The sequence below is a fragment of the Mycobacterium noviomagense genome, assembly GCF_010731635.1.
Lineage (GTDB): Bacteria > Actinomycetota > Actinomycetes > Mycobacteriales > Mycobacteriaceae > Mycobacterium > Mycobacterium noviomagense.
This window is the reverse complement of sequence record NZ_AP022583.1, coordinates 3246503-3303045: the sequence shown is the minus strand read 5'-3', so window position 1 is coordinate 3303045 and position 56543 is coordinate 3246503. Positions and strand designations below refer to the sequence as shown.

General features: G+C 66.5%; 53 protein-coding genes, 2 tRNA genes and 1 pseudogene (2 of these 56 running past the window's edge). 16 read left to right on the top strand and 40 right to left on the bottom strand.

Features of this window, described 5'->3' with window-relative positions; genetic code table 11:
* Positions 1-285 carry the final stretch of an IclR family transcriptional regulator gene (locus G6N15_RS15590; RefSeq protein ID WP_083088108.1) on the top strand. Its footprint begins 417 nt before the window's first position, so only the last 285 of its 702 coding nucleotides appear in the window; its start codon lies off the left edge, out of view; the stop codon is at positions 283-285.
* Positions 286-454: 169 nt separating this feature from the next.
* Positions 455-961: a PPOX class F420-dependent oxidoreductase gene (locus G6N15_RS15585; protein WP_083088107.1), complete on the top strand. Its 507-nt coding sequence runs from the start codon at positions 455-457 to the stop codon at positions 959-961.
* Positions 962-1001: 40 nt separating this feature from the next.
* Here G6N15_RS15585 and G6N15_RS15580 read toward each other — a convergent pair.
* From G6N15_RS15580 to G6N15_RS15560, 5 genes are all read right to left on the bottom strand, one after another.
* Positions 1002-1074, bottom strand: a tRNA-Glu gene (locus tag G6N15_RS15580).
* Between the two features lie 72 nt (positions 1075-1146).
* A tRNA-Gln gene (locus G6N15_RS15575) sits at positions 1147-1218 on the bottom strand.
* A 104-nt stretch (positions 1219-1322) separates the two neighbouring features.
* Positions 1323-2792 carry a glutamate--tRNA ligase gene (gene gltX / locus G6N15_RS15570; RefSeq protein ID WP_083088106.1) on the bottom strand — a complete coding sequence of 490 codons (1470 nt, stop codon included), beginning with the start codon at positions 2790-2792 and terminating at the stop codon, positions 1323-1325.
* A complete protein-coding gene (locus G6N15_RS15565) occupies positions 2789-3577 on the bottom strand; it encodes a fumarylacetoacetate hydrolase family protein (protein WP_083088105.1) in 789 nt (262 codons plus the stop codon). The genes gltX and G6N15_RS15565 overlap by 4 nt, the downstream gene beginning before the upstream one ends.
* A gap of 29 nt (positions 3578-3606) precedes the next feature.
* Positions 3607-4218, bottom strand: a complete 612-nt coding sequence (locus tag G6N15_RS15560; protein WP_083088104.1) for a TetR/AcrR family transcriptional regulator — start codon at positions 4216-4218, stop codon at positions 3607-3609.
* Positions 4219-4299: 81 nt separating this feature from the next.
* On the opposite strand from G6N15_RS15560, the gene G6N15_RS15555 reads away from it, so the two are divergent.
* Both G6N15_RS15555 and G6N15_RS15550 read left to right on the top strand, forming a co-directional pair.
* A complete protein-coding gene (locus tag G6N15_RS15555; RefSeq protein WP_083088103.1) occupies positions 4300-5511 on the top strand; it encodes an oxygenase MpaB family protein in 1212 nt (403 codons plus the stop codon).
* A 60-nt stretch (positions 5512-5571) separates the two neighbouring features.
* Positions 5572-6624, top strand: a pseudogene (locus G6N15_RS15550) (MFS transporter); the annotation flags it as partial.
* Between the two features lie 136 nt (positions 6625-6760).
* Here the strand turns inward: G6N15_RS15550 and G6N15_RS15545 are convergent.
* From G6N15_RS15545 to G6N15_RS15525, 5 genes are all read right to left on the bottom strand, one after another.
* On the bottom strand, positions 6761-7771 hold the full coding sequence (locus G6N15_RS15545; protein ID WP_083088102.1) for a 3-isopropylmalate dehydrogenase: 1011 nt from the start codon (positions 7769-7771) through the stop codon (positions 6761-6763).
* Between the two features lie 49 nt (positions 7772-7820).
* Entirely contained in the window at positions 7821-9407 is a 1587-nt protein-coding gene (gene serA, locus G6N15_RS15540; RefSeq protein WP_083088101.1) for a phosphoglycerate dehydrogenase, read from the bottom strand.
* A gap of 118 nt (positions 9408-9525) precedes the next feature.
* Positions 9526-10527, bottom strand: coding sequence for a ketol-acid reductoisomerase (gene ilvC, locus G6N15_RS15535; RefSeq protein WP_083088153.1), 1002 nt, complete (start codon positions 10525-10527; stop codon positions 9526-9528).
* Between the two features lie 29 nt (positions 10528-10556).
* Positions 10557-11063: an acetolactate synthase small subunit gene (gene ilvN / locus G6N15_RS15530; RefSeq protein WP_083088100.1), complete on the bottom strand. Its 507-nt coding sequence runs from the start codon at positions 11061-11063 to the stop codon at positions 10557-10559.
* Entirely contained in the window at positions 11063-12928 is a 1866-nt protein-coding gene (locus G6N15_RS15525) for an acetolactate synthase large subunit (protein ID WP_083088099.1), read from the bottom strand. Before G6N15_RS15525 ends, ilvN begins: the two co-directional genes overlap by 1 nt.
* Before the next feature lie 361 nt (positions 12929-13289).
* Here G6N15_RS15525 and G6N15_RS15520 point away from each other — a divergent pair, with 361 nt between their 5' ends.
* The gene (locus G6N15_RS15520; protein WP_083088098.1) at positions 13290-13691 is read left to right on the top strand and encodes a PH domain-containing protein; all 402 of its coding nucleotides are present in this window, start codon (positions 13290-13292) and stop codon (positions 13689-13691) included.
* Positions 13692-13702: 11 nt separating this feature from the next.
* On the opposite strand, the gene G6N15_RS15515 is transcribed toward G6N15_RS15520, so the two are convergent.
* Entirely contained in the window at positions 13703-14554 is an 852-nt protein-coding gene (locus tag G6N15_RS15515; RefSeq protein WP_083088097.1) for a DoxX family protein, read from the bottom strand.
* Between the two features lie 197 nt (positions 14555-14751).
* Between G6N15_RS15515 and G6N15_RS15510 the strand changes: the two genes are divergently transcribed.
* Positions 14752-15864, top strand: a complete 1113-nt coding sequence (locus tag G6N15_RS15510; protein WP_163748095.1) for a PQQ-dependent sugar dehydrogenase — start codon at positions 14752-14754, stop codon at positions 15862-15864.
* 24 nt (positions 15865-15888) lie between these two features.
* Here the strand turns inward: G6N15_RS15510 and G6N15_RS15505 are convergent, their stop codons facing one another.
* From G6N15_RS15505 to G6N15_RS15435, 16 genes are all read right to left on the bottom strand, one after another.
* On the bottom strand, positions 15889-16377 hold the full coding sequence (locus G6N15_RS15505) for a flavin reductase family protein (RefSeq protein ID WP_083088865.1): 489 nt from the start codon (positions 16375-16377) through the stop codon (positions 15889-15891).
* A 48-nt stretch (positions 16378-16425) separates the two neighbouring features.
* On the bottom strand, positions 16426-17172 hold the full coding sequence (locus G6N15_RS15500) for a DUF6390 family protein (protein ID WP_083088864.1): 747 nt from the start codon (positions 17170-17172) through the stop codon (positions 16426-16428).
* Complete coding sequence (gene hypD / locus G6N15_RS15495; RefSeq protein WP_083088862.1) at positions 17169-18305, bottom strand: hydrogenase formation protein HypD; 1137 nt, start codon at positions 18303-18305, stop codon at positions 17169-17171. The genes G6N15_RS15500 and hypD overlap by 4 nt, the downstream gene beginning before the upstream one ends.
* Before the next feature lie 15 nt (positions 18306-18320).
* Positions 18321-18593 (bottom strand): HypC/HybG/HupF family hydrogenase formation chaperone, encoded by a 273-nt coding sequence (locus G6N15_RS15490; protein WP_083088860.1) that lies wholly within the window; start codon positions 18591-18593, stop codon positions 18321-18323.
* Positions 18594-18665: 72 nt separating this feature from the next.
* Positions 18666-19778, bottom strand: a complete 1113-nt coding sequence (gene hypE / locus G6N15_RS15485) for a hydrogenase expression/formation protein HypE (RefSeq protein WP_083088859.1) — start codon at positions 19776-19778, stop codon at positions 18666-18668.
* Positions 19778-20440 carry a D-sedoheptulose-7-phosphate isomerase gene (locus G6N15_RS15480; RefSeq protein ID WP_083088858.1) on the bottom strand — a complete coding sequence of 221 codons (663 nt, stop codon included), beginning with the start codon at positions 20438-20440 and terminating at the stop codon, positions 19778-19780. Before G6N15_RS15480 ends, hypE begins: the two co-directional genes overlap by 1 nt.
* Positions 20437-21153, bottom strand: a complete 717-nt coding sequence (locus G6N15_RS15475; RefSeq protein WP_083088856.1) for a HypC/HybG/HupF family hydrogenase formation chaperone — start codon at positions 21151-21153, stop codon at positions 20437-20439. Before G6N15_RS15475 ends, G6N15_RS15480 begins: the two co-directional genes overlap by 4 nt.
* The gene (hypF, locus tag G6N15_RS15470) at positions 21150-23522 is read right to left on the bottom strand and encodes a carbamoyltransferase HypF (RefSeq protein WP_083088855.1); all 2373 of its coding nucleotides are present in this window, start codon (positions 23520-23522) and stop codon (positions 21150-21152) included. The genes G6N15_RS15475 and hypF overlap by 4 nt, the downstream gene beginning before the upstream one ends.
* 177 nt (positions 23523-23699) lie before the next feature.
* Entirely contained in the window at positions 23700-23819 is a 120-nt protein-coding gene (locus G6N15_RS23840) for a DUF6893 family small protein (protein ID WP_372506549.1), read from the bottom strand.
* On the bottom strand, positions 23810-25162 hold the full coding sequence (locus G6N15_RS15465; RefSeq protein ID WP_083088853.1) for a hypothetical protein: 1353 nt from the start codon (positions 25160-25162) through the stop codon (positions 23810-23812). Before G6N15_RS15465 ends, G6N15_RS23840 begins: the two co-directional genes overlap by 10 nt.
* A complete protein-coding gene (locus G6N15_RS15460) occupies positions 25159-25800 on the bottom strand; it encodes a DUF6084 family protein (protein ID WP_083088852.1) in 642 nt (213 codons plus the stop codon). Before G6N15_RS15460 ends, G6N15_RS15465 begins: the two co-directional genes overlap by 4 nt.
* Entirely contained in the window at positions 25797-26420 is a 624-nt protein-coding gene (locus G6N15_RS15455) for a DUF5947 family protein (protein ID WP_083088850.1), read from the bottom strand. The genes G6N15_RS15460 and G6N15_RS15455 overlap by 4 nt, the downstream gene beginning before the upstream one ends.
* Positions 26417-27331, bottom strand: coding sequence for a NifU family protein (locus G6N15_RS15450; RefSeq protein ID WP_083088849.1), 915 nt, complete (start codon positions 27329-27331; stop codon positions 26417-26419). The genes G6N15_RS15455 and G6N15_RS15450 overlap by 4 nt, the downstream gene beginning before the upstream one ends.
* A gap of 3 nt (positions 27332-27334) precedes the next feature.
* Positions 27335-29134, bottom strand: coding sequence for a nickel-dependent hydrogenase large subunit (locus G6N15_RS15445; protein WP_083088848.1), 1800 nt, complete (start codon positions 29132-29134; stop codon positions 27335-27337).
* A 39-nt stretch (positions 29135-29173) separates the two neighbouring features.
* Positions 29174-30229 (bottom strand): NADH-quinone oxidoreductase subunit B family protein, encoded by a 1056-nt coding sequence (locus tag G6N15_RS15440; protein WP_083088845.1) that lies wholly within the window; start codon positions 30227-30229, stop codon positions 29174-29176.
* A 420-nt stretch (positions 30230-30649) separates the two neighbouring features.
* Positions 30650-31108, bottom strand: coding sequence for a hypothetical protein (locus G6N15_RS15435; protein WP_083088844.1), 459 nt, complete (start codon positions 31106-31108; stop codon positions 30650-30652).
* A gap of 160 nt (positions 31109-31268) precedes the next feature.
* Between G6N15_RS15435 and G6N15_RS15430 the strand changes: the two genes are divergently transcribed.
* Positions 31269-31580 (top strand): hypothetical protein, encoded by a 312-nt coding sequence (locus G6N15_RS15430; protein ID WP_083088843.1) that lies wholly within the window; start codon positions 31269-31271, stop codon positions 31578-31580.
* 15 nt (positions 31581-31595) lie between these two features.
* The gene (locus G6N15_RS15425) at positions 31596-32657 is read left to right on the top strand and encodes a hypothetical protein (protein ID WP_083088842.1); all 1062 of its coding nucleotides are present in this window, start codon (positions 31596-31598) and stop codon (positions 32655-32657) included.
* Positions 32658-32669: 12 nt separating this feature from the next.
* Here the strand turns inward: G6N15_RS15425 and G6N15_RS15420 are convergent, their stop codons facing one another.
* The 6 genes from G6N15_RS15420 to gatC form a co-directional block, all read right to left on the bottom strand.
* Positions 32670-33947 carry an ATP-binding protein gene (locus G6N15_RS15420; RefSeq protein ID WP_083088841.1) on the bottom strand — a complete coding sequence of 426 codons (1278 nt, stop codon included), beginning with the start codon at positions 33945-33947 and terminating at the stop codon, positions 32670-32672.
* A gap of 138 nt (positions 33948-34085) precedes the next feature.
* Positions 34086-35606 carry an Asp-tRNA(Asn)/Glu-tRNA(Gln) amidotransferase subunit GatB gene (gene gatB, locus G6N15_RS15415; protein ID WP_083088839.1) on the bottom strand — a complete coding sequence of 507 codons (1521 nt, stop codon included), beginning with the start codon at positions 35604-35606 and terminating at the stop codon, positions 34086-34088.
* Positions 35607-35697: 91 nt separating this feature from the next.
* Positions 35698-36486 carry a MinD/ParA family ATP-binding protein gene (locus tag G6N15_RS15410; RefSeq protein WP_232070246.1) on the bottom strand — a complete coding sequence of 263 codons (789 nt, stop codon included), beginning with the start codon at positions 36484-36486 and terminating at the stop codon, positions 35698-35700.
* A gap of 507 nt (positions 36487-36993) precedes the next feature.
* A complete protein-coding gene (locus G6N15_RS15405) occupies positions 36994-38025 on the bottom strand; it encodes an ATP-dependent 6-phosphofructokinase (RefSeq protein ID WP_083088837.1) in 1032 nt (343 codons plus the stop codon).
* Between the two features lie 95 nt (positions 38026-38120).
* A complete protein-coding gene (gene gatA / locus G6N15_RS15400) occupies positions 38121-39605 on the bottom strand; it encodes an Asp-tRNA(Asn)/Glu-tRNA(Gln) amidotransferase subunit GatA (RefSeq protein WP_083088836.1) in 1485 nt (494 codons plus the stop codon).
* The gene (gene gatC / locus G6N15_RS15395; protein WP_083088876.1) at positions 39602-39901 is read right to left on the bottom strand and encodes an Asp-tRNA(Asn)/Glu-tRNA(Gln) amidotransferase subunit GatC; all 300 of its coding nucleotides are present in this window, start codon (positions 39899-39901) and stop codon (positions 39602-39604) included. Before gatC ends, gatA begins: the two co-directional genes overlap by 4 nt.
* Before the next feature lie 107 nt (positions 39902-40008).
* Between gatC and G6N15_RS15390 the strand changes: the two genes are divergently transcribed.
* Positions 40009-40668, top strand: coding sequence for an ACT domain-containing protein (locus G6N15_RS15390; RefSeq protein ID WP_139797918.1), 660 nt, complete (start codon positions 40009-40011; stop codon positions 40666-40668).
* A 7-nt stretch (positions 40669-40675) separates the two neighbouring features.
* Here G6N15_RS15390 and ligA read toward each other — a convergent pair whose 3' ends face one another.
* Positions 40676-42760 (bottom strand): NAD-dependent DNA ligase LigA, encoded by a 2085-nt coding sequence (gene ligA / locus G6N15_RS15385; protein WP_083088834.1) that lies wholly within the window; start codon positions 42758-42760, stop codon positions 40676-40678.
* A 104-nt stretch (positions 42761-42864) separates the two neighbouring features.
* A complete protein-coding gene (locus G6N15_RS15380; protein WP_083088833.1) occupies positions 42865-43881 on the bottom strand; it encodes a uroporphyrinogen decarboxylase/cobalamine-independent methonine synthase family protein in 1017 nt (338 codons plus the stop codon).
* Positions 43882-43940: 59 nt separating this feature from the next.
* Here G6N15_RS15380 and G6N15_RS15375 point away from each other — a divergent pair, with 59 nt between their 5' ends.
* On the top strand, positions 43941-44567 hold the full coding sequence (locus G6N15_RS15375; RefSeq protein WP_083088832.1) for a sensor domain-containing protein: 627 nt from the start codon (positions 43941-43943) through the stop codon (positions 44565-44567).
* Positions 44568-44573: 6 nt separating this feature from the next.
* Here the strand turns inward: G6N15_RS15375 and mnmA are convergent, their stop codons facing one another.
* The 4 genes from mnmA to G6N15_RS15355 all read right to left on the bottom strand — a co-directional run bounded on the left by mnmA (position 44574) and on the right by G6N15_RS15355 (position 48688).
* Positions 44574-45647, bottom strand: a complete 1074-nt coding sequence (gene mnmA / locus G6N15_RS15370) for a tRNA 2-thiouridine(34) synthase MnmA (RefSeq protein WP_083088829.1) — start codon at positions 45645-45647, stop codon at positions 44574-44576.
* On the bottom strand, positions 45644-46822 hold the full coding sequence (locus tag G6N15_RS15365) for a cysteine desulfurase family protein (protein ID WP_083088827.1): 1179 nt from the start codon (positions 46820-46822) through the stop codon (positions 45644-45646). The genes mnmA and G6N15_RS15365 overlap by 4 nt, the downstream gene beginning before the upstream one ends.
* A gap of 74 nt (positions 46823-46896) precedes the next feature.
* A complete protein-coding gene (locus tag G6N15_RS15360) occupies positions 46897-47853 on the bottom strand; it encodes an electron transfer flavoprotein subunit alpha/FixB family protein (protein WP_083088825.1) in 957 nt (318 codons plus the stop codon).
* A 34-nt stretch (positions 47854-47887) separates the two neighbouring features.
* Entirely contained in the window at positions 47888-48688 is an 801-nt protein-coding gene (locus tag G6N15_RS15355; protein ID WP_083088823.1) for an electron transfer flavoprotein subunit beta/FixA family protein, read from the bottom strand.
* A 237-nt stretch (positions 48689-48925) separates the two neighbouring features.
* Here G6N15_RS15355 and G6N15_RS15350 point away from each other — a divergent pair, with 237 nt between their 5' ends.
* From G6N15_RS15350 to G6N15_RS15340, 3 genes are all read left to right on the top strand, one after another.
* Positions 48926-49723, top strand: a complete 798-nt coding sequence (locus G6N15_RS15350) for a class I SAM-dependent methyltransferase (protein WP_083088822.1) — start codon at positions 48926-48928, stop codon at positions 49721-49723.
* Complete coding sequence (locus G6N15_RS15345; protein ID WP_083088821.1) at positions 49720-51297, top strand: 1,4-alpha-glucan branching protein domain-containing protein; 1578 nt, start codon at positions 49720-49722, stop codon at positions 51295-51297. Before G6N15_RS15350 ends, G6N15_RS15345 begins: the two co-directional genes overlap by 4 nt.
* Positions 51298-51391: 94 nt before the next feature.
* Positions 51392-52615 (top strand): glycosyltransferase family 4 protein, encoded by a 1224-nt coding sequence (locus G6N15_RS15340; RefSeq protein ID WP_083088874.1) that lies wholly within the window; start codon positions 51392-51394, stop codon positions 52613-52615.
* A 35-nt stretch (positions 52616-52650) separates the two neighbouring features.
* Here the strand turns inward: G6N15_RS15340 and G6N15_RS15335 are convergent, their stop codons facing one another.
* On the bottom strand, positions 52651-53274 hold the full coding sequence (locus tag G6N15_RS15335; protein ID WP_083088871.1) for a TIGR03085 family metal-binding protein: 624 nt from the start codon (positions 53272-53274) through the stop codon (positions 52651-52653).
* Positions 53275-53553: 279 nt separating this feature from the next.
* Here G6N15_RS15335 and G6N15_RS15330 point away from each other — a divergent pair, with 279 nt between their 5' ends.
* The 3 genes in view from G6N15_RS15330 to G6N15_RS15320 are tightly spaced (at most 28 nt apart) and all read left to right on the top strand, a layout consistent with a single transcriptional unit that may run on beyond the window.
* Positions 53554-54648 carry a polyprenyl synthetase family protein gene (locus tag G6N15_RS15330; RefSeq protein WP_083088820.1) on the top strand — a complete coding sequence of 365 codons (1095 nt, stop codon included), beginning with the start codon at positions 53554-53556 and terminating at the stop codon, positions 54646-54648.
* A gap of 28 nt (positions 54649-54676) precedes the next feature.
* Complete coding sequence (gene crtI, locus G6N15_RS15325; RefSeq protein ID WP_083088819.1) at positions 54677-56197, top strand: phytoene desaturase family protein; 1521 nt, start codon at positions 54677-54679, stop codon at positions 56195-56197.
* Positions 56194-56543, top strand: partial view of a phytoene/squalene synthase family protein gene (locus G6N15_RS15320; RefSeq protein WP_083088818.1) — the 5' end (the start) only. Its footprint extends 607 nt past the window's final position; only the first 350 of its 957 coding nucleotides appear in the window; it begins with the start codon at positions 56194-56196; the stop codon falls past the right edge of the window. Before crtI ends, G6N15_RS15320 begins: the two co-directional genes overlap by 4 nt.

Below are 56543 nucleotides of genomic sequence, written 5' to 3'. Positions count from 1 at the left end.
GTGCTGCTGGCGTACAGCGACGCGGCAACCCAGCAAGCCATATTGCCGACCGCAAAGTTCAACGAACGCGCACTAGCGGATGTGCGCAGGCGCGGCTGGGCGCAAAGCGTTGCCGAACGTGAGCCGGGTGTGGCCAGTGTCTCGGCACCGGTGCGGGATGCCGGCGGTGCGGTGATCGCGGCTATTTCGGTGTCCGGACCGATCGATCGGATGGGTCGCCAGCCCGGCGCCCGTTGGGCCGCCGAGTTATTGGCTGCAGCCGATGCCATTACTGCGCGGCTTTGACGCTCGCCTTCTCAGCGGCGTCGACTGTGCATGCACGTCGTCGACTGTGCTTCTACGGCTAGATCCCGGCCGAATTTTCGCCCCCAGCGCACGCTCGATGCCGTCGTCGCAGAGTCGAGTTCGCCGGTGTGGCCGCGGCCCGGAAATGACCAACTGACAGACTGACGCCATGGGAACCAATCAGCGCGCGCAGATTGTCATGTCGGAGGCCGAGATCGCCGAGTTTGTCGCCCGCAGCCGCACGGGCACGCTGGCCACCATCGGACCCGACGGCCAGCCGCACCTGACCGCAATGTGGTACGGCGTGGTCGACGGTGAAATCTGGCTGGAGACCAAAGCCAAGTCGCAGAAGGCGGTCAACCTCCGGCGCGACCCGCGGGTGAGCTTCCTTATCGAGGACGGCGACACCTACGACACACTGCGCGGGGTGTCCTTCGAGGGCGTCGCCGAGGTAGTTGAGGATCCCGATGCCGTCTTTCGCGTCGGTGTCAGCGTCTGGGAGCGTTATACCGGCCCTTACAGCGACGAGTTGAAACCAGCGGTCGACCAGATGATGCACAAGCGGATCGCTGTGCGGATCGTCATACGCCGGACCCGCTCTTGGGATCATCGCAAGCTCGGACTGCCCCACATGCCGGTCGGCGGCTCGACCGCACCGAGTGTCGTCGCCGGGTAGACGGCGCCGCCGGGAGGCCCGGCGAACACCAGTGGATGAGTAGCCCCGATGGGATTCGAACCCACGCTACCGCCGTGAGAGGGCGGCGTCCTAGGCCGCTAGACGACGGGGCCAGAACCGATCCGAGCTGTCAGCATAACCCAACTCGGCATGCCCGCCTAACCGCTTGTGGTGGGCATATCTTGCTGGGGTACCAGGACTCGAACCTAGAACGGCTGAACCAGAATCAGCTGTGTTGCCAATTACACCATACCCCATTGGCTGCCTAAAAGCGCTGGTCAGAACCCGTTTTCGGATTCGGCTAGCGTCGTACGGCCAACCGCTCGCCGGCCGGTGCGGCCGACGTGCAGACTACCAAAGCTTAGCCGCCTGAGCCGCACCGGTCGCGGGCTGCGCGCAGACGCTGCAAGCTGCGCTCGCGCCCCAGCAGTTCCAAGGACTCGAACAACGGCGGGCTGACCGATGTTCCGGTGACGGCCACCCGGACGGGGCCGAACGCTTTTCGTGGTTTAAGCGCCAAGTTCTCCACCAGCGCCGCCTTGAGGGCGGGCTCGATATGCGCGGTGGTCCAGTCCGTCACGCCATCGAGTGCCGCCACCGCGGCGTCGAGCACCGCCCCGGCATCCGGGCCTAACTCCTTGGCGGCGGCCTTGGGGTCGAGGGTGTACTCGTCGTCGTTGAAAAACCTCAACAGCTCCCATGCATCACCCAGCACGACGATCCGGGTCTGCACGAGTTGAGCCGCGGCCGCGAATCCCGCATCGCCCAGGCCGGTCTCATACCCGTGCACAGCGAAGTAGTCGCGCAGTCGCGCGGTGAAATCGTCGGCGTCGAGCAGTCGGATGTGCTCGGCGTTGATTGCGTCGGCTTTCTTTTGGTCGAACCGGGCTGGGTTGGGGTTGACGTCCACGACGTCGAAAACCGCGACCATCTCCTCGAGGCTGAACACGTCACGGTCGCCCGAAATCGCCCAGCCCAACAACGCGAGGTAATTCAGCAGCCCCTCGGGAATAAAGCCCCGGTCACGGTGCGCGAACAGATTCGACTGCGGGTCGCGCTTCGAGAGCTTCCTGGTTCCCTCGCCGAGAACCGTTGGCAAATGGGCGAACTCGGGGATCCGCTCGGCTACCCCGATCCGGATCAGTGCCTGATACAGCGCGATCTGGCGCGGGGTGGACGGCAGTAGGTCCTCCCCGCGCAGCACATGGCTGATCTTCATCAAGGCGTCGTCGACCGGGTTGACCAACGTGTACAACGGATCACCGGTGGCGCGGGTCAACGCGAAATCGGGCACCGTGCCGGCCGCGAACGTGGTGGGTCCACGCACCAGGTCCTGCCAACTGAGATCTTTGTCTGGCATGCGCAGGCGAATGACCGGTTTGCGCCCCTCCGCTAGATACGCCGACCGTTGCGCATCGGTGAGATCGCGGTCGAAGTTGTCGTAGCCCAGTTTTGGGTTGCGGCCGGCTGCGATGTGGCGGGCCTCGACTTCTTCGGGCGTCGAGAAAGCTTCGTAGGCCTCCCCGGCCGCGACCAGCCGGTCGATGACGTCGCGGTAGAGGTCTTTACGCTGCGATTGCCGGTACGGCCCATAGGGCCCGCCAATCTCGGGGCCCTCGTCCCAGTTCAGGCCGAGCCAGCGCAGCGCGTCGAGCAGTGCAAGGTAGCTTTCCTCGCTGTCGCGTCCGGGATCGGTGTCCTCGATACGGAAGACGAACGTGCCGCCGGTGTGCCGGGCGTAGGCCCAGTTGAACAGCGCAGTGCGAATCAGACCGACGTGCGGAATTCCGGTGGGCGACGGGCAGAATCGGACCCGCACACCGCTGTTCATGAGTCTCCTTTTCGCACAACGGGATTGGCGAGCGTGCCGATACCTTCGATGGTGATGCTGACGGTATCGCCGTGTTCGATGGGACCGACGCCTTCGGGTGTTCCGGTCAGGATGAGATCGCCGGGCAACAACGTCATCACCGCCGACACCCACTCCACGATCACGGCGACGTCGTGGATCATCATGGAGGTGCGGCTGCGCTGTTTGACTTCGCCGTTGACCTCGGTGCGCAACTCGAGGTCGCCCGGATCGATATCGGTGACGATCCACGGCCCCACCGGGCAGAAGGTGTCGTGACCCTTGGCCCGCGTCCACTGCCCGTCGGCCTGCTGCTGATCGCGGGCGGTGACGTCGTTGCCGATGGTGTAGCCCAGGATGCTCTCGGCGGCGCGGGCAGCGGGCACGTCCTTGCACGGGCGGCTGATCACCGCCGCTAGCTCACCCTCGAAGTGCACGGGCGATGCGTTGGCAGGCAAGCGGATTGGCACATTCGGTCCGATGATGGCGGTGTTGGGCTTCATGAAGATCACCGGGTCGGCCGGAGCGGTGCCGCCCATCTCGGCGACGTGGGCCGCATAGTTTTTGCCGACACAGATGACCTTGCTGGCCAGCATGGGAGCCAGCAGTCGCACGTCGGCCACTGGCCACGAGCGTCCGGTGAAGGTCGGTGTGCCGAAAGGGTGTTCGGCGATTTCGCGAGCGGTCATCCCAGCGGAGTCGCCGATCTCACCCTCGATGCTGACGAAAGCGACGCCGTCGGGGCTGGCGATTCGACCAAGGCGCATTCGTGAGAGCCTAACTGCCTGCCACGTCCCTACCGCGCGGTGACTATCGCGACGAGGAAGTCCTCCAAGTGTTCGCGGCTGACGTCGAGCTCGCCGCGTAGCCACAGCGTCACCAGCTCGAAGCCGCCGGCGACCAGGATGAGCGCGGCCAAGTCGATGTCGGGATCCAGTGCGTCCTGCCCGGCCAGCAGCACCCGCCCTTGGTCGGCCATCACCTGCGCCAGCATTTTGATCAAGTCACGCCGTCGGGCGCGCAATGCCTCGGTGGCCTGCGATTCGAGAAGCAGCCGGCCGCGGCGGGGATCGTCTTCGAGAAAATCCAGACCGGTGCCTATCGCTGCGCGCGCCCGAACCACGGGGTCGGGTTGGCTGGCCTCGATCGCGGGCAGCAGCGCGTCGAATGCCCGGGTGATCTGGTCGTCGAGCAGCGCCAGCAGCAGCTCGTCGACGCTGCGGAAGCTTTCGTAGAAGTAGCGGTCGTTGAGCCGCGCCTGCGCACATACCCCCCGCACGGTCAGGTTCCCGACGCCCCCGTCGGCGATCAGATCCAACGCGGCATCGATCAACAGCGCCTGTCGTCTGGAGCGCCGCTCGCTATGGGTGGCGCCGCCATAGGTGCGCGCCGAACCCGCCACGGACACGATTGTCGCATCCTTGACCTCCCCCAGCTATCTGGTGAAGACTGTCACCAGATAGACCGCGGTGCTGCGGGAAGGACGCAGATGAGGGCTGACGAGCAGAAACTGCCTGACCCGCCGTTCCTGTCCGGTTTCCCGCTCAACGTGTTCACCCGGCTGCTGGCACCGGGTGACATCAGGGCCACCGCCGCTCAACGACAGTCGTTCCGTCGCTTCGCCACGATCGGCGACCCGCTGGCCGACGACCTGGTCGCCATGATGCAACGGCTGCCGGTCGGCGAAGGCCGGCGCATGTTCGAAGTCGCCGTCGAGCAGGGCATCGAGGCCGTCGAACGGCCGCCCGACGAGCTGGTGGCCTTCTTTGGTCAGGTCGACGACGAACCATACTGGCTCGATCGGTCCAAGCTCGATTTGGCGGTGCGGGTAACGATGCGCACCGGGCTGTGGAGCATCGCGCTGGCACTGCCCGGGTTGGCCCTCACCGGCGGCTACCTGTCGGCGAAGGCCGACAAACCACTGGTCGGCACCGGCGATCTGCGGCGAATGGCCCCCCGACGGCTCAATGAGACCGCGACCTGGTACATCGACGTCACCTCGCCCGGCGGCCTGAGCCGCTTTGCTCCAGGATTCACCGGCACCCTGCGGGTTCGCCTCATGCATGCTCTGGTGCGCGCCGCGATGTGCCGACGCGACGACTGGAGCTTCGAAAAGTGGGATCACCCGATCAACCAGGTGCAGTTGGCCGGCACTCTGATGCTGTTCTCGCTGGCCAACCTGGCGGGATGTCAAGCGATGGGTCTGCGGTTCTCACGACCCGAACGCGACGCGATCTTTCATCTGTGGCGCTACGTCGGGCTGCTGATGGGCGTGCATCCCGAGCTGCTGCCCGCTACCCAGGAGGACACCTGGCGACTGTTCTGGCTGGAAGCCGACACCGAGTTCCAGCCCGACGAGGACTCCTACCGGCTGGCCCAGGCGCTGCATTCCGGGCAGCCGGGCGAAGACCCACTCACCGCGCTGGCTCGCGGCTATCTGTCGTCCTACAGCCGCCTGATCCTGGGACGGTCCAACGCCGACCAGCTCGGCTTGCCCGACAACAAGCCGCTGCAGGCCGCGGTGGTGGCGACCTCGGCGCTCAACCGGGTGCTGGAATTCCGTCGGCTGCTGCCGGGCGCGACGCGGCTCAGCGAGGAGCTCGGCCAATGGTCGCGGCGTCGTTTCGTCACTCGCGGCTTCACCGCGACGGGCGGTGACCGCAGCTATCGCCGCCACGACGCGCTGGCTGCTGCAGGCTGACGCCTAAAGCCCTGAGTTTCGCAAACGCTGCATCTGAAACGCATGTGAAACCATGGGTTAATGCCGACGGAATCGGTCAGCACCGGAGCCCGCTGGTCGATGTTGGTCATCGCGTCGATAGCGACGTTGTCGTCGTTCCTCTTTATCAACGGCATCGCGTTCATGATTCCGGAGCTTGAGACCGACCGGGACATCACGCTGACCGAAGCCAGCCTGTTGTCGTCGATGCCGAGCTGGGGCATGGTGGTGACGCTCATTGCCTGGGGCTACGTGGTGGATCGCGCGGGCGAGCGCATTGTGCTCAGGTTAGGTTCGGGGCTTACGGCGCTCGCCGCCTTCGCCGCCGCGTCGACCCATTCACTGGTGCTGATCGGTGCCTTTCTGTTCCTCGGCGGCATGGCCGCGGCCGGCGCCAACTCGGCCACCGGCCGGCTGGTCACCGGCTGGTTCCCGCCCGAGCGGCGCGGCGTGGCGATGGGTGTCCGGCAGACCGCCCAGCCCTTGGGAATTGCGTTGGGGGCCGCGGTGATTCCCGAGCTGGCTGAACACGGCTTCGCGGCGGCGATGACGTTTGCGGCGGTGATTTGCATGTTGTCGGGAATCGCGTGCGCGCTCGGTGTCCTCGACCCGCCGCGAAAGCCGCGCGCGACGGCCACCACTGAGGAGCTGGCCAGCCCGTATCGCGGATCGAACGTGCTGTGGCGAATCCATGCGGTCTCGGCGCTGCTGATGATGCCGCAGACGGTGACCGTGACGTTCATGTTGGTGTGGTTGCTCAATGAGTGCCACTGGTCGATCGGGGCAGCGGGTGCGCTGGTCACCGTGTCGCAGCTACTCGGCGCAGCGGGCCGCATCCTGGCGGGGCGATGGTCTGATCTGGTCGGGTCGCGGATGCGGCCGGTTCGTACGATCGCCGCCGCCGCTGCCCTGACGTTGATCGTGCTGGGCGTCACCGATCACCTGAACTCCGAAATTGCCGAGGCCTGCATGGTGATCGCGTCGGTGATCGCGGTGCTCGACAACGGTTTGGAGTCCACGGCGATCACCGAGTTCGCCGGGCCGTTCTGGAGCGGGCGGGCGCTGGGCACGCAGAACACCACTCAGCGGCTTGCCGCGGCGGCGGGTCAGCCGCTCTTCGGTGCACTGATCGCTTCGGCCGGCTATCCGCTCGCGTGGGTGGTCTGTGGGCTGTTCCCGTTGGTTGCGGTGCCGCTGGTGCCTGTGGGCGTGTTGCCACCGGGCCTGGAGACTAGAGCGCGGCGGCAATCCGTTCGCCGACTTCGACGGTGGAGAGCACTGCGTTCCCTCGAGTTGAGAGATGGGCAGCGACAGCCCGGTCCACGCGTGCCGCGGCGGCGTCTTCGCCGAGATGGGCGAGCAGCAGCGCCACCGACATGACCGCCGCGGTCGGGTCGGCAATGCCCTGCCCGGCAATATCGGGCGCGCTGCCGTGCACCGGCTCGAACATCGACGGGTTGGTGCCGGTCGCGTCGATATTGCCGCTGGCGGCCAACCCGATACCACCGCACACCGCCGCCGCCAAGTCGGTGATGATGTCGCCGAACAGGTTGTCGGTGACGATGACGTCGAATCGGCCCGGGTCGGCGACCAGATGAATCGTTGCCGCGTCGACGTGCTGGTAGGCCACCTCCACGTCAGGAAATTTCTCGCCGACCTCCTGCACGGTTCGTGACCACAGCGCGCCGGCGAATGTCAGCACGTTGGTCTTGTGCACCAACGTCAGGTGGTTGCGTCGCTGTTGGGCGCGTTCGAACGCGTTGTGTACAACCCGGCGAACCCCGAAGGCCGTGTTGACGCTGACCTCGGTGGCCACTTCGTGGGGGGTACCGACGCGGATCGCGCCACCGGTTCCCGTGTAAGGGCCCTCGGTGCCCTCGCGCACCACCACGAAGTCGATCTCGGGATTGCCGCTCAGCGGGCTGCTCACTCCCGGGTACAGCCGGGCCGGTCGCAGGTTGATGTGGTGGTCGAGCTTGAAGCGAAGCCGCAGCAGCAGACCCCGTTCCAGCACACCGCTGGGAACCGACGGATCGCCGATCGCGCCGAGCAAGATCGCGTCATGCGCCCGCAATTCCTTGAGCACCGAGTCGGGCAGCACTTCCCCGGTGGCGTGAAAGCGCTTGGCGCCCAAGTCGTAGCTGGTCTTCTCCACGTCGGGTAGGACCGCGTCGAGAACCTTGACGGCTTCGGTCACCACCTCGGGACCGATCCCGTCGCCGGGAATGACCGCCAACTTCACGGCGCCGCTCCTCCTCATCGCATCGCTTAAGCACCGTCGCCGGCGCGTCTCAAGACAGGTCAACCACTTCCAGTTTGTTGGCGTCGACGGCCGCGGCGATGGCCGACTGGACGTCGTCGGGCACCTCGCGGTCCAGCCGCAACAGGATCGTCGCGCCGGGCCCTTCCGCGTCCTCCGACAGTTGTGCGGCGTGGATGTTGACCCCCGCCGCACCCAGCAGCGTGCCGATCTTGCCGAGCGCGCCCGGCCGGTCGATGTAGTTGATGATCAGGTTGATGCCCTCGGCGCGCAGGTCGAAGTTGCGGCCGTTGATCTGCACGATCTTTTCGACCAGTTGCGGCCCCGACAGGGTGCCCGCGACATTGACGACCGAACCGCCGGCGCCGACTGCTCGGACGTCGACGACGCTGCGATGGTTGGGACTTTCGGTCGCCGTGCTGATGTCGGCGGCAACGCCGCGCTCTTCGGCGATCGCCGGGGCGTTGACGAACGTCACCGGCTCCTCGATGACCGCGGAGAACAAGCCACGCAGCGCGGACAGCCGCAGTACCTCGACGTCTTCGCTGGCCAGCTCACCGCGGGCCTGCACCGACAACGACACCGGCAGCTCGTCGGCGAGCGCGCCAGCCAGCACACCAAGTTTGCGCACCAGGTCCAGCCACGGCGCCACCTCCTCGCTGACCGCACCGGCGCCGACGTTGACGGCATCGGGAACGAATTCGCCTGCTAGCGCGAGCTTTACGCTTTCGGCGACATCCGTGCCGGCGCGGTCCTGCGCCTCTGCGGTGGACGCACCCAGATGGGGCGTGACCACCACCTGCGCCAGCTCGAACAGCGGGCTGTCGGTGCACGGCTCCTTGGCGAACACGTCGATTCCTGCCGCCCGCACATGCCCGCTGCCCACGGCGTCGGCCAATGCCTCCTCGTCGACCAGACCGCCGCGTGCCGCGTTGACGATGATCACGCCGGGCTTGGTCTTGGCCAGTGCTTCCTTGTCGATCAGGCCCGCAGTCTCGGGCGTCTTGGGCAAATGCACGGAGATGAAATCGGACTGAGCCAGCAGCTCGTCGAGGCTCGTCAGCTCGATGCCGAGCTGGGCGGCGCGGGCCGGCGACACGTACGGGTCGTAGGCCACCAGCTGGGTGCCGAAGGCGGCCAGCCGCTGGGCGACCAACTGCCCGATGCGGCCGAGCCCGACAATCCCGACCGTCTTGCCGACGATCTCCGTTCCGGAGAACGACGAGCGCTTCCACTCGTGGCCCCGCAGCGATGCGTCGGCCGCCGGGATTTGGCGGGCCGCGGCAAGCAGTAGCGCCAGTGCATGCTCGGCGGCGCTGTGGATGTTCGACGTCGGCGCGTTGACGACCAGGACGCCGCGTGCGGTGGCGGCCTCGACGTCGACGTTGTCCAGCCCCACCCCGGCGCGCGCGACGATCTTCAGCTTGGGCGCTGCGGCCAGCACTTCGGCGTCAACGGTGGTGGCCGATCGCACCAGCAGCGCGTCGGCCTCGGGCACAGCGGCCATCAGTTTCTCCCGATCGGGACCGTCGACCCAGCGGACTTCGACCTGATCGCCCAACGCGGCCACGGTGGATTCGGCGAGTTTGTCGGCGATCAATACAACGGGAAGGCTCACCCGGCCAGCCTAATAGGGTCCAGAGAAGCCCCGAACCGCGACATCGACGTTGTGCAGACGACACGCCGGGATGCGCACGAAAAGCGTCGATCTCAGGGGAAGCCAGTGGCCCAATGACTCAAGCCGTTTCGGTGATCGGCCGGTCCACCCAGCTCATCAACCCGCGCAGCTTCTTGCCGGTGACTTCGATGGGGTGCTCGGCGTTTTGCTTGCGCAGTTCGGCCAACTGCTTGCCGCCGTTCTCGACGTCGGCGACCAGCTTTTTCACGAAGCTGCCGTCCTGGATTTCCCGCAGGATGTCGCGCATGCGTTCCTTGGTCCCGGCGTCGATCACTCGTGGACCCGACAGGTAGCCGCCGAACTCAGCGGTGTCGGAGACCGAGTAGTACATGCGGCCGATGCCGCCCTCGTACATCAAATCGACGATCAGCTTCAGCTCGTGCAGCACCTCGAAGTAGGCCAACTCCGGCGGATAGCCGGCTTCGACCATCACGTCAAAGCCTGCCTTGACCAATTCCTCTGTGCCACCGCACAACACGGTCTGCTCACCGAACAGGTCGGTCTCGGTCTCGTCTTTGAACGTGGTCTTGATGACACCGGCCCTCGTCCCGCCGATGCCCTTGGCGTACGACAGCGCCAGCGCCAGTCCGTCGCCGCCCGGATCTTGCGCCACGGCAACCAGACACGGCACCCCCTTGCCGTCGACGAACTGCCGGCGCACCAGATGGCCGGGACCCTTCGGCGCCACCATCGCGACCGTGATATCCGGCGCCGGCTTGATCAGCCCGAAATGGATGTTGAGCCCGTGACCGAAGAACAGCGCGTCGCCGGGCTGCAGGTTGGGTTCGATGTCCTCGGCGAAGATTTGTGGCTGTGCAGTGTCAGGCGCCAGCAGCATGATCACGTCGGCCCACTTGGCGACTCCGGCCGGGGTGTCGACCTGCAGCCCTTGCTCGGTGACCTTGGCCCTCGACTTCGAGCCTTCCTTCAAGCCGACGCGGACCTCGACGCCCGAGTCGCGCAGGCTCAGCGAGTGCGCATGCCCTTGGCTCCCATAGCCGATGACACCGACCTTGCGGCCGGCGATGATCGACAGGTCGGCGTCGTCGTCGTAGAACATCTCCACCGCCACGTGTTTCTCCTTAACTGTTATTTGGGTCCGCCTATACCGCGTGGACCGCGGGACAACGACACCAAACCGGACTGGACGATCTCGCGAATACCGAACGGCTCTAGCACGCGCAGCAGCGCTTCCAGTTTGCCCCGGGTACCGGTGGCCTCGATGGTCAGCGACTCCGGCGAGACGTCGATTATTTTGGCGCGGAACAGGTTTGCCGCTTCGCTGACCTGGCTGCGGGTACCGGCATCGGCTCGCACCTTGATCAACGCCAGCTCTCGGGCCACCGAGTTGTCGTCGTCTTGCTCGACGATCTTGATGACGTTGATCAACTTGTTGAGTTGCTTGGTGATCTGCTCGAGCGGAGTGTCCTCGGCGGAGACCACGATCGTCATCCGCGACATGTTCTTCTGCTCGGTGGCGCCGACCGCCAGCGACTCGATGTTGAAGCCGCGCCGGGAGAACAGCGCCGCAACCCGTGCGAGCACACCGGGTTTGTCTTCGACGAGCACCGAGAGCGTATGCGTCTTAGGGCTCATCAGGCGTGCCCTTCGTCGGGGTCGTCGAAGAGCGGGCGGATGCCGCGCGCAGCCTGGATCTCGTCGTTGCTGGTGCCGGCCGCAACCATCGGCCACACTTGTGCGTCGGCGCCGACAACGAAGTCGATGACCACCGGCCGGTCGTTGATGGCGCGGGCCTGGTTGATGACGTCGACGACGTCTTCTTCACGCTCGCAACGCAATCCGACGCATCCCAGTGCCTCGGCCAGCTTGACGAAGTCCGGGATGCGGTGTGAGTGGGTGGCCAGGTCGGTCTGCGAGTAGCGCTCGGCGTAGAACAGCGACTGCCATTGCCGCACCATGCCCAGGCTGCCGTTGTTGATCAGTGCGACCTTGATCGGCGCTCCCTCGACCGCGCAGGTGGCCAGCTCCTGATTGGTCATCTGGAAGCAGCCGTCGCCGTCGACCGCCCACACCTCGGCGTCCGGGCGAGCGATCTTGGCACCCATCGCCGCCGGGATAGCGAAGCCCATGGTGCCCAGACCTCCGGAGTTGAGCCAGGTGCGCGGCTTCTCGAACGAGATGAACTGCGCGGCCCACATCTGGTGCTGGCCCACCCCCGCGACGTAGACGGCGTCTGGCCCGGCGATCTTGCCCAGCGTTTCGATCACGTACTCCGGGCCCAGGCTGCCGTCGCTCTGCGGCCCGTAGCTCAGGGGGTAGGTCTCCTGCACGCCGCGCAGATACTGCCACCAGTCGTCGAGGTCGAGGGCGCCGGCGATGTCCTGCTGGCGCAGTGCGGCGATCAAGTCGGTGATGACCGCCTTGACGTCGCCGACGATCGGCACGTCCGCGTGTCGGTTCTTGCCGATCTCGGCCGGGTCGATGTCGGCGTGGATGACCTTGGCCTCGGGGGCGAACGAGTCGAGCTTTCCGGTCACCCGGTCGTCGAAGCGGGTGCCCAACGCGATCAGCAGGTCGCTGCGCTGCAGCGCAGCCACCGCCGTGACGGTGCCGTGCATGCCCGGCATACCGAGGTGCTGGCGGTGGCTATCCGGGAAGGCGCCGCGCGCCATCAGCGTGGTGACCACCGGGATGCCGGTCAGCTCGGCCAGCTCGCGCAACTGTTCGCAGGCCTCGCCGCGGATGACCCCGCCGCCGATGTACAGCACGGGCTTGCGGGCCGTCGCGATCAGCTTGGCGGCTTCCCGGACCTGCCGATTGTGCGGTCGGGTGTTCGGCTTGTAGCCCGGGAGATCCAGCCGCGGCGGCCAGCTGAACGTGCACTGGCCCTGCAGTACGTCCTTGGGGATATCGACAAGCACCGCGCCGGGACGCCCAGTGGACGCGATGTGGAAGGCCTCAGCCAGCGCCTGCGGGATGTCGTCGCCGCTGCGGACCAGAAAGTTGTGCTTGGTAATCGGCATCGTGATCCCGGAGATGTCGGCCTCCTGGAACGCGTCGGTGCCGATCAGCGAACGTCCCACCTGACCGGTGATGGCGACCACCGGGATGGAGTCCATCTGCGCATCGGCGAGCGGGGTCACCAAGTTGGTGGCTCCGGGACCCGACGTGGCCATGCACACCCCGACCTTGCCGGTGGCGTGCGCGTAGCCGCTGGCGGCATGCCCTGCCCCCTGCTCGTGGCGCACCAGCACGTGGCGCAGCTTCTGCGAGTCGAACAGCGGGTCGTATACCGGCAGCACAGCACCACCGGGAATACCGAAGATGACTTCTACGTCGAGTTGCTCCAACGATCGGATCACCGACTGTGCTCCGGTAAGCTGTTGCGGCGCAACAGCTTTCGATTGAACCCCGGGCGATGCCGATTTACGAGTGCTCGGCGCGCCGTTGGCGGCCTGCGGCTCGGCCTTTGACGCCCACGGGGTGGTGGGTGCGCTCACTGTGTCCTCTTTGGTCCTGTTGTCATTGTTTTGCTGTGGTGCTCGGGATGCCGAACGGTGGATGGGCAACAAAAAACCCCCGCCAGCTCAGCTGCTGCACGAGGGTTGCGCGTTGGTGCCCGAAACCTAGTCAGCTACCAACGCGCCGACCAAGTACTACGAGCATCCTGGGTTTTGCGGGCATATCCACAGCGTTCGACGGTAGTCTCCGCACAGGTCAGCCGTCAAATCCGCCCCCGCTACTGCCAGTGTGCGGCTAAGGCATCCGCTGTGCGCTGACGGCGAGGACACGCCGGGCAGGCTCGCCCTGGGCCCACAGTCGATGCGAACGAGGGCCCGCGATCGGTGCGATGATGCACGTATGGCTACCGGTCCATCGGAGCAAACCTCGCCTGCGCCGCCTGTGGTGATCAAGGTTTCGCCGATGGCACACTTCGCCGTCGGATTCTTCACGCTCGGGCTGCTCATACCGGTGCTGACATGGCCGGTGACCGCGCCGCTGTTGTCGATCCCGGTGCTGCTTTCGGCGTCGATCGTGCGCCTGCGCACGGTCGCCGACAGCGACGGCGTGACGGCACAAACATTGCTGGGCAGCCGGAGGGTGACCTGGGACGATATCGACGGGCTGCGGTTCAGTCGCGGCTTGTGGGCGCGGGCGCAGCTCAAGAGCGGCGAGGACCTGCGCTTGCCCGCGGTCAGCTTCGCGACCCTGCCGTTGTTGACCGAAGCCAGCGCGGGGCGGGTGCCCAACCCGTATGCGTGATGGGCGCGGCTTTACTGCAGGGGATTCGCGCCGTTGAGCAGCACCCACACGGCGACGCCAGCGCCGGCGCCCACAATTAGCGCTGCGAACGAGCCGACGAACGGCCGCCTGGCCCAGCCGCGACCGGCGTCGAAGCCGTAGCGGCCCGGACCGATCAGGATGACAGCGGCGGCGACCACGATCAGCGTCAACTCGTACTCATGTCCGCCCGGCAAGAAGAATCGGAAGGCACTCGCGTTGGACTGTGCCGATATGTCCGCCAGCAGGCTGTTGATCAAATAGGCCAACGCACCAGCGGCAGCCAGCGGCGTGAACAAACCCAGTACCAGCAGCACGCCCGCGACGATCTCGCCGCCCGCAGCGACATAGGTCAAGATGTCCGCATGCTGGTAGCCGACGTCGGACAGCGAGTTCTTGAATCCGGTCGGACCCTCGCCGCCCCACCAGCCAAAGAGCTTCTGCAGGCCATGGGCCGCCAGCACCGCGCCCAGCCCCGCCCGCAACAGCAATAGACCGAGGTTTTGGGTACCGCGCCGGCCCGCGGCGCGGACCCGCTCGTCGTCCTCGTCGGTGGCCGCCTCGTCTGCCCCGAATGAAGAGTGCCGATCACTGGATTGCGGCTCGATGTATGGCAACGGTTCCTGGCCACCGAGGCCGAAGCCGGAACCCACCCGACGAGCATTGCCGGCGTCGGTGCTCGCGCTGTAGTGCGGGATCGTCGTGGTCTCGAAATCGCCTGCGTAGTTGGCTGACGGCATGTCGTCTTCCGGGTCGACCAGACTTGCTGAGGCTGGACGGACCTGGGTCTGCGCAGCGGAATCGTCAGGCCGTCGCCAATGCGATTCATTCGGTTGACTGGTCACGGGTGTCAGGGTAAGGGCATTTGCCGCTGAATTTGGGATTTGAGCGGCGCTTTCGCCGGACTTAATCAGCACTTCATGGCCCGGGGACCCGGATGTGGCCTGTCGGGTCGGCGACGTGTGGTCACGGCGTGGCTACCGGCCGGCCTGGGCCCCACGACGAACCGGGCGGTGCGGCCGGGCGCGGTAACCTGGCCATCATGCGGGTACGGCGGTCGCTGCAAGTCGCGCTGTGCGCGGCGCTGCTGGTCTCGAGCGGCTGCGCGCGGTTCAACGACGCCCAATCGCAGCCGTTCACCACCGAACCGCAGCGGCGGCCGCCGGCCACCTCGACACCTCCCCCGCCTCCGCCGCTGCCGGCCAAACCGTTCCCCAAGCAGTGTCCGGCGCCGGGCGTGATGCAGGGCTGCCTGGAGAGCACCAGCGGCCTGATCATGCTCCCGGACAGCAAGTCGGCGCTGGTTGCCGAACGCACTACCGGTGCGGTGAAGGAGGTGTCGGTCAGCGCCGAGCCGAAGGTCAAGACCGTCATCCCGGTCGACCCGTCCGGCGACGGCGGGCTGATGGACATCGTGCTGTCGCCGACGTATTCCCAAGACCGACTGATGTACGCCTACGTCAGCACGCCCAGCGACAACCGGGTCATCCGCATCGCTGACGGTGACATTCCCAAGGACATCCTGACCGGCATTCCGAAGGGCGCCACCGGCAACACCGGCGCGCTGCACTTCACCAGCAAAACCACGTTGGTGGTGCTGACCGGCGATGCCGGTAACCCCGCGGCGGCCGCCGACCCGGGGTCGCTGGCCGGCAAAGTGATTCGGATCGAACAGCCGACGACACTCAACCAGGCCCCGCCGACCACGGCCCTCACTGGCATCGGCTCAGGCGGCGGGCTGTGCACCGATCCCGTCGACGGTTCGCTCTACGTTCTCGACCGCGGACCGACCGCCGACCGGTTGCAGCGGATCTCGCGGGACTCGCGAGTTTCGACCGTGTGGACCTGGCCCAACCGGCCCGGCGTCGCCGGGTGCGCGGCCCTGGACGGCACCGTCCTGGTCAACCTGATCAACACGAAGCAAACGGTGGCGGTGCATCTTGCTCCGGCGACCGGTGCAGTCACCGGTGAACCAGAAGTCGTCCGCCAGGACACCCACGCCCACGCCTGGGCGGTGCGGATGGCGCCGGACGGAAACGTTTGGGGCGCGACGGTCAACAAGACCGCCGGTGACGCGGAGAAGCTCGACGATGTGGTGTTCCCGCTCTTCCCGCAGGGCGGCGGCTTCCCGCGCAGCAACGACGACAAGACCTAGCCGGATAGTCAGGTACAGCGCGCCTTACGCTTCGTGGCCGGGTTCGAGGTCGACGACGTCGGAAAAACTGACTAGGTCCTCGGACGTTTCGCAGACATAGGCACTGACCGGCTCCAGCAGGTGACCGACATGATCGCCGAGATCGATGCGGCTCAGTGTCTTGCCGACAAACCAGGCCGCCGCGTCGTCGAGTATGGGCATGTCCTCGGGCCCACTGAACCAGGAGCAGTGCTCGAATTTGTTGATCCGATCACCGGTTTGGCTTCCGAACAGCCGAGCCAACTCGATGTGGCGGCGTGCCACGAGATGCACGGCGAGATAGTCGGATTGGCAGGCCACCCCGAAGGTGTGGTTGCGCTTGGAAATCCCGACGAGAAATCGGGGTGGCTGCAAGCTGGTTTGGGTCGCGAAGCCGACCAGACACCCGGATGCATGGCCCCCGGCCTGCGTGGTGACCACGTACATGGTGTAGTCCAGCATCGCGACCAGTCGGTCGAAAGATTCGTCGCCCATCCGATCATCATGGACTGACGGGCAAGAAATTGTTGCCGCCAAGCGCGTCTACATCCGCGCGAGCCGCTGGTTGGTCACATCCAGTTGGCGTACCGTGCTGTCGGCCAACGCCTCGATCTGGTCGGGCTGCAGCCGGCCGCACAGCCGACCCCAGTGGATCGCGACCTCGTCGCCGACAGCCACATCGGGTACCGCGCTGTATCCGTCGGCCCACACCTCCAGTCGACGCGCCGCCGGCTCGGACAACCCAAACGCGCGACCGTCCCATGCCAGCTCCCGGCACGACACCTCGATGCCGTCGCCGTTACGGGAAAGCACCGTGCCCCAGGTGATTCGGCAATTGTCGAGGACACTCAACGGGTGCTCGTCGAGTCCGCGGCCCAGCAGCCGCGACCACGGATAAATGCCGAACACGTGGAAGCAGTGGTTGGCTGCCGCCTCATCAACCAAATCCGGCCCGAGATGCGACCAGTAGCGGCCCGCCTGCGGGCCGATTATTGCCAGCAGCTCATCCACGAACTGCGCCGGGTCCAGCCCCGCGCCGAGACCGCCACCCAGCCAATACGACTCGACCAGCCGGTAGTCGAGCGGGTCATCGATCCCGGTCATGCTCGACAGCACCTGCAAATAAGGCCACGCGCCGGAGAATTTCGTCGCCGCATCGCGCACCTCGTCCACTGAGCCGTCCCGCAGCGTGGCTCCCAAGGGCGGGCCGCAATAGCCCAGCGCGTTCGGCGCATAGGCGTAGCGGGCGAACATCTCCGCCCCGCGCGCGACCACCGCAGGTGCTGTCATGCCCGTCCCGACGACCCCACGAGCTTGATGGCATCGCGATGCATCCGCCCGAAATTGTAGTAGGCCGCGCACGCGCCCTCCGGGGACACCATGCAGGTGCCGATCGGCGTCTCCGGAGTACACGCGGTACCGAAAACCTTGCATTCCCAGGGCTTCAGCACTCCCTTGAGTACCTCACCGCATTGGCAGGCCTTCGGGTCGGCGACTCGCACCCCCGGCATCGCGTAAAGCAGTTCGGCGTCGAAATCGGCGAAGTCGTCGGAAAGCCGCAAGGCGCTTTGCGAAATGAAGCCCAGCCCACGCCATTCGAAGTGCGGGCGCAGCGCGAACACTGTGCTCATCAGCTTCAGCGCGGCCGGGTTGCCGTTTTCCGGCACCACCCGCGAATACTGGTTCTCCACCTCACAGCGGCCCTCGCGGATCTGAGTCAGCAGCATCGCCACCGACGCCAGGATGTCTAGCGGCTCGAACCCGGACACCACCAACGGTTTTCCGTACACCTCCGGCACGAACCGATATGGCCGGTTGCCGACGACCGTCGACACATGCCCGGGCCCGATGAAGCCGGACAGCCGCAGATCCGGTGACTCCAGGATCGCCTTGATGGGCGGCACGATCGTAACGTGGTTGCAGAACACGCTGAAATTCTTCAAACCGAGTTCGCGGGCGCGCACCAGAGTGACCGCGGTGGACGGAACCGTGGTTTCGAAGCCGATGGCAAAGAACACCACCTGCTTGTCGGGCTTGTCGAGCGCAATCTTCAGCGCGTCGAGCGGCGAGTAGACGAAGCGCACGTCGGCACCGCGCGCCTTTGCATCCAACAGGCTGCCTTTCGAACCGGGCACCCGCATCATGTCGCCGAAACACGTGAAGATCACGTCGGGCTGCTCGGCCAGCCACATCGCATCGTCGATGCGGCCCATCGGGATCACACACACCGGGCAGCCGGGGCCGTGTACCAGCTCGACGTTCTCAGGCAGCAAGTGTTCTATGCCATGCCGATAGATCGTGTGGGTGTGGCCGCCGCACACCTCCATGAACTTGAAATGGTCGCGCTCCCCAGCCAAGTGCTTGATCGCGACCAACAGTTTGCGGGCGGCCGCCGGGTCACGGAACTCGTCGACGAATTTCATAGCAAGGCCTTCCGGTCAGACGATCGCGGTTGAGTCGAAAGCTTCCATCTCGGTGGCGTACGCGTCGCCCATCTTCTTGACCGCCGCCAACGTGAGTAGTGCTTCGGTTTCGTCGATCTTGGCCATCGCGAAGCCGACGTGCACCAGCACCCAGTCATCGGGTTGCGGCGTATCGTTCTCGAGCAGCCGCACGCTAATTGTGCGCTGTACGCCGCTGACATCGACCTTCGCCAAGTAGTTGTCGGCGTCGGTGATTTCGACGATCCGCCCCGGAATTCCAAGACACATGGTGAGCTCCTATTTCTTTTCTGTGGCGACCCGCTGCGCCCGGCTTCGCCGCGCTTGCGATCGCCACGTTCTTCAACAAATCCGCGGCAACGGGTCACCGACCAGCATGTCGACAATGCGGGTACCGCCGAACCCGGTGCGCACCACCACCGTTTCCGCGGGCTCCGCGACGATCTGCCCGATCTCGGCCGCCTCGGCCCCCAGCGGATGTGACCGCAACGCTGACAGCGCGACATCCGCTTCCTCGGGCGCGACCACAGCGACGAATTTGCCTTCGTTGGCGACATACAACGGGTCGATGCCCAGCAGCTCACACGCGCCGCTGACCATGGGGTGCACCGGGAGCCGCTCCTCGTCGAGCACCACCCCCAAACCACAGGCCTGCGCCAGTTCGTTACACACCGTGCCCACCCCGCCCCGGGTCGGGTCGCGCAGCCAGCGGGTTGACGGCGCAGCCGCCAACAGCACTTCCACCAACGGGCTCACTGACGTGGTGTCCGAACAGATATCGGCCTCGATCGCCAGATCACCGCGGGCCAGCATCACCGCCATACCGTGATCGCCCATGGAACCCGACAACAACACCTTGTCGCCGGGGCGAACGGACTGCGCAGACAGTCGCCGCCCCGATGGAATGACGCCGGCCCCGGTTGTCGTGATGAATAGCCCGTCAGCTGCCCCGTTGGGCACCACCTTGGTGTCCCCGGTGACGATCTGCACAGCCGACTGGGCCGCCGCCGCCGCCATGTCGGCGACAATGTCCTTGAGCTCGGCGATCGGGAAACCCTCTTCCAAGACGAATGCCGCCGAAATCCATTGCGGCACAGCGCCTGCCACCGCCAAGTCGTTGGCGGTCCCGTGTACCGCCAGTTCCCCGATCGACCCGCCCGGAAACCGCCTGGGCTGCACCACAAACGAATCAGTCGACAGCACCAGCCGCTCGCCGCTCGGTAAGCTGAGCACGGCGCCATCGCCGAGCGACGCCAGAAGCGGATTACGGAAGGCTTCCATAAACACGGCATCGACCAGGGCAGCCGAGGCCTTTCCGCCGGCTCCGTGCGCAAGCGTGATGTGGTCGTCGAGCAGCCGCGGCCGGCGCCTGCGGAACGATTCGATGCGCTCGATCACCTCGCCCTCGGCGAAACGTGGTCCCGACGAGAGGTATTCGCTTGCCGGCTTGCTCATCAGGCCTCCGCTCGCTGTCCAGCCATCTGTTCGTGCACCGCTAACCACAGCTCGTAGCCCAACAGGGCTTGTGACTCCTGAATCCGGTGCACGCTCTGGGACCGGACCACGAAGCACGCATCGACATCCTCGCTTTTCGCGAACGCGCCGCCGTCGTATCCGGCGAACCCGATCGTGTACATGTCGCGCTGGCGCGCTTCTCGCAATCCGGCCATCAGGTTGGGCGAGCTGCCGCTGGTCGACATCGCGATCGCGATGTCTCCCCGCTTGGCGCGGGCGATCAACTGGCGGGCGAACACCAGCTCGAAGCCCACGTCGTTGCCGAGTGCGGTCAAGATCGCCTGGTCGGCGGTCAACGACCACGCCGGCAGCGGCGTACCGATCGGCGGGCGGGCGAAAAGCCTTGCCAGTGTGGTGGAGTCGGTGCAGCTTCCGCCGTTGCCGAACGTGAACAATCGCCCACCCTCGGCGAAGCGACGCGCCATTTCGGTGGCTGCGGTGCTCAGCAGTTCGACATTTTCGTCCAGCGTGGAGCGGCGCAGCGCAAGGCTTTCCGCCGCCTTGGCTCGCGCTGACGCGGTCAGGTCGGCCAGCAGCGACGTCGAGTCGTTCTCCTGGGCGTCGATGAACGGGTACAGGAAGTTCGTGGGTTCTTCGCTCATGGCACGTCCTCGTCAGGCTTGCTGATCGCAGTCCCGGCGTGCACGAGCACCAGATCACCGACAGCGACCGGCTCGACCAGTGTGGTGGCGACGGTCTCGATCCCCTTGGCGGTGCGCACCTCGGCCAACCCTTCCGCCGACGGGGCGAGCACCTCCCCGAGCCGGCCTTCGTCGCTGCAGGTGACGCAAACATCTTCGGCGCCTTCCTGCTTCAGCAACCCGGGGTGCTCGAAGCAGACATGGGTGAGCTCCCACAGCAGGTGGTAGAACAGCACGAAACCTCCGGTCGCGGGAACGCGCGGATCGGGATCGTCAAGCCAGAGCACATGATCGGCCATGCCGGCCCGAGGCCGCTCCCCGCTGCCGATCCAGACGGTGGTGGCACCCCATGCCGGGCAGCGGCGCATCACCGAGCGGACTTGATGGTCGTGGGCGCCAGACACCGCGACGACGATGTCGCCGGGGCGCACCGATACCCGGACCACGTCGACGACGTCGGGACCGGTGATCGCCACGGCTGGCAGTGCCCGCTTGCCGACGATCACAGGATGGATGAACTCGACCGCGATATGTAGGGCGTGCGGCTCCCAACCGGGCGCGATGGACCACATGGTGGCGCCGGCTGCGAACCGTTTGGCCAAGGTGAACGCGGTAGCGGCCAGATCGGCCGTCAGGTCGGCGCCCAGGCCGCGGTCAATCGCGGTGGTAGTCATTGCCGTACCACCTCCTTGTCACCAACACCGTTGCCTTCCGCAGACTCGCTACGCGCGCCATCCAGTGCAGCCAGGACGGAGACCGCGGCCTGACCGAGCGCCAGCCCACCGTCGTTGGGCGGAACCGTGTGGTGGGTCAGCACTTCGAATCCCGCCTGCTGCAACAGCTGCCGGCATGCAGTCACCAGCAGCACGTTCTGAAATACCCCACCCGTGAGGCCTACCAAGCGCACGTCGCCCGCGACCAGACCGACCACCTCGGCGACGGCGACCGCGACCGCCTCGTGGAAGCCCGCCGCCAACGCAGCAGGCGTTGCCCCGGCGCGCAGCGCCGACACCATCGCACGCACCATCCCGGTCGGGTCGATCAGCCCGTCGGGCAGTACATCGAACCGCAACTCCGCCACCGTCTCGCCTGCCGTCTCGGCCAGTACCTCGAGATCGATGGCGGCCTGCGCCTCGTAGTCGATGCGATGCCGCACACCCAGCAACGAGGCGACGGCGTCGAATAGCCGCCCCATGCTCGAACACGGCACACAACCAACACCACTGTCTAATTGCGAACGGGTCAAGCGCAATTCGGCGGTGGTGGCCGCGGTGACCGGGGCAAGGTCGGGAGTCCAGCCGATGCCAGCCGCCCACAGCTGAGATAGCGCCATCCGCCAGGGGTTGCGTACCGCGGCATCGCCGCCAGGCAGTGGCACCGGCAGCAGGTGCCCGGCCCGCGTAAAGCGGTGGCTGTCGGACCCGATGGCTAGAACCTCACCGCCCCAGATGGTTCCGTCAGTGCCGTAGCCGGTTCCGTCGAAGGAAACACCGATGAGAGGTTCGCCGAGGCGGCCGTGTTCGGCCAGTAGCGACACGACATGGGCATGGTGGTGCTGGACGAGATCCAGCGGACGGCCGCCGGCATGCCGCTCGGCCCAGGCGCGGGTCTGATACCCCGGATGCAGGTCGGCGGCTAATCGCATTGGCGCACCACGAATTTCGCTGAGTTGACCGACTGCGCGCTCGAAGGCCCGCAGCGTCTCCAGGGTGGCCATGTCGCCGATGTGGCCGGACATGAATGCGCGCGGGCCGTCGGTGAGGCAGAAGGTGTTCTTCAGTTCGCCGCCTACGGCGAGGACGGCCGGGCCTTGTCGGCCGATGTCGACCGGTAGCGGCGCGTAGCCGCGGGATCGGCGGATCGGCAGTTCGCGACCGTCGACAACGCGCACCACCGAGTCGTCGCAGGGCACGTGGATCGGCCGGTCGTGGTCGAGCACCGCATCGCAGAGGAGCGAGAGTCGTTGTGCCGCATCGTCTTCGGTAAAGCAGATCGGCTCGTCGGAGCGGTTGGCGCTGGTGAGCACCAGCGCATCCGGCACTGGTTCGTCCGCGCCGGGGACCGGGGCGAGCAGCAGGTGATGGATCGGCGAGTACGGCAACATCAGCCCTAGCAGCGGACTGCCGGGTGCAACGGCGCCGGCGACCGGTGCGTCGGGGCGTCGCCGCAGCAACACGATCGGGCGGGCCGGGCTGGACAGGATCGCGGCCTCGGTGTGGTCGATTCTGGCGTAACGGCGGGCGACACCGAGGTCGCGCACTAGCATGGCAAAGGGCTTGGCGCCCCTCGCCTTTCGTGCGCGCAGGCCGATGACCGCCGACTCGTCGTCGACGGCGCACGCCAAGTGATAGCCGCCGATTCCCTTGATCGCGACGACGGCACCGGCGGCCAGTGCCCGCTGCGTCGCGGCCAGTGCGGCATTGGGTCCGTCCACTCGTTCAGAGACAGACGAAAACCACAGCGACGGCCCGCAGTCAGGGCACGCGATCGGCTGGGCATGGAATCGCCGGTTGGCCGGGTCGTGGTATTCGGCGGCGCAGCGCTCACACATGGCGAACGCCGACATCGTGGTTGTCGGCCGGTCGTACGGCAACGCTCGGATGATGGTGAACCGCGGCCCGCAGTTGGTGCAGGTGATGAAGGGATGCCGGTAGCGGCGGTCGGTGGGGTCGAACAGCTCGGCGACACAGTCGTCGCACACCGCGATATCGGGCGGGATCGGCGTGGTGGCGCCGAGGACCGTCTGACTTTCCACGATGCGAAATCCGGTGTCGTCTGTGGCTTCGATGTCGACGACTTCGACGTTGCTGATGTTCGCCAGCGGTGGTGCGTCGGTGCGCAATCGCCGACCGAATTCGGCCAAGCTTGGCCGCGATCCCTGCGCCTCGACGAAGACCGCGCCCGAGTCGTTCCCGACAAACCCGGCCAGGTGCAGGTCGGTGGCGATCCGGTGGACGAAGGGACGAAACCCGACACCTTGGACCACACCGGTCACGGTGAACCGCTGCCGAACGGTTTCCGAGCGCAGCAACGTGTCGGTCATTTCGACCACCAAGCGGCTTCTCGCACACGGCAGCCGGGCGGCTGGACCTTCCTGCCGCTCGGGTTCATCCACCGATTAGCACACGTCGGGATCACACCGTTTCGTTCGGCACGGACTAACACGCCCGTTGAACTCATCCTAGTCGCGCCAGCGATACGCGAGACGAGGCCGAGACTGCTACATGTGCCGAATCCTGAGGTAGCGACGCGCGTCCGGAAGAGAGATGAGTCCCATCACCACCCCCGCCAAAACGACAAGCGCCACGATCGCAATGGCGATCCAACCGACTATCTCCATGTCGCTTTCCTTTCTTCAGTGTGTCGCGAATCCAGCGGTTCTACTTCGTCAGGAGAGAAGTAGAGGTAGCGGCCGTACCAGTCGTGCAGGTCTGCCGCCGGGTCCTCCTCGACAACCACGCCGACATGCTGGTTGCCGTCGACGTCTTCGTGCACCGACGTCACACGAGCGGTCTTGCCGGCGAAAAAGAGGTCTTGTGCGTCGGCGCGGCGCCCCGGATGCAGCCGTACCCTGCTGCCCCGCGCCACTCGGACACCGTTGACCAGAACGGCGTCAATTTCTGGGCGGACCGCGTTGTCGGCCAGAGGATCCCACCACTCGACGCCCTCGGGTATCTCGGGGATGAGCCGCGTTTCAGCGGTAGCCGGGTGCGGATCGCGCAGCACACCGTGCAGGCGCTGCATCGCCTCCGGTGACATCGCGTCGCAGCGGTCGATGATCTGGGCTGCCAGCGGATCGGTAGCGCGCGCTTGCGCCTTCTCTTCTCCGGTCATGGTCATCACCCGCAGAGTGAGGATCTCGTCGATCTCGGTAGCGTCATAGAGCGCGGTTTGGCTCTGCTCGGCGACTTCCGGATGGTCGTAGAGAATGATGGGCGAGATCAACAGAAGGTCGTGTTCACCCTGCGGGCCGGCCAGCACCGGGAAGCACCGGTGCTGTTCACAGCGTGCTACCGCGGCGACGGCGCGTTCGGGCGGCTCGAGCAGCGAAACGAACTTGCCGCCAACGGCTTCCGCAATGATATGGGTACCGATCAGGGATCTGGCGATCGCATCGTCTTTGTCTGCCGCCGTTGCACCGGTGTTCTGCACGGTGAGGCTGACACGGTCCAGGCCGTCGTCGTGTTCGACGCCCACGGTAAGCGACGCATGGATCTCCTGCCTGCTGCGCACCAGCCGGCCGCCGCCGACCGCTTCGATGTCGGTGCCCGCCGCCACGGTCACCGGCAGCGTCCACGTCCCTGGCGGCTCAGCCAACTCGAAAGGACCGAAACTCACCTCGCATTCGACCGCCTCATCCCAGGACAGCCACGACCCGGCCGAGGTCGTCAGCTCGTCGACGGGTTGGTAGCGTCGGCAACCCGTGTCGCGCTCGGCGCTACGATGCTGCAGTTGCAGAAAGCGCAGGACCAGTTTGACCGCGTCCGCGTTGTCGACGACAAACTGCGCCGACATGCGGTCGTCTTCGCCGATCCCCGCGGCAGCCGCACCGGGCGGCCCCAGAACGCCGAACTGCCAACGGGATTGGTTCTTGCCGGACGTCGCGCGGTACGGGTACAGCAGATAGCCTTCATAGAGCACGGCGTCGGCGACGCTGCGGGCGCGGTCCCAGTTCGCGGTCATGGAACCTCCTCGCGAGCCGCGGCCAGCAGCGCCGACACCGCGTCATCCAGATCCAAGAACCCTTGCGCCGACTTGTAGGCGGCCAGCGCGGACACCGTGTCGTGAGACAACCGCACCCATCCACTGTTCGGGTAGTGTCGGCTGATCAGATCCCGCCACACCGCGACCGGCATGTCGTAGCGGTCCTCGCAATCCCACGGCACTTGCCGCACAGAAAAGCCGCGCTCACCCGCCGTAAATACCGTTCCGCTGAACAGGAACTGCAATGGCACCGCACCGTCGCGCAATGCGTGGAAATACTTGGCCGCCGCGATCTCGAGGTCGTAGGTGCACGGCAGCCCAAGCGCCACCTCCGTGGCCCCGGTGAATCCCGGCACCATCGCCGCGCAGTGCTGCCACAGGAAGGTGCGCTGGGTGGTTGCCCATCGTTCCCGTGGCCCGAACAAGTCGGTGAGGCCGCCGGCCTCTTCGTCGGAATAGCTGCGCCGCAACGGTTCGAAGCGCACCTGGCAGCGCAGAGCGATCGCGTGCACTGGTTCGTCGTCCGGCGCACAGATGCCGACCCGCGCGGTCAGCGTCGGGGTGACAGCGTAGGGCTCTGGAACCACGTCGGCGACCTTGAACGAGAAGTCGCTCATGGTCGTCGCTCCACACTGCGGGCGGCGAGCGTGGCGAAGAAAGCGTCGATAAACTCGCGGGCTTCCTGTCCGCCGTCGAAGCCGCGCCACAGTTGGCGCAGGTTCCCGACGAACTCGTAGCAGGCGTCGATCGGCACCAGGTAACAGATCGGTTCACCGATCTCGGGCACGCGCACCAGCAGCGCTTCGACGTCGTCGGCGAGCAGGCCGACACGGGGTTCGTCAGCGCTGATGGCGGTCCAGGCGTCGAGATCGAGTTCGGATTCGCATGCGCCCGCCGGTCCGGGATAGAACGCGACCATGCGATCCAGCACCGAGTTGCGGAAGAAGAACGCCATCCCGACCGGGATCTGCAGCGCCTCCCATGTGCGGCGGTCCAACTTGAAGTCCGGGAAAGCCAGATAGCGGTCCGGCACCGCGCGGTACTTCAGCTCGGCCTTCTGGTCGGTGAACAATAGATAGCAGCCGCGACACACGCACATCAATTGCCGGCCGGCCACATTCACGACGTGTTGGTGCGTGTCGGCGATGGATTCGGAGCACATTTCGCAGCGCTGGCCCACTGGTTCGGGTGTGCGCCGGCTAGTGATGCGCGAGAGCACGTCATACGGATTGGTCATGCCGGTGCGCCCATCGGTTCCACAGGCACCGCCAGCGACAGCACCCCGTCGCGGACCAGCAGCGGGATCGGATCGAGATGTGCCGCTGGATCATCCAGCCCGGCGCCCGCATGCACGACGTCGAAATGGCTGTGACATCGCGGACAGCGCAGCACCGGTTCACCGGTGCCGGCCGAATGGTGCAGCGCCGTGCCGGCCAGCGATCCTGCGCACACCGGGCAGTGGTCGCGGTAGGCGTAGAGCTGCTCGCCGACTCGGCAGGCCAGCACGGGCAAGTCCGCGACGCGGAAGCCGCCGACTTCACCGGGGGCGAGTTCGGCCAAGTCGGGCACCTGGTGCCACGCCGTCGGCGCTGCCCCGTTCGCGTGCACTCTGGCCAGCAGCGATTCGGCCGGAATCATGCCTGCCGATGAATCAGACTCGGCCGCAACGACTTCGATCGACACGATCTCGGGCGCAGCAGCGCGCACGGCGTCCTCGACGGCCAATTCCAGTGTCACCGCTGAGGATGGACAGCTCTTACAGCTTCCGGAGAACTGCAATCGAGCGGTGTCGCCGACGATGTCGAGCAGATGCACGTCGCCGCCGTGCGAACCCAGATACGGCCGCACCCGGTCAAGCGCATCAGAGACCCGCCGCTCGACGTCGTGCGGATGCAGGCCGTGCACCAGCAGCAGGCTGGCCACCAAGTCGTCGGTCGCCAGTCGGTCGACAAGCGCCGGATCGCCGATCATGTCCACGATCCGGGCCAAACCCGCGCCGTAGAGCTCGACTACCTCCCGGACCAGCTGCTCGGCACGCTCACGTGCGGCGGCCCCGCCCGCCGACGTGGCGTCCAGCAGCGTCTGGATACGATCGCCCGCCGTACGCCATCGCGCATCCCCCTCGAGCTCCTCGGGGCGATCTTGCATGCATCACTCCCCGGTAGCGGTTTGCGTCGGCGAGTGCAGCCGCTCCAGTGTCTTGCCCTTGCCCAGGTACATGTGCACACCACAGGGCAGGCACGGGTCGAAGCTGCGCACCGTGCGCATGATGTCGATGCCCTTGAAGTGCTCCCGGTCGTTCTCCTCGAAGATCGGCTGGCCCTGCACCGCGTCCTCGTAGGGTCCCGGCGTGCCGTAGACGTCGCGCGGATTGGCGTTCCACGGCGTCGGCGGGTACGGGTGGTAGTTGGCGATCTTGCCGTCGCGAATCACCATGTGGTGGCTCAAGACGCCGCGCACCGCCTCGGTAAAGCCGCAGCCGATGGCTTCGTCGGGCACGGTGAACTTCTCCCAGGTCTTGGTACGCCCGGCCCGGATCTCTGCGAGCGCCTTCTCGGCGAAGTGCAACGCGCAGGCCGCCGCGTAGGCCTGGAAGTAGGTGCGCGCCCGGTCACGCTCGATCGTGTTGGACCCGTGCTGAGGAATCTTCCACTCCAACTCGACCGGGCCCTTCAGCGCGGTCTTGGGCAGGTTGATCTGCACGGAATGACCGGTGGACTTGACGTAGCCGATGTCGACCAGGCCGGCCAGCGCGGTCGCCCACAGCCGGGCCAGCGGCCCGCCGCCGGTGTCCAGCGCCAAGTGGTCACCGTTGTGGAACCATCGCGGTGACATCACCCAGCTGTACTTGCCGCCGTCCATGTCCCGCTTCTGCGGATGCGGGTTGGTGTGCTGGTTCCATGGGTGCCGACGGTCCACCGGGTTTCCGAGCGGATCGGTCTTGACGAACATCTCCTGGTCGTTCCAGTCGTCGTAATACGAACTGCCCAAAAGGATTCGGATGCCCAGGTTGATATCCACCAGCGATGTGGTGACCAGCTTGCCGTCGACCACCACACCCGGTGTGACGAACATCTTGCGGCCCCAGGACTCCATGTCCTTGTAGGAGAAGTTGCAGTACTCGGGGTCCTGGAAAGAACCCCAGCAGCCCAGCAGCGTGCGGCGTAGACCGACCTTCTCGTAACCGGGGATCGCCTCGTAGAAGAAGTCGAACAGGTCGTCGTGCATGGGCACGACCTTCTTCATGAACTCGACGTAGCGCATCAGTCGAGTCATGTAGTCGGTCATCAACTGAACGGTGGCGGTGGTGCCGACACCACCCGGGTACAGCGTGGACGGATGGACGTGCCTGCCTTCCATGAGGCAGAACATCTCCCGGGTGTACCGGCTGGTTTGCAATGCCTCGCGGTAGAACTCGCCGGAGAACGGGTTGAGCGATCGCATGATGTCCGCGATCGTCTTGTACCCGTGCATGTCGGCATGCGGCGCCGGGGTGTTCTCGGCTTTCGCCAGCACACCGGGATTGGTCTCGGAGACCATCTTCTCGCAGAAGTCCACTCCGACCAGGTTCTCCTGGAAGATGTTGTGGTCGAACATGTATTCCGCAGCTTCACCGAGGTTGACGATCCACTCGCCCAGATGCGGCGGCTGGACGCCGTATGCCATGTTCTGCGTGTAACACGAGCAGGTGGCGTGGTTGTCACCGCAGATCCCGCAGATGCGGCTGGTGATGAAGTGCGCGTCGCGCGGGTCCTTGCCCTTCATGAACAACGAGTAGCCGCGGAAGATCGACGACGTGGAGTGGCATTCCACCACTTCTTTGTTGTCGAAGTCGATCTTGGTGTAGATGCCGAGGCTGCCCACGATCCGGGTGATCGGATCCCACGCCATCTCGACCAGCTGGCCGGGTTCGCGCTTAGCCTGGGAAGGCTCGGGAATGATCGTTGTCATCGAACTTCTCTCTCTTGAGGTGAGGTCTGTACGCCCGGACTACCAAGTGCGGCGGGCGCCCGTAGTGAGTTCTGTTCCCTTGCGCCGCCAGCGCGGCTCCTTGTCGACGGTGCGGCCGGTGATTCCGCGCAGATTGCGGATGACCGAGCCATACAACCCCGACGCGGTTGTCGAGACCTTGCCCCCCGGCGGCTCATCCATGAACGGCATGAACTTGTCCGGGAACCCCGGCATGGTGCATCCAATGCAGATCCCACCGACGTTGGGGCAACCGCCGATACCGTTGATCCAACCGCGCTTGGGCACATTGCATTTGACAACAGGCCCCCAACAACCAAGCTTAACAATGCATTTCTGCGAACCGTACTCGGTGGCGAAATCGCCCTGCTCGTAGTAGCCGGCGCGGTCACAGCCTTCATGCACGGTGTTACCGAAGAGCCACTTCGGGCGAAGCGCGTCGTCGAGCGGAATCATCGGCGCCTGCCCGGTTGCCATGTAGAGCAGGTAGGTCAGGGTTTCTGCGAGGTTGTCGGGATGAATGGGGCAACCGGGAACACAGACGATCGGGATTCCCGCCTTGCTTTTCCAGTCCCAGCCCAGGTAGTCAGGGACGCCCATCGCGCCGGTCGGGTTACCGGCCATCGCGTGGATGCCGCCATACGTGGCGCAGGTGCCGACCGCGACCACCGCGGTCGCCTTCGGTGTGAGTCGGTCGAGCCACTCACTGGTCGTCATCGGCTGACCGGTCGCGGGGTTATTGCCGAACCCGCACCAATACCCTTCCTCTTTTATCTGCTCGTTGGGAATGGAGCCCTCGACGACGAGCACGAACGGTTCGAGCTCACCCCGGTCGGCCTTGAAGAACCACTCGAGGAAGTCGTCGGCGCCGCCGTTTGGCCCACATTCGAAGTCGATCAGCGGCCAGTGCACGGCAATCTTGGGCAACCCGGGGAGCGCGCCGAGCGCGATCTCTTCGACGCTGGGTTGGGTGGCGGCAGTCAACGCCACCGAATCACCGTCGCAACTCAGGCCCGCGTTGATCCACAGCACATGGATCAGGGTTTCTTCTGCTTTGACTGCTGCTTCCGTTGGCATACCGCAGCTTTCCGGGGCCGGGCTGGGGTCCCTAACACCGCCGGAGTCGACCGTCGGCCCGCTTACGCGGCGCTAATTTTTGGGTCTACTCGCACAAACTTGCGTTGTCAACGGTCTGCCAGCAAATCCGGATAACCTTTCCGAAGCTTCTCGTTTTTCGTCAATTTTGGCCCGCCGCAGAGTATTCTGAGCCGTCAACCGCAGCCGCTCATGTCCGAGTGCAGGTAAGCCAAGCACCAGCCGTCCTGCCAATCACTTGCAACTGGTTGTGATGCAAGCGATTTGCATCTGGCGCGGTTTCGTGAAGGACCCGCAAATCGTCGCCAGGCATCCTTCGGCGCCGGAACGCCGGTTGCTCTCGAACGGCGCCGGTGTTGATGGCTCAGTTATAAGTGCCGGTATAAGTGCCGGCGGTGCGGCTTAGAGCCGGTCCTCACCCCGACTGGTGCCTGTGGTGTGCGCCGGGCCGACCCGGTCGTCGTCTAGGTCCGTCTCGGGTTGTTCCGCCGCGGGCTGGTGATCGCCGGGTGATGCCGTTGCGCCACCTTCGCCGCTCCCCGGTGCGGAAGCCTTGTATGACGACGATTCAACGGGTTTGACGCCCCCTTCAGCACCTTCACCGGTTGGTTTAGCGCTGGTCTGTCGTCCCTCATAGGGCGGCATGGCCGGCTCGCTGCCCTGGGGAGGCAGAGTTCCGGTGCCGCCAATTTGGGCCTCCTCCGTCCCGCCGTGCGAGGGGACCGATTCTTGTGGTACCGCGCCCTCCGGCCGGTCGGTAGGTCCACCACTCGGCTCCGAGCCGGTGTCGCGCGATCCGGTTTCGCCGCGTTCAGACTGCGGCTCCTCCGACAGCTGGCCGCCAGGTGTGGTTTCTTCCATGACTCCTCCTCATGACCCGCCGCGCACACACCACGCAGCCGGATCACCAGTGGCGGGTACCCCCGGCTATCCGGCCCAAACCGGATCCGAATTGCCCATGTGCAGGCGAAATTTTCGGACGGCGACGCCGCAGAGCTATGCTGTACCGGCGGGGCGCACTATGAAGCGTGACGAGCTGTTCGCCTCGATCGAGGCGGCACGCCCCGGTCGCGATAACGTCGTGTATCTCGAGCGGCGCGCCGACGAATATGACTGGTGCATCGTGCCGTTCGGCAGCGAGACCGCCGATTTACGGCCATCGGCCAAACCCGAGCCCGACGCCTGGATGTCATTCTCCGCGGCATGGCCGCTAGACGATCGAGGACAACTGCAGGCGTTTTTCGACGACCTGCTCGCCGAGCTGGAGTCGATGGCTTCGCACACTGACCGGTGTCGCTGGCCGGTCGACGAACCGTGGCCCCACTTTCATTGACCAACGGTCCGCACCATGCAGTACCGAATCAGTCCAGACGACCGCGCCCGATTCAAACGGTGTCGGCGGCAATGGGATTTCGCCTCGCCGCACCGCCGTGGTCTTGAGCCCGTCCACGTCACGGCTCCCGCCGTGCCGGCCGCGCTCAAAGATGCGCTGGCCGTCTACTACTACCCCGGCACCTGGGACTGGCCCCACGAGTTGAAGCAATCGCTGGTGCATAAGGCCGCCAGACGTTCTCTGGACGAAGCTGACGCGGCGCACGGGCTACCGACCGCGGACGCGCTGCTCGACACCTACGACGCCTGGGCGAGCACGATCGACGACTTCGCGCCGGTCAAGGTCGAACACGAGGTCCAAGGGTTGCTGCCCGATCCGCGCGACCCGGAACGGGGCTTGCAAAGCACCGACGGCTCTGCGGTGATCTACGCCTGCCGGATCGATTTGCTCGTCGTCGACGCTGCAGACGAATACTGGGTGGTTTGCCATCGGATTGATGATGAATGGCAGGACTTGGAGATGCTGATTCGCGACGAGTCGGCCGTCGCGCAATGTTGGGCCTGGGAGCAGGAGTACTTGGGCATGGAGATCTCGGGCACCATCCACAACGAGGTACGTCTCAGCGGTCCGCTCGATCTGCCCTCGCCGGATCCCGGCGCGGCACAACGGGTCCGCCAAAGCGAGGGCAGCGGTGGTGGCCGGTCGATCCCGCAACACAGGCGGTTGACCGCCCGCACATCGCGACCCGACGCGCCCGGCCGCGTCCAGCAGCGCACCGCCGGCCTGCTGCGACGAACCCGCATTCGCCGAAGCCGCACCGAGATCGGCGCGGTCGGCATGCTGATCGCGGCCGAGGCAATCGACATGTGCAACGCGCCGGCGATTTACCCGACGTTCGACCGCCATTGTCAGTCGTGTGAATTCGGCGCGCCGTGTCTGGCCTTGACCGCGGGCACCGATGCGGAACCTATTCTGGCAGCGCAATTTCGGCCTCATCCACCTCAAGATCGCCAGAAGCCGAGGCTGGGACAGTCGACCTGGGGCTTCGGCAGGGGCGCCGCACCGCCTCCTTGGTGATCGGCTGTCGCGTCAGAGCCGGGTGTGCTGCTCGATATCGTCGAAGAATTCGGTGAGCATGGCCTCGGTGAGCGATGGGCGGGTCTGATTGATCGCCCCGAGATAGTCCTGTGTGCAGGCCGGCTCGCCGCGACGAAACTCGATCTCGCGGTCGAAGCCGCACTGCGCCCCTTTACGGGCGGCGAACTCGATGTCGGCCGGGGTGAACATTTCGCTGGCCTGGACCAGTGCCCCGACATCGACGCAGCCGGCGGACTGGCCGAGGTATCTGGTCCAGATCGCGGCGCGCGCGGTGGCATCCGGCGGTCCGACCGGAATGATGTAGTCGAATCGGCCGGGCCGCAGAAACGCGGTATCGAGTAAATGCACCGAGTTCGTTGCGCAGATCAGCAGCCGCTCGTCTCGCTGGCGAAACGCCGGGATCAGCTTCAGCAGCTCGTTGGTGGCGCCGTGCGCAGGATCGGATGGCACGCCGGAGCGGGATCCGGCGATCTCTTCGACTTCGTCGATGAAGACCACGACGGCTTCCAGTTCCATCAGCGTCGTGAAGGCTTCCCGCAGCGCGCTGGCCATGGCCACCTCGGGGGCGGCCAACCGAGAGGGGAAAAGCTCGACGAACGGCCAGCCAAGTCGGCCGGCGACGGCCTTGGCGAAGCTGGTTTTGCCGGTCCCGGGCGGCCCGAACAAGATCACCGCCTTGGGCGGTGAGACTCCGTACTGCTCGGCGACGTCCGGCTCGGTCAACGGCAGCACAATCCGGCGTTCGATGATCTGTTTCTCGTTCTCCATGCCGGCCATCGCCTGCCACAGTCCCCGGGGCATCTGTTGCCCACCCAGCTCGGCCAGCAGCCCTGCGTCCGCCGCGCCGACAGGGTCGACCTTCTCGAAATACACCAGTTCGGTCCGCTCGTGGTACCCGGAATTGCGCAGCGCTGTCGTCCCCGTGGCATCCGGGGGCAGCAGCGCGGCGATCCGCCGCACACCAAGCGAGCGCAGCCGCAGTTCCAGTTCGGCCAGCAGCGCGCTGCCAATGCCCCGATTGCGCCATCGGTTGCTGAGTCCGACCATCGAAACCCACGCGCGTTCACCGTGGTGCTGGGCCACGGCGATGCCGACAAGCTCGTCGCCGACGACGGCGACCACAGCGGGCTGACCCGACCTGGCGGACGAGACCACCTCGGAGATCGGAAACACCGGCGATGACTCACCTGGCTGGCGGCTGGTGTCCCAGACCGAAATCGCTTGGTCGAGGTCGTCGTCGTGAAAGTCGCGGAGGCGCCACGGAGGCATCGCGTGCTACCTCCTGATACGTGCATGACCGGCGTCGGCCTGTGCGCAACGGCGCGCCGACAAGAAGGAATACACGCTGCAGCAATCAGCGCCGCGACAAACCACCCATTCGGGTGGCCCGGCGGGTGATCGGCGCCGTCAGGTTTGCCCGCAGGCGGCGAGGACGAGCTCGCGGACCCGTGCGGCGTCGGCTTGGCCCTTGGTGGCCTTCATGACCGCACCCACGATTGCGCCGGCTGCCTGTACTTTGCCGCCGCGGATCTTCTCGACGATGTCGGGGTTCGCGGCCAGCGCTTCGTCGACCGCTGCCTGAATCAGCGAGTCGTCGCGCACCACCGCCAGGCCGCGAGCGTTCATCACCTGTTCGGGCTCACCCTCGCCTGCCAGTACCCCCTCGACGACCTGGCGAGCCAGCTTGACCGACAGCTTGCCCTCGCCGACGAGCGCGATGACGGCCGCGACCTGTCTCGGGGTGATCGGAAGTTCGTCGAGCTGGACGCCGGACTCATTGGCCTTCTGCACTAAAAAGTTTCCCCACCAGGCCCGGGCTTGCTCGCTGGGCGCGCCCTGCTCGACGGTCGCGATAACCAGGTCGACGGCGCCGGCGTTGACCAGATCACGCATCACCTCGTCGGAAACCCCCCACTCCTGCTGAATCCGCTTGCGCCGCAACCATGGATACTCGGGGATGGTTTCGCGCAACTGCTCGACGAGTTCAGCGCTGGGCGCCACCGGCTCCAAGTCGGGTTCGGGGAAATAGCGGTAATCCTCGGCGGTCTCCTTGGTGCGGCCGGGGCTGGTGTAGCCGTCTTCGTGGAAGTGCCGGGTTTCCTGGATGACCCGGCGACCGGATTCCAGAACAGCGCCCTGGCGCTGCATTTCGTAGCGGACCGCGACTTCGACGCTCTTGAGCGAGTTGACGTTCTTGGTCTCGGTGCGGGTGCCGAACTCGATGGCACCGACCGGCTTCAACGACACGTTGGCATCGCAGCGCATCGAACCCTGGTCCATCCGAACATCGGAAACACCTAAGGTACGCAACAAGTCTCGGAGCGCCGTCACATAGGCTCGGGCGATCTCGGGCGCCCTGGCGCCAGTTTCCTCGATCGGTTTGGTGACGATTTCGATCAGCGGCACACCGGAGCGGTTGTAGTCGATCAGCGACGTCGTCGCCCCCTCGATGCGGCCGGTCTCGCTGCCCAAGTGGGTCAGCTTGCCGGTGTCTTCCTCCATGTGGGCGCGCTCGATGCCGACCCGCCAGCTGGTGCCGTCCTCCAGTGGCACATCCAGGTAGCCGTTGACCGCGATCGGTTCGTCGTACTGCGAGATCTGGTAGTTCTTCGGCATGTCGGGATAGAAGTAGTTCTTCCGCGCGAACCGGCACCACGGCACGATCTCGCAGTTGAGCGCCAGCCCGATCCTGATCGCCGACTCCACCGCAGCCTGGTTGAGCACCGGCAGCGAGCCCGGCAGCCCCAGACACACCGGGCACACCTGAGTGTTGGGTTCGGCGCCGAATGCGGTGGGGCACCCGCAGAACATCTTGGTGGCGGTGGACAGCTCGACGTGTACCTCCAGGCCCAGCACGGGCTCGTAGCGCGCGATCACGTCGTCGTAATCGAGCAGCTCAGCCCGGGTGACCTTCGCAGCAACCGTCATGAGCTAGATCGTAGTTGGGGCGCCTTCGTCGGCGCCATTCGCACGCTCCGTCGGGGCTGCTAGTGGTGACAGCCGTCACTCAATCGCGTTGTTACGCAGGCGACGTTCCGCGACTGGGGAACATGTCCGCCAGCGCAGCCGCCATCTCCAGGTAGCGACGCCTACTCCGCTTGCTCAACTGCTTCAGAGTGATCTCCTTGCCCTGATGCACATGACGATCGAATGGCAAGGTCACGACACGGTCCGGCGGGAACCGCTGCGCCAACCCCTCAAGTTCCTTGGCTGCCAGCCTGTTTGGTCTGCCTTTTTCGGTGCGGTTTATCACGAGCACCGCTGATTCAATCAGGTTCCGGTATCCATTGCGGCGCAACCACTTCAATGTCGTCTTCGTCTTCCGGACGGCGTCGATCGATGCGCTCGTTACCACTACCAGGGCCCGTGACTCCGAGAGCACCGCCTCCATCATGCTGGACTTCAGTGCGCTGCCGCAATCGATCAACATCACCGAATAATGGCTGCGCAGAATGGAAAACGCTTTGGCGAAGTCGTCGCGGCTCATCAGCCAATCGGTGTTGGCATAGTCCGGAAGACCGAGCAGTTCCAGGCCCGAACTGTTCCGACATGTATGCGTTCGCCTGTCGATATAACGCGCCGCCGCTGCTCCGGCGACGAGGTCGAGCAGGCTCAGCCGATTTCGGCGGCCATGCCGGCCGGCGAGGTCACCGCCGGCGAGATCCACCGCAATCACCCGGTCGTCGCGCAGCTGCGCGAATGTCGAGCCAAGCGCCTCAACCACCGCCGTTTTTCCGACGCCGCCTTTAAGGCCCAGTACCGCGATAGGAAATTCGCTGCCAACGGGGACGCAGACGCGATCGCGCAAACTCGTTTCGTATTTCCGCCGAGCGTCGGGACGAACGCTAAGTCGGGAGATTCCGGAAAGCACATTTCGCCACATGCTGTCAGTCGGGATTTTCTCCAACTGTTCCAGCCGGTCGAGGGTGTCCCACCCTAACTGCGGCTCCTGCTCAACCGGCGCAGGCGTAGGAGCCGCCGGGACCGTGGATGCTTCGGGTAGTGCCTGGTCCGGCTGCGGTGGACCGGGCGGTGCATCTCGGCCGTAGGCCCGCTGGGCGTTGTCGGGGCTGGCTGTCCGCGGTCGCCCGCGGGTGAATCGGCGCGTGCCGGGCTGCCCCGACGGCTGCGCCGAGGGCACCCCCTGGTGAATGACACCGCGATACGGACCGCGGTTATTCATATTTCCGACGGTAACACCCGTTTTGATTGCTCGGCTACTCGTTTGACGCAGCAAATTGCATGAAACATGTATGGAATACGGGTGAACAGCAGCCTACGGTCGCGTAATCGTTTGGCCGCTGACCGGGTCGCGTTACCCGAAGAAGGCGGCGGCGTCGTCGTAGCGGCTCTCTGGTACAAGCTTGAGCTGGCGCACCGCATCCGCCAACGGCACGCGGCCGATGTCCTGGCCGCGCAGGGACACCATCATCCCGTACTCGCCGATATGTGCGGCGTCGGCCGCGTTGACCCCGAACCTGGTGGCCAGCACCCGGTCGAAGGCGGTCGGTGTGCCACCGCGTTGGACATGCCCGAGCACCGTCACCCGCACGTCCTTGTTGATACGTTTCTCCACCTCACTCGCCAGCTGCGCGGCCACACCGGTGAACCGTTCATGCCCGAACTCGTCGATACCGCCTTCCCGCAGATTCATCGATCCGGGAACCGGTTTGGCGCCCTCGGCGACCACGCAGATGAAATGTGAGTCACCTCGCTGGAAGCGTCGCTTGACCAGCCGGCACACCTCTTCGACGTCGAAGGGCTGTTCGGGAATCAACGTCATGTGAGCACCGGATGCCAAGCCCGCATTCAATGCGATCCAGCCGGCGTGCCGGCCCATCACCTCCACCAGCATGACCCGCTGGTGCGATTCGGCGGTGCTGTGCAACCGGTCGATGGCCTCGGTGGCGACCGTCAACGCGGTGTCATGCCCGAAAGTCACGTCAGTGCAATCGATGTCGTTGTCGATCGTCTTCGGCACCCCGACGACCGGAACGTTCTCCTCGGACAGCCAGTGCGCCGCCGTCAAGGTCCCTTCACCGCCGATCGGGATCAGCACGTCGATGCCGTTGTCGTCGAGGGTCTGCATGATCTGGTTCAACCCGGCCCGCAGCTTGTCGGGATGCACACGGGCGGTGCCCAGCATCGTTCCGCCCTTGGTCAGCAGCCGGTCGTTGCGGTCGTCGTTGTGCAACTGGATGCGCCGGTTCTCCAACAGCCCGCGCCAACCGTCCTGAAAGCCGACCACCGTCGAGCCGTAGCGGGCGTCGCAGGTGCGCACCACCGCCCGGATGACGGCGTTGAGCCCCGGGCAGTCGCCACCCCCGGTGAGAATCCCGATCCGCATGTCCTCATCTTGCCGGGTGGATCGCTTCAGTGGCGCGAGCAGACGCAAAGTCACCCAAAATGCCCGGCTTCAGGGCACTTTTGCGACTGCTCGCGCTAGACGGCCGACGGCAGCGGTCCGCGTGCTGCCTCGTACGCCGCGCCCACCCGGTAGAGCCGATCGTCGGCCAGTGCGGGCGCCATGATCTGCAGCCCGACCGGAAGGTTGTCGTCCGGCGACAGCCCGGACGGCACCGACATGCCGCAGTGGCCGGCCAGGTTCAGCGGCAGCGTGCACAGGTCGAACAAGTACATCGCCAGCGGATCGTCGACCTTCTCCCCGAGCCGGAACGCGGTCGTCGGTGTCGTCGGCGACACCAGCACGTCGACGGTTTTGTACGCCTCGTCGAGATCTCGGGCGATCAAGGTGCGCACTTTCTGCGCCTGGTTGTAATACGCGTCGTAGTATCCGGCGGACAGCGCGTAGGTGCCAATCATGATGCGCCGCTTGACTTCTGGACCGAATCCGGCGGCCCGAGTCAGGGCCATCACCTCCTCGGCGCTGTGCGTGCCGTCGTCGCCGACGCGCAGCCCATAGCGCATGGCGTCGAAGCGAGCCAGGTTGCTGGACACCTCCGAGGGCAGGATCAAATAGTAGGCGGCCAGCGCGTAATCGAAGTGCGGACAATCGACTTCGCTCACCTCGGCGCCGAGTGCGGTCAACTGCTCGACGGCGGCGTTGAACGATGCCAGCACACCGGTCTGGTAACCCTCGCCGCTGTGTAGCTGGCGGACAACGCCGATGCGCACACCGCGCAGATCGCCGTCGACGCCCGCCTTGGCGGCCCCGACCACGTCGGGCACCGGCGCGTCGACGGAGGTGGAGTCTTTGGCGTCATGCCCGGCGATCACCTGGTGCAGCAGCGCGGTGTCCACCACCGTGCGCGCGCACGGGCCGCCCTGATCCAACGACGACGCGCAGGCCACCAGCCCGTAGCGCGACACCGTTCCGTAGGTGGGTTTGACGCCGACTGTGGCGGTCAGCGCGGCGGGCTGGCGGATGGAGCCGCCGGTGTCGGTTCCGATGCCCAGCGGCGCCTGGAACGCGGCCAGAGCCGCCGCCGTACCACCGCCCGAGCCGCCGGGCACCCGCTCGACGTCCCACGGGTTGCGGGTGGGGCCGTAGGCGGAGTTCTCGGTCGACGAGCCCATCGCGAACTCGTCCATGTTGGTCTTGCCCAGGATCGGGATGCCGGCCGCACGCAGCCGGATGGTGAGGGTGGCGTCGTACGGCGATTGCCAGCCCTCGAGGATCTTGGATCCGCAGGTGGTGGGCATGTCAGCGGTGGTGAACACGTCCTTGAGCGCCAGCGGCACGCCGGCCAGCGGCGACGGCAGCGGCTCGCCCGCGGCCAGTGCGTTATCGACGGCGGCCGCCGCGACCAACGCTTCATCGGCCGCCACATGCAGAAAGGTGTTGTAGCGGTCGTTGGTTGCCTCGATTTGGTCCAGGCAAGCCTGGGTCAGCTCAGTGGACGACAGTTCCTTGGCGGCGATCTTGGCGGCCAGCGCCGCCGCGTCCAGCCGGATGATGTCCGTCATTGCGGCTCGCCGAGGATCTTCGGCACAGCGAACCGGCCTTCGACCGCCTCTGGCGCCTGGGCAAGCGCTTCCTGCTGGGTCAGGCACGGGGTGATCTCGTCGGGCCGGGTGACGTTGACGTCTTTGAGTGGGTTGTCGGTCGCTTCGACGCCGGTGACGTCGACGGCCTGGATCACGCTGACGTGGGTCAAGATGGCGTCGAGTTGGCTGGCGTAGCTGTCCAACTCCGCGTCGGTCAACGCCAGGCGGGCCAGCCGAGCCAGGTGCGCGACCTCCTGACGGGAGATGCGGGAGATCTGGGACACGACCGAAAAGCCTAGTCGTCAGCTCGGGGCGGCCGTCACACAGCCGACGGCAGCCCGGCCGAAATGCCATCGGCGCATCGCTGTGTCACAGTGTGCGCGTGCCGTCGTATCTGCTGCGTGTCCAGTTGGTGGACCGACCGGGCAGCCTCGGTTCTCTGGCCGTGGCGCTCGGCTCGGTCGGAGCCGACATTTTGTCGCTCGACGTGGTGGACCGGGTATCCGGGTATGCGATCGACGACCTGGTGGTCGAGCTGCCGCCCGGGGCGATGCCCGACACCTTGATCACCGCGGCCGAAGCGCTCAAGGGCATTCGGGTCGACAGCCTGCGGCCGCATACCGGGCTACTGGAAGCTCACCGCGAGCTCGAGCTCCTCGACCACATCGCCGCGGCCGGCGACAACGATTCCCGGCTGAAGGTGCTGGCCGACGAAGCCCCGCGAGTGCTGCGGGTGGGCTGGTGCACGGTGGTGTGCAAGACCGGCACCGGGCTGGACGTGATGGTCGGCAGTCCGGGTGCACCCGAAACGAAGGTGGAGTCGGCGCCGTGGCTGCCGATCCAGCGCGCCGAGGCGCTGGACGGCGCTGACGACTGGGTGCCGAAGGCCTGGCGCGATATGGACACCACGTTGGTGGCGGCGCCCCTGGGCGACCCACACACCGCGGTGATGCTGGGCCGGCCCGGTGGACCGGCTTTCCGTCCGTCGGAGGTGGCGCGGCTGGGGTATCTGGCCGGCATCGTCGCGACGATGCTGCGCTGAACGAGGGCTACTGCGCGGCTGAAACACCGGCCGGCCCCTTGGCCAGAAGCTTGCGGAACCCGTCCTCGTCGAGAATCGGCACACCCAGCTCGACGGCCTTGTCGTGTTTCGAGCCGGGCGAATCACCAGCGACCACGTAGTCGGTTTTCTTCGACACCGAACCGGCCGCCTTGCCGCCGCGGGCCACGATGGCCTCCTTGGCGTCGTCGCGCGAGAAGCCGGTCAGCGATCCGGTAACCACGATGGTCAGCCCCTCCAACGTGCGCGGCACGCTGGTGTCGCGCTCGTCGGCCATCCGCACGCCCGCCGCCCGCCACTTCTCGACGATCGCGCGATGCCAGTCGACGGTGAACCACTCGGTGACTGCGGCGGCGATTGTGGGCCCGACGCCCTCCACCGCCGCCAACTGCTCGGTCGACGCCGACATGATCGCGTCGAGGCTGCCGAACTCGGTAGCCAGCGCCCGTGCCGCCGTCGGCCCCACGTGGCGGATCGACAGCGCCACCAGCACCCGCCACAGCGGCCGGGATTTCGCCTCGTGCAGGTTGGCCAACAGCCTCTTGCCGTTGGCCGAGAGCGCACCGGCTTTCGTCCGGAAAAGCTCCGTGCGCAACAGGTCGTCTTCGGTGAGGCTGAACAGATCGCCCTCGTCTGCGATGACCTTCGCCTGCAGCAGCGCGACACCGGCCTCGTATCCCAGCCCCTCGATGTCCAGTGCTCCGCGGCTGGCGACGTGAAAAACGCGCTCCCGCAACTGCGCCGGGCACGATCGAGCATTGGGACAACGGATGTCGGCGTCGCCCTCCTTGGCCGGCGCCAGCGTGGTGCCGCACTCGGGACACGTTGTGGGCATGACGAATTCGCGTTCCGAGCCGTCGCGCAGGTCGACGACGGGACCCAGCACCTCGGGGATCACGTCCCCGGCCTTGCGGATCACCACGGTGTCGCCGATCAGCACGCCCTTGCGTTTGACTTCCGAAGCGTTGTGCAGGGTGGCCAGCCCGACGGTGGAGCCGGCGACCTTGACCGGTGTCATGAACGCGAACGGCGTAACCCGCCCGGTGCGACCGACATTGACCCGGATGTCCAGCAGTTTGGTCTGCGCCTCCTCGGGCGGATATTTGTAGGCGATCGCCCACCGCGGCGCCCGCGATGTCGAACCCAGCCTGCGCTGCAGGGCGACCTCGTCGACTTTGACGACGATACCGTCGATTTCGTGGTCGACGTCGTGGCGGTGCTCACCCCAGTACCCGATCTGCTGCTGCACGCCGGCCAAATCATCGACGCGTTTGGTGTGCTCGGAAACCGGCAGACCCCAGGCAGCCAACGCCAGGTACGCCTCGTGCAAGGTGGCCGGGCGGAACCCTTCGGTGTGCCCTACCCCGTGACAGATCATCCGCAACTTGCGGCGTGCGGTCACCGCCGGATCCTTTTGCCGAAGCGATCCCGCAGCGCTGTTGCGCGGGTTGGCGAACGGCGATTTGCCGTCGGCGACCAAAGCGGCGTTGAGCGCCTCGAAGTCGGCCAGCCGGAAAAACACCTCGCCGCGCACCTCGAGCACCGCCGGTATCGGGAAGTCGTCGCTGGCCGTGAGTCGCTCGGGCACGTCGTCGATCGTGCGGGCGTTCAGCGTGACGTCCTCACCGGTGCGGCCGTCTCCGCGAGTGGCCGCCCGAGTGAGCCGGCCGCCGCGGTACACCAGCGACAGCGCCACCCCGTCGATCTTGAGTTCGCACAGGTAGTGCGCCTCGTCGCCGACTTCAGCGCGGATCCGGGCGGCCCAGGCGGCGAGTTCCTCCTCGCTGAACGCGTTGTCCAAGCTGAGCATCCGCTCGAGATGTTCGGCCGGCATGAAGTCGGTGGCAAAACCCGCACCACCGACGAGCTGGGTGGGCGAATCGGGTTTGCGCAGCTCGGGGTATCGGTCTTCGAGCGCGACGAGCTGGCCGAACAGTTTGTCGAACTCAGCATCGGAGATGATCGGCGCGTCGCGCACGTAGTAGCGGAACTGGTGTTCGCGGACTTCGTCGGCCAGTTCCTGCCACTGCCGCCGAACCTCCGGTGCGACCGAATCAGCCTCTGCCGAGCTCACCTTGGCAGGCTATCGGAGGCCTCCGACGAGAGCGCCGTCACTGTTTGACGTATGCCCGCAGCCGGTCGATCGCGGCGTCCCACCGACGCGACAACGCCGTCGGCCTAGATGGCGTCGGGGTCTTCGGCGAACGCCTCGGCGGTCCGCCTGGCCAGGGCGATGGCGGTGCGGGCCCATTCCGGGGTGGCTTCGGCCAGACCACATGCCGGGGTGATGCCGATGCGGTCACGCAGTTGCGAGCGGGCAAAAGCGAGCCGGTCGGTGATCGCGACGGTGGCGGCGGCGGTTTCTTCTACCGACGGCCGCTGCGCCGGTGTGGTGGCAGGCACGACGCCGAGCATCACGCTGCGCCCCGATTCGATGAATTCCGCGATACCGTCGAGTTCCGCGGTGTGCTGTGCGATCCTGGCGTCAATCGACACGGCATGAAAACCGCTGGCATGCAACGTCTTCCACGGCAATGACCACGCACAACTATGCAGCAGCACGTCAGCGCCGGCGGCGGCGACACAAGTGTCCAACGATGCGATGGCCAGTGCCTCATCGATCGGATCCACCGGAGTCAGCGCAGTCACGCCGGTCAGCTGGCCGGCCAGCGCCGCCGGTAGCGACGGCTCGTCGAACTGCACCACGACAGGGGTGTCGAGCCGGCGGGATACCTCCGCGCGATGTGTAGCGACGCCCTCGGCCAGGGACGCGGCGAGATCGCGCACGGCACCGTGGTCGGTGATCGCCCGGTGTCCATTGGCAAGCTCCAGTTCCGCAGCCAGCGTGACCGGCCCGGGGGCCTGCACTTTGACCGGGCGGCCGCTGCCACGCAGTCCCGCCTTCTCCCACGCCTCTTCCAGTGCGTCGATGTCCTCGGCGAGCAGGCTGGCCGCCCTGCGCATCACCGCGCCGGGCCGAGCGGCGATGCGGTAACCGCGCGGCACCGTGTCGATGGCTACGTCGATCAGCACCGCGCCCGCACGCCCGATCATGTCGGCACCCACTCCGCGGGCCGGCAGCTCGACAAGGTGGGCCAACGCGTCCGCCAGTTCACCGACGACGACCTCGGCAGCTTGACGCGGTGAGTCGCCCGGCCACGAGCCGTTGCCGGTAGCCGTCGCGAAAACACTCATCGGACAACCGTACTGGCGCGCCGCGACTACGCTCGATCCAGGGAAGGACCCGAAGAGCTATGTCGCGACCGCTGCTGGTGTGGTGTTGCGTGGCGCTGTTGGCCGCAGCCTGCACCCGTGTGGTAGGCGGCACAGCGGTACCGGCGTTCGGACACCTTGGCGCCCTCTCGGGCATCGACGTCGACGAAGTGCTGCTGGATCAGTCGCGGATGCGCGCGATCACCGGCACCGGGGACGACCTCACCATCATCCCGACCATGGACGCCAGCCAACCGGTGGATTTGGACTCGCTGGCTCAATCAGCTCCGCCGCAATGCCGCTTCTTCTACGCCGACACCGCGACGTTCGGCACAGATATCGAGCAGTTTCACAAGACGACGTTCCAGTACCCGCCGAAAGGCGCGCTGATCTCCGAAGGCGCGGCCGGATATCGCGACGTCGACACCGCACGCCGCAGCTTCCACACCCTGGTCACCACTGTGGAGCACTGCGCGGACACTTCGGCGGGGTGGCTGTTGGTCGGCGACTGGAACGCCGAGGACGATTCGTTGCACACCAGGCCGGGTGCCTGCGGGCGCGATTACCGGGTCAAGTCAGTGGTTCTGGTGGAAGTGACCTTCTGCGGTTTTCCCGAGTCGGTACCCGGCATCGTGATGACCAACATCACGGCCAAAGTGCCCAGCTAGCAACAACTACGAGGTGCCGGCGATGGTGGCGCTGCCGATCACCTCGTCGCCCTCGGGGTCCGGGCGATACAGCACCAGCATCTGCCCGCAGGCGACGCCCCGCAACGGATCGTGCAGCGCAACCACGAGCGTGTCACCCTTCAATTCCGCTGTGGCGGAGACAGTTTCGCCGTGGGCACGGACCTGAACCGCACACTCGACGGGTTCGCGCGGCACTGTTCCGCTGGTGAACACCGGTTCGCGCCCGGTCAGCGTCCACACGTCCAGGTCGGCGGCCTCACCCACCCGCACGGTTGCGGTCGCCGCGTCGATCGCGGTCACGTAGCGAGGTCGACCGTCCGGGCCGGGGCCGGCGATGCCCAGACCTTTGCGCTGCCCGATCGTGAACCCGTGCACACCCTCGTGTTCGGCCAGCACCGTACCGCGCGCGTCGACGACGCTGCCGCGCCGGACCCCGATACGCTCGCCGAGAAAAGCCCGGGTGTCGCCCGACGGAATGAAGCAGATGTCATGGCTGTCGGGCTTTTCCGCGACCCCCAGGCCGCGGCGGGCGGCCTCCGCTCGAATCTGTGGCTTCGGCGTGTCGCCGACGGGGAACGCCGCGTGGCGCAGCTGGTCGGCGGTGAGCACGGCCAACACGTAGGACTGGTCCTTGTCCCGGTCGACCGCCCGGCGCAGCCGCCCCTGGGAGAGCCGGGCGTAGTGGCCGGTGGCCACGGCATCGAAACCCAACGCCAACGCCCGCGCCGAAAGCGCCGAGAACTTGATCCGCTGATTGCAGCGCACGCAGGGGTTCGGGGTTTCTCCGCGGGCATAGGACGACACGAAGTCGTCGATCACGTCTTCGGCGAACTTCTCCGCGAAATCCCATACGTAGAACGGGATTCCCAGCACGTCGGCGACTCGCCGGGCATCGCCGGCGTCCTCCTTGGAACAGCACCCTCGCGAGCCGGTGCGCAGCGTTCCGGGTGCGCTCGACAGCGCGAGATGCACACCGACCACGTCGTGGCCCGCATCCACCATCCGGGCAGCGGCCACCGACGAGTCGACGCCGCCGCTCATCGCGGCGAGAACTTTCATCGCGACACCCCCGCGGCGGCCAGCGCGGCCTGCCGAGCGCGCGCCACCGCACCGGGCAGCACCTGCAGCGCCGCGTCGACGTCGGCTTCGACGCTGGTGTGCCCCAGCGACAGTCGCAGCGAGCTGCGGGCACTGACAGCATCGGCACCCATCGCCAGCAGCACGTGCGACGGCTGTGCGACTCCTGCGGTACACGCGGAGCCGGTCGAGCATTCGATTCCGTTGGCGTCCAACAACATCAGCAGCGCGTCGCCCTCGCAACCGTCAAATGTGAAGTGTGTGTTGCCCGGCAACCGCGGCTCTCGTGCACCGTTGAGGTGGGCGTCGGGAACCGACGCGAGGACACCGTCGATCAGCCGGTCCCTCAGAGAGCGAAGCCGCGCGCTGTTGGCCTCCAGCCCGTCGACCGCGATCTGCGCCGCCGCCGCCATCGCAACGGCGCCCGCGACGTCCGGTGTGCCAGAACGGATGTCGCGCTCTTGGCCGCCACCGTGCGTCAGCGGCACGCAGCTGACGTCGCGGCGCAACAGCAACGCGCCGACACCAGGCGGACCACCGAACTTGTGTGCCGCCACACTCATTGCCGACAGACCGCTGGCGGCGAAGTCGACCGGCAGCTGGCCCACCGCCTGGATCGCGTCACTGTGCATCGGCACGTCGAATTCGGCTGCGATGGCTGCTAGTTCGGCGATCGGCATGACGGTGCCGACCTCGTTGTTGGCCCACATCACCGACACCAGCGCCACGTCGTCGTACCCGTCGAGTGCGTCGCGCAGCGCGGCCGGCGACACCGACCCATCCGAGTTGGTGGGCAGCCACGTCACTTCGGCGCCTTCGTGTTCGGCCAGCCAGGTCACCGCGTCGAGCACTGCGTGATGCTCCACCGCGGTGGCGACGATGCGGCGATGGCGCGGCGCAGCGTCGCGGCGCGCCCAGTAAATGCCCTTGACGGCAAGGTTGTCGCTTTCGGTGCCGCCCGCGGTGAAGATCACCTCCGAGGGACGCGCGCCCAGCTTGTCGGCGATCAACTCGCGCGACTCCTCCATCCGGCGGCGCGCCGCGCGGCCGGTGGTGTGCAGCGACGAAGCGTTACCGACGGTGCCCAGGACAGCCGTCATCGCCTCGATGGCTGCGGGATACATCGGGGTGGTGGCGGCGTGATCTAGGTACACCATGACCCGCCCAGGATACCGGCGGGCGCCAGACGCCAACGGCCCCGCACGCGGGGTGCGGGGCCGCAGCGAATCGGTCAGCCCTTGCGGGCCTTGATCGCTTCGGTGAGTTGCGGGGCCACCTTGAACAGGTCGCCGACGACGCCGTAGTCCGCGATCTCGAAGATCGGGGCTTCTTCGTCCTTGTTGACCGCGACGATGGTCTTGGAGGTCTGCATGCCGGCGCGGTGCTGGATCGCCCCGGAGATCCCCAACGCGATGTAGAGCTGCGGCGACACCGTCTTTCCGGTCTGGCCCACCTGGAACTGGCCCGGGTAGTAGCCGGAGTCGACGGCCGCGCGCGAGGCGCCGACGGCAGCACCCAGCGAGTCGGCCAGCTCTTCGACCACGCGGAAGTTCTCCGCGCTGCCGACCCCACGTCCACCGGACACCACGATGCTCGCCTCGGTGAGCTCCGGGCGGTCGCCGGCGACAGCGGGTTGGCGGGCGGTGACTTTGGCGGCATTTTCCGCGGGCTCGGGCACCTCGACGGTGACCTGTTCACCCGCACCTTCGGCCGGTTCAGCGTCGATAGCACCGGCTCGCACGGTGATCACCGGGGTGTCGCCGGTGGCTTCGGCCTCGACGGTGAACGCGCCACCGAAGATGGAGTGCACGAACTTGCCGCCGGACTGGACATCGACGAGGTCGACCAGCAGTCCCGAGCCGATCCGCGCGGCCAACCGGCCCGCGATCTCTTTGCCGTCGGCGCTGGCGGCCAGAATCACTGCCGCCGGTGAGGACGATTCGGCGAGATTGGCCAGCACGTCGACCTGGGGAGTGATCAGGTACTGGTCGACGACGTCGGACTCTGCGACGTAGATCTTCTCGGCACCGGCAGCCTTGAGCCCGTCGATCAGCGGCTCGGCCGTGCCGGGTGTGCCGACCACTACGGCGGCGGGTTCGCCCAGCCGGCGGGCGGCGGTCAACAGTTCGGCGGTGACTTTCTTCAGCGCGCCTTCAGCGTGCTCGACGAGCACCAGTACTTCAGCCATGGCTTGTTTTCCGTGTCTTTCGGTGTAGGGGTCGTCAGATGAGTTTTTGGCCGACCAGGTACTCGGCGATCTTGGTGCCGCCGTCGCCTTCGTCGGTGACCTTCTCACCGGCGGTCTTGGGCGGCTTGGGGTTCGAGGCCAGCACCTTCGAACCGGCGTTGGCCAGGCCAACTTCGTCGGGCTCAACCCCGATCTCGGCCAGCGTCAGCGTGGTGACTTCTTTCTTCTTGGCGGCCATGATGCCCTTGAAGGACGGGAACCGGGGCTCGTTGATCTTCTCATTCACGCTGATGACCGCGGGCAGTGACGCCTCGAGGGTGAACACGCCGTCGTCGGTCTCGCGCTCGCCGATGATCTTGCCGCCCTCGACCGTCACTTTCCGCAAGTGGGTCAGCTGCGGCAGGCCGAGGTACTCGGCGATGATCGCCGGCACCGCGCCCCCCGCGCCATCGGTCGACTCGTTACCGGCGATGACCAGTTCGGTGCCTTCGATGGTGCCCAGCGCGCGAGCCAGCGCCCACCCGGTCTGGATGACATCCGAGCCGCGCATGCCGTCGTCGAGCAAGTGCACGGCCTTGTCGGCGCCCATCGACAGGGCCTTGCGAATGGCCTCGGTGGCCCGCTCCGGGCCGGCGGTCAGGACCGTCACCGAGCCTTCGACGCCGTCGGCGGCTTCCTTTTCGCGGATCAACAGCGCCTCTTCGACAGCACGCTCGTTGATTTCGTCCAGCACGGCGTCGGCCGACTCGCGGTCCAAGGTGTAATCGTCGTCGCGGAGCTTGCGTTCCGACCAAGTGTCTGGGACCTGCTTGATCAGGACCACGATGTTCGTCATGACTGTGGTTCGTCCTCCTCGAAGGAGTCCTGCAGCCGGCGGCGGCAAGACTCGGATACGTGTGTGCGCAGCCGCAAGTTACTAGCCGGTAACTTTTGTGCGGTTTCGCTCTCACACCATAGCGGGTGGTGATAGACCCACTGCCCGGCTCCTCCCCTGTTGCCGAGGGGGTGTTCCCACGTCTGTCTGGAGGTGAACCATTCGTCGATCGGGCGCTTCAGGATAGCCTGCCTTCCAATGAACGCCATCAAGAATCCCGCCGGCGTCGACTCGCCGCCCCCGGCCGACGCCGCGTTGGTGCTGACCGGCGAGCGCACCGTGCCCGGCCTCAAGGAGGAGAACTACTGGTTCCGCCGCCACGAGGTTGTCTACCAGCGGCTGGCGCAGGGGTGCGCGGGCCTCGAGGTGCTTGAGGCGGGCTGCGGCGAAGGCTACGGCGCCGACCTGATTGCCCGCGCGGCGCGCCGCGTCATCGCAGTCGACTACGACCACGCCGCGGTAGCGCACGTCCGCGCCCGCTACACCGGGGTGGAGGCGGTGCATGCCAACCTGACCGAGCTGCCACTGGCCGACGGTTCGGTGGACGCGGTGGTCAGCTTTCAGGTCATCGAGCATCTGTGGGATCAGCCACAGTTTCTGCGCGAGTGCGCCCGAGTCCTGCGTCCTGCGGGGGCGCTGATGGTGTCCACACCGAATCGGATCACGTTCTCGCCGGGCCGCGACACCCCGATCAACCCGTTTCACACCCGCGAGCTCAACGCCGGCGAGCTTACGCAATTGCTCGTTGACAACGGATTTTCCGGGGTGACGATGAGCGGCGTCTTCCACGGGCCGCGCCTGCAGGAAATGGATGCTCGGCACGGCGGGTCGATCATCGACGCGCAGATCGCGCGTGCGGTGGCCGACGCGCCATGGCCTGCTGAGCTGCTGGCCGACGTCGCCGCGGTCACCACGGCTGACTTCGAGATCGTCGAGGCGGGCGACCGGGATATCGACGACAGCCTCGACTTGGTCGCGATTGCGGTGCGCGCGTGAGCGAGCGAGCTTCTGCCCCGGTGCCGGGTCTGTTCACCCTGGTGTTGCACACTCATCTGCCGTGGCTGGCTCACCACGGGCGCTGGCCGGTCGGCGAGGAATGGCTCTACCAATCCTGGTCGGCGGCCTATCTGCCGCTGCTGCGGGTGCTGCGCGCACTGGCCGAGGAGGACCGGCACCGGCTGATCACGCTGGGGATGACGCCGGTGGTGACCGCCCAGCTTGACGACCCGTACTGCCTGGACGGCATGTACCACTGGCTGGCGAACTGGCGGCTGCGCGCGGCCGAGGCTGCCAGCCTGAGGCCGGGTGCGTCAGCAGGGCCGGTGACAGCCTGTTCGCCGAAGGCGTTGCGTGCCTTCGGGATTCGTGAGTCCATCGATGCTGACCAGGCGCTCGACGACTTCGCGACTCTGTGGCGCCATGGCGGCAGCCCGCTGCTGCGCGCCCTGATCGACGCCGGCACGGTGGAATTGCTCGGCGGTCCGCTGGCGCACCCATTCCAGCCGCTGCTGCATCCCCGGCTGCGCGAATTCGCGTTACGCGAAGGGTTGGCGGACGCGGGGCAACGACTGGCCCACCCGCCCGCGGGGATCTGGGCCCCCGAATGCGCTTATGCCCCAGGCATGGAACACGACTACGCGGCGGCCGGAGTGACGCATTTCATGGTCGACGGGCCGTCGCTGCGCGGCGACACCGCGCTGGGGCGCCCGGTCGGTGACACCGACGTGGTCGCGTTCGGCCGCGACCTGCAGGTCAGCTACCGGGTGTGGTCGCCGAAATCCGGCTATCCCGGCCATGCCGCCTACCGCGACTTCCACACTTATGACCACCTCACCGGCTTGAAGCCCGCACGGGTAACAGGCCGCAACGTGTCCTCGGACGCCAAGGCGCCCTACAATCCGGAGCGCGCCGACCGCACGGTCGACACCCATGTCGCCGACTTCGTCGACGTGGTTCGCCGCCGACTGATCGACGAATCCGAGCGCATCGGCCGGCCGGCGCACGTCATCGCCGCCTTCGACACCGAACTGTTCGGCCACTGGTGGTACGAGGGGCCGGTGTGGCTGCAGCGGGTGCTGCGGGCATTGCCGGCGGCCGGTGTGCGCGTCGGCACGCTCTCAGACGCGATCGCCGACGGCTTCGTCGGCTCGGCGGTCGAATTACCGCCCAGCTCTTGGGGTTCCGGCAAAGACTGGCAGGTGTGGGCCGGCGACAAGGTGGCCGACCTGGTGCAGCTCAACGCCGAAGTGGTCGACACCGCGCTCTCCACTGTGGACAAGGCCCTGGCCCAGACGGCGCCACTGGACGGCCCCACCCCGCGCGATCACATCGCCGACCAGATCCTGCGGGAAACCCTTCTGACCGTGTCCAGCGACTGGCCGTTCATGGTGAGCAAAGACTCCGCGGCCGACTACGCCCGCTACCGGGCCCACCTGCACGCGCACGCCACCCGCGAGATCGCCGGCGCCCTGGCGTCCGGCCGGCGCGAGGTTGCCCAGCGGCTGGCCGACGGCTGGAACCGCGCCGACGGGCTGTTCGGGGCGCTCGACGCGCGAAGGCTACCGCGATGACGCCCGTTTTGCGGCGCGAGCGTGCGTGTCTGTACGCCGACACGCCGTCGTGGGCGGCATTTTGCGCACGCTCGCAGCGGAAGTGGGCGTCCGCATGAGGGTCCTCATGGTGTCGTGGGAATACCCGCCGGTGGTGATCGGCGGGCTCGGCCGGCACGTCCATCACCTGTCGACCGCGCTGGCCGCCGCGGGCCACGACGTTGTGGTGTTGTCGCGCCGTCCCACCGGCACCGACCCGAGCACGCATCCCTCGTCCGACGACATCAGCGAGGGCGTCCGAGTCGTCGCGGCCGCGCAGGATCCGCACGAGTTCAGCTTCAGCACCGACATGATGGCCTGGACACTGGCTATGGGCCATGCCATGGTTCGCGCCGGACTGTCTCTGGACTTCACCCCCGATGTCGTGCACGCGCACGACTGGCTGGTGGCCCACCCAGCCGTCGCATTAGCCGAATTCTACGACGTGCCAATGGTTTCCACCATCCACGCGACAGAGGCGGGTCGGCATTCCGGATGGGTGTCCGGCGCGATCAGCCGCCAGGTGCATGCGATCGAGTCCTGGCTGGTGCGCGAATCCGATTCGCTGATCACCTGTTCGGCGTCAATGCGCGACGAGATCACTGAGCTGTTCGGACCTGGCCTGGCCGAGATCGCGGTCATTCCCAACGGAATTCATGCCGATCGCTGGCCGTTCGCGCCGCGGCGCCCGCGCACCGGGCCGCCTGAACTGCTGTATGTCGGCCGGCTGGAATACGAGAAAGGCGTGCACGACCTCATCGCCGCGTTGCCGCGGATCCGGCGCACCCATCCGGGCACCACGTTGACCATCGCCGGTGATGGCACACAGCAGGATTGGCTGGTCGAGCAGGCCCGCAAACACCGAGTGCTCAAGGCGACCACCTTCGCCGGGCGGCTCGATCACGACGAGCTGCTCCAGGTGCTGCACCGCGCCGACGTCGCCGTGCTGCCCAGCCACTACGAGCCGTTCGGGCTCGCGGCGCTGGAGGCCGCCGCGGCCGGCATCCCCCTGGTCACCTCGAACATCGGCGGCCTGGGCGAAGCGGTGATCGACGGACAGACCGGGCTGTCGTGCCCGCCGCGCGACGTCGCCCGCCTGGCCGCCGCCGTTTGCACGGCGCTCGACGACCCCGATGCCGCCCAGCGACGCGCCCGAGCCGCCCGCGATCGGCTCACCTCGGATTTCGATTGGGGCACCGTGGCCGACGAAACCGCGCAGGTCTACCTGGCTGCCAAACGCCGTGAGCGCCAACCACTTTCGCGGGTTCCTATCATCGAACACGCGCTGCCGGATCGTTAGATCGGGAGCGCCGGGCGCGCACGGCGCAGTAGCGACTACAGGCCCCGCCGCGCCGCCCCGACGGCAGTCACGGTGTCGGGATTTCCGCCGAACTCGACGCGGGCGGCGTCGCGGCCGGCGACGAACAACAGCAGCTCCGGCGGTTCGCCGGTCACCGTCACCACCTCACCACGCCCGACACGGCCGATGCGTTTCCCGTCAGGTGTCCGAAGGTGGACCTGCGCGGGCGCTTTGCCGAGCGTCATCCGGCTCATCAAGCCCAGCGGCCGGCGAAGCGCTGCGACGATCGATTGATCCAGCGCGCGTGGCTGCCAGCCGTCAACGGCGCGGCGGACGTCCTCGTGATGGATGAACATCTCGCCGACGTTGACCACCGGATCCAGCAGCTTGAACGGTGAATACAGCGGCGGACCGGACGACACCATCTCGACGAGCTCCTCCCAGGAGTGCGACTGCGCCGTCTTCGCCTGCACCTTGGCGGTGTAGTCGGCGAGCATCGGCAGCGCGATCCCGGCGGTCGCATCCAGACGCCGTTCCCTCACCACCAAGTGAGCAGCCAGGTCGCGGGCCGTCCAACCGGCGCAGAGGGTCGGCGCGTCGGGCCCGACGGCTCGCAAGGTGTCGACGAGCGCGGAGCGCTCGCGCTGAGCAGCGTTCATGGCCTCACGATAGGTGAATCGCGAGTTGGCTGCGCCCACTAGCCACAGCTAGTATCTTTCAGTAAGTTAAAGGTTAAACTACTGAACGAGTATTGCTGTCGGAGCTACCGCACTGCCGTGCCTCGCCGACCTGGCGTCTCGACACAGGACCAGTGTGTTTGGCGTCGCAACCGCGGGGTACTCAGCGTGACTTCGAGCCGTTCGGGCCGGCAGCAGTCCAAACCGAGGAGAGGGGCGCCGGTGGGCGAGGTTTACGAATTGTCGCCTGCACGGGAACGCATGCCGGCAGCGCTGACGGAACGATGCTGGCCGGACCCGGGCAGCTTCGGCGCGTGGCGAAACGGCGTGCGCCAAGCCGTGCTGACCCACGTTGCCGATTTCGTCGCTGAGCGGTGCGTGGAGCTGGACGAGGCAGGCGTCGACGTGGCGGGCGACATACTGACCCAGTTCGTGTCCGGTGGCAAGTGCCTGCGCTCCACGTTCATGTACCTGGGGTGGTTGGCCGGAAGGTTCGGCAGCGACCCGGCGCTGCGCGCCGCTGCCAGTCTCGAACTGCTGCACGCGTTCGCGCTGCTGCAAGACGATGTCATGGATGCATCGGCGACGCGGAGAGGCCGTCCCGCGGCGCACATCCAGTTCAGCGGGTGGCACCGCGACAGCGGGTTATCCGGATCGTCGAAGCGGTTCGGCGAATCGGCGGCAATTCTGCTTGGCGACCTGTGCCTGATCTGGGCGGAACAGATGCTGCGCGAGAGCGGCGTGGCGCCACGCCGCCTGCAGCAGGCTTGGCCGCGCTACGACGCCATGCGCACCGAGCTGGCGCTCGGCCAGTTCGCCGACTTGGCGAGCGACGCCAGGGATTTGCCGACCATGCACGCCGTCCTGGATGTCGCGCGACGCAAGTCGGGCAACTACACGGTGCGGCGGCCGTTGGAGATCGGCGCCGCAATGGCCGGCTGCGGTGATCGCACGATGTCAGCGCTTGGCCGATACGGCGCAGCGGTGGGTGAAGCCTTTCAGTTGCGCGACGACGTGCTTGGCGTCTTCGGGTTGACGTCAACGACAGGCAAGCCAAGCGGTGGCGATCTCATCGAACGCAAGCCGACCAGCGTTGTGATGGCCGCACACCAACTGGCCGACGCACCGACCCGTCGTCAACTCACCGAACTGATGAACAGCGACGACATCGACGACAGCGCGCTCGACCACTGGCGGGCATTGATCGTGGCGACGGGTGCGGTGCAATGGGTCGAGGAGATGATCACGAGCCGGGTGGAATCCGCCCGAAAAGAACTGGGCGACATGGACATCGACGAATCGGTTCACCACGCCCTGGACAACATGGCCGTCGAGTGCACGGAGCGCAGCCAATGAGCCGTTCGCGGCCGAAAGCCGCTCGCTGATGCGCACCGTCGCCGGACGCAGCGATCGGGTGGTCGTGATCGGCGCGGGATTTGCGGGGCTTTCGGCCGCGCTGCACCTCGCCGGTCGCGGTCGTGAAGTCACCGTGGTCGAGCGCGAATCCTGGCCCGGGGGCCGCGCGGGCCGGCTCGATGTTGACGGCTATCGGCTCGACACCGGACCCACGGTGCTGACGATGCCCGACCTCATCGACGACACATTCGGCGCCGTCGGCGAAGACATCTCGGCGCGACTAGAGCTGCTCCCGCTCGATCCGGCCTACCGTGCGGTGTTCGCCGACGGCAGCAGCCTCGACGTGCACAGCGATCCCGAGCACATGGCCGCGGCCATAACGGAATTCGCTGACGGCACGCAGGCAGCGGGCTACCGCCGGCTGCGAGACTGGCTGATCCGGCTGTACCGCACCGAATTCGACGGATTCATCGCCCGAAACTTCGACTCGCCCCTTTCGCTGCTTACCCCGCAGCTGGCGCGGCTGGCCGCAATCGGCGGATTCCGCAAGTGGGACACCATGGTCAAGCGTTACATCAGCGATGCGCGGTTGCGGCGGGTGTTCACCTTCCAGTCGCTCTACGCCGGTGTCGCGCCGCAGCATGCTCTTGCGGTCTACGCGGTCATCGCCTACATGGATACCGTTGCCGGGGTTTTCTTTCCGCGCGGCGGGATGCGGGCCCTACCGGATGCCTTGGCCGCCGCGGCCACCGACGCCGGGGTGCGATTCCACTACGGTGCCACGGTCACCGAACTCGAACGCACCGACTGCCGCGTCGTGGCCGTCCGCACTGACCGGGGCCATGAGATCGACTGCGATGCAGTCGTTCTGACCACTGAGCTGCCCCAAACATATGCACTGCTAGGCCATCGGCCGCGCCGCCTGGGAAACCTGCGGCCCGCGCCGTCGGCGGTCGTCGTCCACGTGGGCTGTCCGCGCAGGCATTCGGAAGCGGCGCATCACAGCATCGTGTTCGGCGACGCGTGGGAGCAGACATTCGATGACATCGTCCGTGACGGTCGACTGATGCAGGACCCGTCGCTGCTAGTCACCAGGCCCACCGCCAGCGACTCGAGCCTGGCTCCGGCCGGTCACGATCTGTTCTACGTCCTGGCACCGGCGCCAAATCTCACCCACTCCAACATCGACTGGTCCAGCATCGGTGAGGAGTACGCCCAATACGTCGTCAACCTCGTGGAAGACCGGCTGCTTCCCGGCCTGTGTGACGGCGCGCATGTGCTGCACGCCGTCACCCCCGCTGATTGGGCGCGTCAAGGTATGGCCGCCGGAACACCGTTTGCGTTGTCCCACACGTTCTCCCAGACCGGGCCGTTCCGGCCGGCCAATGTCGTGCGGGGCGTCGACAATGCGGTGCTGGCCGGGTCCTCCACGGTCCCCGGCGTTGGTGTGCCAACCGCCTTGATCTCCGGGCGCCTGGCCGCCGACCGCATCACCGGCACGGTCGGACACTCGACGCGACGCGTCATCACGAAAGCCGCGCTGCGATGATCCGCGCCGAACTGGATGCCGCCGGTATCGGTGATGCGCGGCTGCGCGAGGCATACCGACGCTGCCGCGAAATCAACGCCGAACACGGCCGCACTTTCTTTCTGGCCACTCGGCTGCTGGCCCCGGATCAACGTCCGGCGGTGCACGCGTTGTACGGCTTTGCCCGCTACGCCGACGACATTCTCGACGACCTCGACCCCGGCCTGGACACCAGCACGCGGGCCCAGCGGCTGCAGGGCTTGTGCGACGAGCTCTTCACCGGAGGCGATCACCTAAACCATCCGGTGCTGGCTGCGGTCAGCCACACCGCACGTCGCTACGGCATCGCTTCTGAACTGTTCGACGA

Bases quoted from the DNA above. Each gene is read 5' to 3' on its own strand.
- G6N15_RS15435 (WP_083088844.1), bottom strand. From the start codon at position 31,108: ATGGAAGAAACCACACCTGGCGGCCAGCTGTCGGAGGAGCCGCAGTCT.
- G6N15_RS15425 (WP_083088842.1), top strand. From the start codon at position 31,596: ATGCAGTACCGAATCAGTCCAGACGACCGCGCCCGATTCAAACGGTGT.
- G6N15_RS15350 (WP_083088822.1), top strand. From the start codon at position 48,926: ATGAACGCCATCAAGAATCCCGCCGGCGTCGACTCGCCGCCCCCGGCC.
- G6N15_RS15555 (WP_083088103.1), top strand. From the start codon at position 4,300: ATGAGGGCTGACGAGCAGAAACTGCCTGACCCGCCGTTCCTGTCCGGT.
- G6N15_RS15405 (WP_083088837.1), bottom strand. From the start codon at position 38,025: ATGCGGATCGGGATTCTCACCGGGGGTGGCGACTGCCCGGGGCTCAAC.
- hypF (WP_083088855.1), bottom strand. From the start codon at position 23,522: ATGACCGACACGTTGCTGCGCTCGGAAACCGTTCGGCAGCGGTTCACC.
- G6N15_RS15365 (WP_083088827.1), bottom strand. From the start codon at position 46,822: ATGGTGTACCTAGATCACGCCGCCACCACCCCGATGTATCCCGCAGCC.
- G6N15_RS15445 (WP_083088848.1), bottom strand. From the start codon at position 29,134: ATGACAACGATCATTCCCGAGCCTTCCCAGGCTAAGCGCGAACCCGGC.
- G6N15_RS15330 (WP_083088820.1), top strand. From the start codon at position 53,554: ATGCCGGCAGCGCTGACGGAACGATGCTGGCCGGACCCGGGCAGCTTC.
- G6N15_RS15340 (WP_083088874.1), top strand. From the start codon at position 51,392: ATGAGGGTCCTCATGGTGTCGTGGGAATACCCGCCGGTGGTGATCGGC.
- hypE (WP_083088859.1), bottom strand. From the start codon at position 19,778: ATGAGCAAGCCGGCAAGCGAATACCTCTCGTCGGGACCACGTTTCGCC.
- G6N15_RS23840 (WP_372506549.1), bottom strand. From the start codon at position 23,819: ATGGAGATAGTCGGTTGGATCGCCATTGCGATCGTGGCGCTTGTCGTT.
- G6N15_RS15355 (WP_083088823.1), bottom strand. From the start codon at position 48,688: ATGACGAACATCGTGGTCCTGATCAAGCAGGTCCCAGACACTTGGTCG.
- crtI (WP_083088819.1), top strand. From the start codon at position 54,677: ATGCGCACCGTCGCCGGACGCAGCGATCGGGTGGTCGTGATCGGCGCG.
- gatA (WP_083088836.1), bottom strand. From the start codon at position 39,605: ATGACGGACATCATCCGGCTGGACGCGGCGGCGCTGGCCGCCAAGATC.
- G6N15_RS15510 (WP_163748095.1), top strand. From the start codon at position 14,752: ATGCGGGTACGGCGGTCGCTGCAAGTCGCGCTGTGCGCGGCGCTGCTG.
- G6N15_RS15475 (WP_083088856.1), bottom strand. From the start codon at position 21,153: ATGACTACCACCGCGATTGACCGCGGCCTGGGCGCCGACCTGACGGCC.
- G6N15_RS15520 (WP_083088098.1), top strand. From the start codon at position 13,290: ATGGCTACCGGTCCATCGGAGCAAACCTCGCCTGCGCCGCCTGTGGTG.
- ilvN (WP_083088100.1), bottom strand. From the start codon at position 11,063: ATGAGCCCTAAGACGCATACGCTCTCGGTGCTCGTCGAAGACAAACCC.
- G6N15_RS15375 (WP_083088832.1), top strand. From the start codon at position 43,941: ATGTCGCGACCGCTGCTGGTGTGGTGTTGCGTGGCGCTGTTGGCCGCA.
- gltX (WP_083088106.1), bottom strand. From the start codon at position 2,792: ATGAACAGCGGTGTGCGGGTCCGATTCTGCCCGTCGCCCACCGGAATT.
- hypD (WP_083088862.1), bottom strand. From the start codon at position 18,305: ATGAAATTCGTCGACGAGTTCCGTGACCCGGCGGCCGCCCGCAAACTG.
- gatB (WP_083088839.1), bottom strand. From the start codon at position 35,606: ATGACGGTTGCTGCGAAGGTCACCCGGGCTGAGCTGCTCGATTACGAC.
- G6N15_RS15565 (WP_083088105.1), bottom strand. From the start codon at position 3,577: ATGCGCCTTGGTCGAATCGCCAGCCCCGACGGCGTCGCTTTCGTCAGC.
- G6N15_RS15465 (WP_083088853.1), bottom strand. From the start codon at position 25,162: ATGACCGCGAACTGGGACCGCGCCCGCAGCGTCGCCGACGCCGTGCTC.
- G6N15_RS15430 (WP_083088843.1), top strand. From the start codon at position 31,269: ATGAAGCGTGACGAGCTGTTCGCCTCGATCGAGGCGGCACGCCCCGGT.
- G6N15_RS15420 (WP_083088841.1), bottom strand. From the start codon at position 33,947: ATGCCTCCGTGGCGCCTCCGCGACTTTCACGACGACGACCTCGACCAA.
- G6N15_RS15450 (WP_083088849.1), bottom strand. From the start codon at position 27,331: ATGCAAGATCGCCCCGAGGAGCTCGAGGGGGATGCGCGATGGCGTACG.
- G6N15_RS15490 (WP_083088860.1), bottom strand. From the start codon at position 18,593: ATGTGTCTTGGAATTCCGGGGCGGATCGTCGAAATCACCGACGCCGAC.
- ilvC (WP_083088153.1), bottom strand. From the start codon at position 10,527: ATGTTCTACGACGACGACGCCGACCTGTCGATCATCGCCGGCCGCAAG.
- G6N15_RS15380 (WP_083088833.1), bottom strand. From the start codon at position 43,881: ATGAGTGTTTTCGCGACGGCTACCGGCAACGGCTCGTGGCCGGGCGAC.
- G6N15_RS15455 (WP_083088850.1), bottom strand. From the start codon at position 26,420: ATGACCAATCCGTATGACGTGCTCTCGCGCATCACTAGCCGGCGCACA.
- G6N15_RS15505 (WP_083088865.1), bottom strand. From the start codon at position 16,377: ATGGGCGACGAATCTTTCGACCGACTGGTCGCGATGCTGGACTACACC.
- G6N15_RS15585 (WP_083088107.1), top strand. From the start codon at position 455: ATGGGAACCAATCAGCGCGCGCAGATTGTCATGTCGGAGGCCGAGATC.
- G6N15_RS15360 (WP_083088825.1), bottom strand. From the start codon at position 47,853: ATGGCTGAAGTACTGGTGCTCGTCGAGCACGCTGAAGGCGCGCTGAAG.
- G6N15_RS15480 (WP_083088858.1), bottom strand. From the start codon at position 20,440: ATGAGCGAAGAACCCACGAACTTCCTGTACCCGTTCATCGACGCCCAG.
- G6N15_RS15335 (WP_083088871.1), bottom strand. From the start codon at position 53,274: ATGAACGCTGCTCAGCGCGAGCGCTCCGCGCTCGTCGACACCTTGCGA.
- G6N15_RS15500 (WP_083088864.1), bottom strand. From the start codon at position 17,172: ATGACAGCACCTGCGGTGGTCGCGCGCGGGGCGGAGATGTTCGCCCGC.
- G6N15_RS15460 (WP_083088852.1), bottom strand. From the start codon at position 25,800: ATGAGCGACTTCTCGTTCAAGGTCGCCGACGTGGTTCCAGAGCCCTAC.
- mnmA (WP_083088829.1), bottom strand. From the start codon at position 45,647: ATGAAAGTTCTCGCCGCGATGAGCGGCGGCGTCGACTCGTCGGTGGCC.
- G6N15_RS15440 (WP_083088845.1), bottom strand. From the start codon at position 30,229: ATGCCAACGGAAGCAGCAGTCAAAGCAGAAGAAACCCTGATCCATGTG.